This is a genomic window from Sphingomonas sp. Leaf257 (assembly GCF_001422185.1).
In the GTDB taxonomy this organism is placed as follows: Bacteria; Pseudomonadota; Alphaproteobacteria; order Sphingomonadales; family Sphingomonadaceae; genus Sphingomonas; species Sphingomonas yabuuchiae.
This window is the reverse complement of record NZ_LMMH01000012.1, coordinates 225,903-282,202: the sequence shown is the minus strand read 5'-3', so window position 1 is coordinate 282,202 and position 56,300 is coordinate 225,903. Positions and strand designations below refer to the sequence as shown.

Annotated in this window: 54 protein-coding genes, 1 tRNA gene and 1 pseudogene (2 of these 56 cut by a window edge); 43 read left to right on the top strand and 13 right to left on the bottom strand. The window is 66.9% G+C overall.

Annotated features, from left to right (window positions below; translation table 11 throughout):
- From metH to ASF14_RS09115, 4 genes are all read left to right on the top strand, one after another.
- On the top strand, positions 1-1,126 hold the end of the coding sequence (gene metH / locus ASF14_RS09130) for a methionine synthase (RefSeq protein WP_056434291.1). Its footprint begins 1,475 nt before the window's first position; the window shows 1,126 of its 2,601 coding nt (coding positions 1,476-2,601); its start codon lies beyond the left edge, outside the window; its stop codon occupies positions 1,124-1,126.
- A gap of 160 nt (positions 1,127-1,286) precedes the next feature.
- Positions 1,287-2,444, top strand: coding sequence for an EAL domain-containing protein (locus ASF14_RS09125; RefSeq protein WP_156361105.1), 1,158 nt, complete (start codon positions 1,287-1,289; stop codon positions 2,442-2,444).
- A 182-nt stretch (positions 2,445-2,626) separates the two neighbouring features.
- Entirely contained in the window at positions 2,627-3,283 is a 657-nt protein-coding gene (gene gntA, locus ASF14_RS09120) for a guanitoxin biosynthesis heme-dependent pre-guanitoxin N-hydroxylase GntA (RefSeq protein WP_236697006.1), read from the top strand.
- Positions 3,280-3,876, top strand: a complete 597-nt coding sequence (locus ASF14_RS09115) for a DUF1989 domain-containing protein (RefSeq protein WP_056434285.1) — start codon at positions 3,280-3,282, stop codon at positions 3,874-3,876. Before gntA ends, ASF14_RS09115 begins: the two co-directional genes overlap by 4 nt.
- Positions 3,877-3,910: 34 nt before the next feature.
- On the opposite strand, the gene ASF14_RS09110 is transcribed toward ASF14_RS09115, so the two are convergent.
- Positions 3,911-5,620, bottom strand: a complete 1,710-nt coding sequence (locus ASF14_RS09110; protein ID WP_056434283.1) for an alkaline phosphatase family protein — start codon at positions 5,618-5,620, stop codon at positions 3,911-3,913.
- 67 nt (positions 5,621-5,687) lie between these two features.
- Between ASF14_RS09110 and ASF14_RS09105 the strand changes: the two genes are divergently transcribed.
- The 4 genes from ASF14_RS09105 to ASF14_RS09090 all read left to right on the top strand — a co-directional run bounded on the left by ASF14_RS09105 (position 5,688) and on the right by ASF14_RS09090 (position 11,128).
- Positions 5,688-7,712, top strand: a complete 2,025-nt coding sequence (locus ASF14_RS09105; protein ID WP_056434282.1) for a protein-disulfide reductase DsbD family protein — start codon at positions 5,688-5,690, stop codon at positions 7,710-7,712.
- Between the two features lie 208 nt (positions 7,713-7,920).
- Positions 7,921-9,414: a circularly permuted type 2 ATP-grasp protein gene (locus ASF14_RS09100; RefSeq protein WP_056434281.1), complete on the top strand. Its 1,494-nt coding sequence runs from the start codon at positions 7,921-7,923 to the stop codon at positions 9,412-9,414.
- Positions 9,414-10,349: an alpha-E domain-containing protein gene (locus ASF14_RS09095; protein ID WP_056434280.1), complete on the top strand. Its 936-nt coding sequence runs from the start codon at positions 9,414-9,416 to the stop codon at positions 10,347-10,349. Before ASF14_RS09100 ends, ASF14_RS09095 begins: the two co-directional genes overlap by 1 nt.
- A complete protein-coding gene (locus ASF14_RS09090; RefSeq protein ID WP_056434278.1) occupies positions 10,349-11,128 on the top strand; it encodes a transglutaminase-like domain-containing protein in 780 nt (259 codons plus the stop codon). The genes ASF14_RS09095 and ASF14_RS09090 overlap by 1 nt, the downstream gene beginning before the upstream one ends.
- A gap of 163 nt (positions 11,129-11,291) precedes the next feature.
- On the opposite strand, the gene ASF14_RS09085 is transcribed toward ASF14_RS09090, so the two are convergent.
- Positions 11,292-12,089, bottom strand: coding sequence for an arginyltransferase (locus ASF14_RS09085; RefSeq protein ID WP_056434276.1), 798 nt, complete (start codon positions 12,087-12,089; stop codon positions 11,292-11,294).
- A 125-nt stretch (positions 12,090-12,214) separates the two neighbouring features.
- On the bottom strand, positions 12,215-13,471 hold the full coding sequence (locus ASF14_RS09080) for a threonine ammonia-lyase (protein WP_056434274.1): 1,257 nt from the start codon (positions 13,469-13,471) through the stop codon (positions 12,215-12,217).
- 561 nt (positions 13,472-14,032) lie between these two features.
- Here ASF14_RS09080 and ASF14_RS09075 point away from each other — a divergent pair.
- From ASF14_RS09075 to ASF14_RS09060, 4 genes are all read left to right on the top strand, one after another.
- Positions 14,033-15,883, top strand: coding sequence for a potassium transporter Kup (locus ASF14_RS09075; protein ID WP_380773165.1), 1,851 nt, complete (start codon positions 14,033-14,035; stop codon positions 15,881-15,883).
- Positions 15,880-16,392 carry a 2'-5' RNA ligase family protein gene (locus tag ASF14_RS09070; RefSeq protein ID WP_056434610.1) on the top strand — a complete coding sequence of 171 codons (513 nt, stop codon included), beginning with the start codon at positions 15,880-15,882 and terminating at the stop codon, positions 16,390-16,392. Before ASF14_RS09075 ends, ASF14_RS09070 begins: the two co-directional genes overlap by 4 nt.
- Before the next feature lie 55 nt (positions 16,393-16,447).
- A tRNA-Met gene (locus ASF14_RS09065) sits at positions 16,448-16,524 on the top strand.
- A gap of 382 nt (positions 16,525-16,906) precedes the next feature.
- Positions 16,907-18,076 carry a GGDEF domain-containing protein gene (locus tag ASF14_RS09060; protein ID WP_056434272.1) on the top strand — a complete coding sequence of 390 codons (1,170 nt, stop codon included), beginning with the start codon at positions 16,907-16,909 and terminating at the stop codon, positions 18,074-18,076.
- A gap of 4 nt (positions 18,077-18,080) precedes the next feature.
- Here ASF14_RS09060 and fdhD read toward each other — a convergent pair whose 3' ends face one another.
- The 3 genes from fdhD to ASF14_RS09045 all read right to left on the bottom strand — a co-directional run bounded on the left by fdhD (position 18,081) and on the right by ASF14_RS09045 (position 21,776).
- Complete coding sequence (fdhD, locus tag ASF14_RS09055; RefSeq protein ID WP_056434269.1) at positions 18,081-18,887, bottom strand: formate dehydrogenase accessory sulfurtransferase FdhD; 807 nt, start codon at positions 18,885-18,887, stop codon at positions 18,081-18,083.
- Positions 18,888-18,970: 83 nt separating this feature from the next.
- Entirely contained in the window at positions 18,971-19,477 is a 507-nt protein-coding gene (gene mobA / locus ASF14_RS09050) for a molybdenum cofactor guanylyltransferase (RefSeq protein ID WP_076717016.1), read from the bottom strand.
- 10 nt (positions 19,478-19,487) lie between these two features.
- Positions 19,488-21,776 (bottom strand): FdhF/YdeP family oxidoreductase, encoded by a 2,289-nt coding sequence (locus ASF14_RS09045; RefSeq protein ID WP_056434268.1) that lies wholly within the window; start codon positions 21,774-21,776, stop codon positions 19,488-19,490.
- A 119-nt stretch (positions 21,777-21,895) separates the two neighbouring features.
- Here ASF14_RS09045 and trxB point away from each other — a divergent pair, with 119 nt between their 5' ends.
- Positions 21,896-22,864 (top strand): thioredoxin-disulfide reductase, encoded by a 969-nt coding sequence (gene trxB, locus ASF14_RS09040; protein WP_056434266.1) that lies wholly within the window; start codon positions 21,896-21,898, stop codon positions 22,862-22,864.
- Between the two features lie 192 nt (positions 22,865-23,056).
- Here trxB and ASF14_RS09035 read toward each other — a convergent pair whose 3' ends face one another.
- Complete coding sequence (locus ASF14_RS09035) at positions 23,057-23,512, bottom strand: universal stress protein (RefSeq protein WP_056434264.1); 456 nt, start codon at positions 23,510-23,512, stop codon at positions 23,057-23,059.
- A 129-nt stretch (positions 23,513-23,641) separates the two neighbouring features.
- Between ASF14_RS09035 and ASF14_RS09030 the strand changes: the two genes are divergently transcribed.
- From ASF14_RS09030 to lpdA, 4 genes are all read left to right on the top strand, one after another.
- Positions 23,642-24,982 (top strand): pyruvate dehydrogenase complex dihydrolipoamide acetyltransferase, encoded by a 1,341-nt coding sequence (locus tag ASF14_RS09030; RefSeq protein WP_056434262.1) that lies wholly within the window; start codon positions 23,642-23,644, stop codon positions 24,980-24,982.
- 18 nt (positions 24,983-25,000) lie between these two features.
- Positions 25,001-25,213 (top strand): hypothetical protein, encoded by a 213-nt coding sequence (locus tag ASF14_RS09025; RefSeq protein ID WP_056434261.1) that lies wholly within the window; start codon positions 25,001-25,003, stop codon positions 25,211-25,213.
- A complete protein-coding gene (locus tag ASF14_RS09020) occupies positions 25,210-25,605 on the top strand; it encodes an acyl-CoA thioesterase (RefSeq protein WP_056434259.1) in 396 nt (131 codons plus the stop codon). The genes ASF14_RS09025 and ASF14_RS09020 overlap by 4 nt, the downstream gene beginning before the upstream one ends.
- Positions 25,606-25,666: 61 nt before the next feature.
- Positions 25,667-27,091, top strand: a complete 1,425-nt coding sequence (lpdA, locus tag ASF14_RS09015; protein ID WP_056434257.1) for a dihydrolipoyl dehydrogenase — start codon at positions 25,667-25,669, stop codon at positions 27,089-27,091.
- Positions 27,092-27,235: 144 nt separating this feature from the next.
- Here the strand turns inward: lpdA and ASF14_RS09010 are convergent, their stop codons facing one another.
- Positions 27,236-27,640: an isochorismatase family protein gene (locus ASF14_RS09010; protein ID WP_201780565.1), complete on the bottom strand. Its 405-nt coding sequence runs from the start codon at positions 27,638-27,640 to the stop codon at positions 27,236-27,238.
- A gap of 276 nt (positions 27,641-27,916) precedes the next feature.
- Here ASF14_RS09010 and ASF14_RS09005 point away from each other — a divergent pair, with 276 nt between their 5' ends.
- Together ASF14_RS09005 and ASF14_RS09000 are read left to right on the top strand one after the other, a co-directional pair.
- On the top strand, positions 27,917-29,299 hold the full coding sequence (locus ASF14_RS09005; RefSeq protein WP_056434256.1) for a hypothetical protein: 1,383 nt from the start codon (positions 27,917-27,919) through the stop codon (positions 29,297-29,299).
- A 47-nt stretch (positions 29,300-29,346) separates the two neighbouring features.
- Positions 29,347-29,685: a DUF3140 domain-containing protein gene (locus tag ASF14_RS09000; protein ID WP_056434254.1), complete on the top strand. Its 339-nt coding sequence runs from the start codon at positions 29,347-29,349 to the stop codon at positions 29,683-29,685.
- A gap of 305 nt (positions 29,686-29,990) precedes the next feature.
- On the opposite strand, the gene ASF14_RS08995 is transcribed toward ASF14_RS09000, so the two are convergent.
- Positions 29,991-31,745, bottom strand: a complete 1,755-nt coding sequence (locus ASF14_RS08995; RefSeq protein WP_056434252.1) for a fatty acyl-AMP ligase — start codon at positions 31,743-31,745, stop codon at positions 29,991-29,993.
- 130 nt (positions 31,746-31,875) lie between these two features.
- Between ASF14_RS08995 and ASF14_RS08990 the strand changes: the two genes are divergently transcribed.
- The 5 genes and pseudogenes from ASF14_RS08990 to ASF14_RS20755 all read left to right on the top strand — a co-directional run.
- On the top strand, positions 31,876-32,406 hold the full coding sequence (locus ASF14_RS08990) for a regulatory protein RecX (protein WP_236697004.1): 531 nt from the start codon (positions 31,876-31,878) through the stop codon (positions 32,404-32,406).
- Positions 32,407-32,539: 133 nt separating this feature from the next.
- Entirely contained in the window at positions 32,540-33,109 is a 570-nt protein-coding gene (locus tag ASF14_RS08985; protein ID WP_056434604.1) for a cold-shock protein, read from the top strand.
- Positions 33,106-33,597, top strand: coding sequence for a DUF192 domain-containing protein (locus ASF14_RS08980; protein ID WP_056434247.1), 492 nt, complete (start codon positions 33,106-33,108; stop codon positions 33,595-33,597). The genes ASF14_RS08985 and ASF14_RS08980 overlap by 4 nt, the downstream gene beginning before the upstream one ends.
- A 340-nt stretch (positions 33,598-33,937) precedes the next feature.
- A complete protein-coding gene (locus tag ASF14_RS08975; RefSeq protein ID WP_056434245.1) occupies positions 33,938-34,330 on the top strand; it encodes an NADH:ubiquinone oxidoreductase subunit NDUFA12 in 393 nt (130 codons plus the stop codon).
- Positions 34,331-34,533: 203 nt separating this feature from the next.
- A pseudogene (locus tag ASF14_RS20755) lies at positions 34,534-34,767 on the top strand (DUF2155 domain-containing protein); the annotation flags it as partial.
- Positions 34,768-34,802: 35 nt separating this feature from the next.
- Here ASF14_RS20755 and aat read toward each other — a convergent pair.
- The 3 genes from aat to ASF14_RS08955 form a co-directional block, all read right to left on the bottom strand.
- Complete coding sequence (gene aat / locus ASF14_RS08965) at positions 34,803-35,561, bottom strand: leucyl/phenylalanyl-tRNA--protein transferase (RefSeq protein ID WP_056434241.1); 759 nt, start codon at positions 35,559-35,561, stop codon at positions 34,803-34,805.
- On the bottom strand, positions 35,558-36,271 hold the full coding sequence (locus ASF14_RS08960) for a ParA family protein (RefSeq protein ID WP_056434239.1): 714 nt from the start codon (positions 36,269-36,271) through the stop codon (positions 35,558-35,560). The genes aat and ASF14_RS08960 overlap by 4 nt, the downstream gene beginning before the upstream one ends.
- Positions 36,272-36,395: 124 nt before the next feature.
- Complete coding sequence (locus ASF14_RS08955; RefSeq protein WP_056434238.1) at positions 36,396-36,782, bottom strand: hypothetical protein; 387 nt, start codon at positions 36,780-36,782, stop codon at positions 36,396-36,398.
- A 174-nt stretch (positions 36,783-36,956) separates the two neighbouring features.
- Between ASF14_RS08955 and ASF14_RS08950 the strand changes: the two genes are divergently transcribed.
- On the top strand, positions 36,957-37,922 hold the full coding sequence (locus ASF14_RS08950; protein WP_056434236.1) for a cysteine synthase A: 966 nt from the start codon (positions 36,957-36,959) through the stop codon (positions 37,920-37,922).
- Positions 37,923-38,000: 78 nt separating this feature from the next.
- Positions 38,001-38,279 (top strand): hypothetical protein, encoded by a 279-nt coding sequence (locus tag ASF14_RS08945; protein WP_236697003.1) that lies wholly within the window; start codon positions 38,001-38,003, stop codon positions 38,277-38,279.
- A 340-nt stretch (positions 38,280-38,619) separates the two neighbouring features.
- Here ASF14_RS08945 and ASF14_RS22225 read toward each other — a convergent pair whose 3' ends face one another.
- Positions 38,620-38,856: a hypothetical protein gene (locus tag ASF14_RS22225; RefSeq protein WP_236697002.1), complete on the bottom strand. Its 237-nt coding sequence runs from the start codon at positions 38,854-38,856 to the stop codon at positions 38,620-38,622.
- A 78-nt stretch (positions 38,857-38,934) separates the two neighbouring features.
- Between ASF14_RS22225 and ASF14_RS22220 the strand changes: the two genes are divergently transcribed.
- The 17 genes from ASF14_RS22220 to ftsZ all read left to right on the top strand — a co-directional run.
- Positions 38,935-39,204 carry an MraZ C-terminal domain-containing protein gene (locus tag ASF14_RS22220; RefSeq protein WP_236697001.1) on the top strand — a complete coding sequence of 90 codons (270 nt, stop codon included), beginning with the start codon at positions 38,935-38,937 and terminating at the stop codon, positions 39,202-39,204.
- Positions 39,201-40,175, top strand: a complete 975-nt coding sequence (rsmH, locus tag ASF14_RS08935; RefSeq protein WP_156361103.1) for a 16S rRNA (cytosine(1402)-N(4))-methyltransferase RsmH — start codon at positions 39,201-39,203, stop codon at positions 40,173-40,175. Before ASF14_RS22220 ends, rsmH begins: the two co-directional genes overlap by 4 nt.
- A complete protein-coding gene (locus tag ASF14_RS08930; protein ID WP_056434234.1) occupies positions 40,172-40,840 on the top strand; it encodes a hypothetical protein in 669 nt (222 codons plus the stop codon). The genes rsmH and ASF14_RS08930 overlap by 4 nt, the downstream gene beginning before the upstream one ends.
- On the top strand, positions 40,837-42,555 hold the full coding sequence (locus ASF14_RS08925; RefSeq protein ID WP_056434232.1) for a peptidoglycan D,D-transpeptidase FtsI family protein: 1,719 nt from the start codon (positions 40,837-40,839) through the stop codon (positions 42,553-42,555). Before ASF14_RS08930 ends, ASF14_RS08925 begins: the two co-directional genes overlap by 4 nt.
- Before the next feature lie 10 nt (positions 42,556-42,565).
- Entirely contained in the window at positions 42,566-44,008 is a 1,443-nt protein-coding gene (locus tag ASF14_RS08920; RefSeq protein ID WP_056434593.1) for a UDP-N-acetylmuramoyl-L-alanyl-D-glutamate--2,6-diaminopimelate ligase, read from the top strand.
- Positions 44,005-44,136 carry a hypothetical protein gene (locus ASF14_RS22415; protein ID WP_269083244.1) on the top strand — a complete coding sequence of 44 codons (132 nt, stop codon included), beginning with the start codon at positions 44,005-44,007 and terminating at the stop codon, positions 44,134-44,136. The genes ASF14_RS08920 and ASF14_RS22415 overlap by 4 nt, the downstream gene beginning before the upstream one ends.
- Positions 44,133-45,506 (top strand): UDP-N-acetylmuramoyl-tripeptide--D-alanyl-D-alanine ligase, encoded by a 1,374-nt coding sequence (locus ASF14_RS08915; RefSeq protein ID WP_056434230.1) that lies wholly within the window; start codon positions 44,133-44,135, stop codon positions 45,504-45,506. The genes ASF14_RS22415 and ASF14_RS08915 overlap by 4 nt, the downstream gene beginning before the upstream one ends.
- A 5-nt stretch (positions 45,507-45,511) precedes the next feature.
- On the top strand, positions 45,512-46,582 hold the full coding sequence (mraY, locus tag ASF14_RS08910) for a phospho-N-acetylmuramoyl-pentapeptide-transferase (RefSeq protein WP_056434228.1): 1,071 nt from the start codon (positions 45,512-45,514) through the stop codon (positions 46,580-46,582).
- Positions 46,579-47,958, top strand: a complete 1,380-nt coding sequence (gene murD / locus ASF14_RS08905) for a UDP-N-acetylmuramoyl-L-alanine--D-glutamate ligase (RefSeq protein WP_056434226.1) — start codon at positions 46,579-46,581, stop codon at positions 47,956-47,958. Before mraY ends, murD begins: the two co-directional genes overlap by 4 nt.
- Positions 47,955-49,184 (top strand): FtsW/RodA/SpoVE family cell cycle protein, encoded by a 1,230-nt coding sequence (locus ASF14_RS08900; protein WP_056434224.1) that lies wholly within the window; start codon positions 47,955-47,957, stop codon positions 49,182-49,184. The genes murD and ASF14_RS08900 overlap by 4 nt, the downstream gene beginning before the upstream one ends.
- Positions 49,181-50,332, top strand: coding sequence for an undecaprenyldiphospho-muramoylpentapeptide beta-N-acetylglucosaminyltransferase (murG, locus tag ASF14_RS08895; RefSeq protein WP_056434222.1), 1,152 nt, complete (start codon positions 49,181-49,183; stop codon positions 50,330-50,332). The genes ASF14_RS08900 and murG overlap by 4 nt, the downstream gene beginning before the upstream one ends.
- Positions 50,329-51,744, top strand: a complete 1,416-nt coding sequence (gene murC / locus ASF14_RS08890; protein WP_056434220.1) for a UDP-N-acetylmuramate--L-alanine ligase — start codon at positions 50,329-50,331, stop codon at positions 51,742-51,744. Before murG ends, murC begins: the two co-directional genes overlap by 4 nt.
- Positions 51,741-52,628, top strand: coding sequence for a UDP-N-acetylmuramate dehydrogenase (gene murB / locus ASF14_RS08885; protein ID WP_201780564.1), 888 nt, complete (start codon positions 51,741-51,743; stop codon positions 52,626-52,628). The genes murC and murB overlap by 4 nt, the downstream gene beginning before the upstream one ends.
- Positions 52,625-53,587: a D-alanine--D-alanine ligase gene (locus ASF14_RS08880; RefSeq protein ID WP_269083243.1), complete on the top strand. Its 963-nt coding sequence runs from the start codon at positions 52,625-52,627 to the stop codon at positions 53,585-53,587. The genes murB and ASF14_RS08880 overlap by 4 nt, the downstream gene beginning before the upstream one ends.
- The gene (locus tag ASF14_RS08875; protein ID WP_056434216.1) at positions 53,584-54,552 is read left to right on the top strand and encodes a cell division protein FtsQ/DivIB; all 969 of its coding nucleotides are present in this window, start codon (positions 53,584-53,586) and stop codon (positions 54,550-54,552) included. The genes ASF14_RS08880 and ASF14_RS08875 overlap by 4 nt, the downstream gene beginning before the upstream one ends.
- 7 nt (positions 54,553-54,559) lie before the next feature.
- Positions 54,560-55,819, top strand: coding sequence for a cell division protein FtsA (ftsA, locus tag ASF14_RS08870; RefSeq protein ID WP_056434587.1), 1,260 nt, complete (start codon positions 54,560-54,562; stop codon positions 55,817-55,819).
- Between the two features lie 120 nt (positions 55,820-55,939).
- Positions 55,940-56,300: the start of a cell division protein FtsZ gene (gene ftsZ / locus ASF14_RS08865; RefSeq protein ID WP_056434215.1), read on the top strand. It continues 1,172 nt past the right edge of the window; only the first 361 of its 1,533 coding nucleotides appear in the window; its start codon is at positions 55,940-55,942; its stop codon lies off the right edge, out of view.

Sequence of the window (56,300 nt, the reverse complement as noted above, 5' to 3'; positions counted from 1 at the left end):
GCACACCGCGCTGCGCATCGCGCCCGCCTATTCGGGGCCGGTGGTCCATGTCCTCGACGCCAGCCGCGCGGTCGGCGTGGCGACGACGCTGGTGTCCGATACCCAGCGCGATCCTTACGTCGCGCAGGTCGCGGCCGATTACGAAGCCGTCCGCAAGGCACGCGAGGGCAAGGGGGCCAATGCCCTCCTGCCGCTGGAGGAAGCCCGTGCGCGCGGCTTCGTCGCGGACATGGCGTTAAAGGCGGGCGAGCCCCAGCAGCCGGGCGTGCATGTCTATCAGGACTGGGACCTGTCCGACCTGCGCGACTATATCGACTGGACGCCCTTCTTCCGCGCTTGGGAACTGGCAGGCAATTTCCCCGCCATCCTGACCGATGAAGTGGTTGGCGAGAGTGCCAGCGGGCTGTATGCCGATGCGCAAGCCATGCTCGACACGATCATTGCCGAGAAGTGGCTGACCGCGCGCGGCGTCGCCGCGCTGTGGCCGTGCCGCCGCGATGGCGACGACGTGATCCTGACCGCAGGGGGGGAGGAAACCCGCATCCCGTTCCTCCGCCAGCAGATCGCAAAGCGCGAAGGCCGCGCCAATATGTGCCTGACCGACTTCATCGATCCGGCGGGCGACTGGATCGGCGGCTTCGCGGTCGGCATCCACGGCATCGACGCGCATATCGAACGCTTCCGCAGCGGGCATGACGATTATAACGACATCCTGCTCAAGGCACTGGCCGACCGTCTGGCCGAAGCCTTTGCCGAGCGCCTCCATGCGCATGTCCGCACCGACCTGTGGGGCTATGCGGCGGGCGAGCAGCTGACCAACGAGGCGCTGATCCGCGAACAGTATCGCGGCATCCGCCCCGCGCCGGGCTATCCCGCCTGCCCCGAACACAGCATCAAGCGGACGCTGTTCGACCTGCTCGGCGCGGAGCAGGCGGTCGGGTTGGAGCTGACCGACAGCTTCGCGATGCTGCCGACGGCGGCGGTCAGCGGCTTCTATTTCGGGCACGCCCAGGCGGAATATTTCGGCGTGGCGCGGATCGGCGAGGATCAGGTGGCGGACTATGCCGTGCGGCGCGGCGTCGATGTGGCGCAGGCCACGCGTTGGTTGCGGCCTAATCTGGATTGATAATCTTTGCTTTTATTGCGCCTAAGTTCCTAACTAATCGCCATTTCATGGCCGATCGAACTGTTCTGTACGCTTGCAAGTGTAGGCATGCTCGCTACCCTTGACGCTTGACCGGGAGTGTCGCCAAGGCGGCGTTCCCGTTGGCGGGGACGGGGGTTAGGTGCCGAGTAGGGCGTTTGAGATCGAGATCAGCAATTTCGAGTTGATTGCGGCATGTTGGGGGCCGGGCGTGGCGGACCATGTCGCACACCGCATCGCGACCCGGCTGTGCGAATTCGGGTTGCGGATCGAGCAGGATGCAGCGCACCGGCGCTTTCGAGTCTTGGGCGACGTCGCGCATGACGGGACTGCGCCTGAGGATCGGCTGGCCGATCTGTCCTATCGCCTGACCGCCGAACCGATCGATATCGAGGCGATGACCGGCGAACCCGGTGCTGGTGTCCATGCGGTAATGACTTGGCAGAATGACGAGCCGCCCCGGTATCGCGGGCCGCGCGACGTGCGGCGCGATCATGGCGACGACGGATTGTCGCTCTATAGGAACGACATGCACCTGATCGCCCGGGCCTTTCGCTGCGCGGCCGAAGGGCGGATGGCGGCGCATTGGCAGCCGGTCCGTCATCATGCCGACCCGTTGCGCATCCTCTATCACGAGGGGCTGGTCCGCTTCGACGATCCCGGCGCGGGGCTGTCTCCATCGACGCTCTTTCCGGCGCTGGAGCGGACGGGGATCGCCTCGACCTTCGACCGGGTGATGGTGCGCCATGTGCTGGATGAACTGCGGGCGCATCCCGACGCGGTGCTGGCGGTCAATATTTCGGCCAACTCGGCGCATCTGAACGGCTGGTGGCGCGGCGTCCTGACTATGCTGGCCGCGCAGCCCGACCTTGCCGCAAGGCTGGTCGTCGAGATCACCGAAACCGAGCCGATCACGCATATCCATGACGCGATCGCCTTCGCCCGCGCGCTGCGCGCGACGGGGGCGACGCTGGCACTCGACGATTTCGGGGCGGGCTTCACCTCGATCCGCCAGTTGATGGATCTGGTGCCCGCGCTGGTGAAGGTCGACGGCCTGTTCCTGCAACGGGCGATGCGCGATCGCGAACCCTGTCACAGCCTGCCGCATCTGGTCGGCCTGATCCGCGAATTGGGGGGCACGGTGATCGTCGAGGGTGTCGAAACCCAGACCATGGCCGACCTCGCCTATGTCAGCGGTGCGGTGTGGCAGCAGGGTTATCATCACGGCCGCCCTTCCGCCGCCCGACGCGGCACCGAACAGGCCGAGCCGGTGGCGCGGATCGTGGCTGGCAGAGGTTGAGCAACCTCGATCAACTATACGATTGATCCCTATCAATATCACTGAGAAATGATCTGCAATTTATTGGGATTGCGTCACCTTTCGGAACGTCCCGTTTCAGCGCGGCGTTGGGTCATCCCATGTCAGATACGATCAGCAGCCTCTTTCCCGCTCAAGACCCCAGCGAGCCGGAATCTTCCGCCATGCTTCGCGCCCATATTGCGCAGGCCGATTTTCCGTGCGTCGGCGCAAAGGCGGCGATGGCGCGCGGGACGCTCGAAATCTTGGGCGCGCGTGACATCGCCAGCGCCTGGGACGATCTGCGCATTCACGATTGCCTGCGCCGTTTCGCCGAGCGCTACCGGGCCGAGCCGCAACTCTTCCGCAGCCTTGCCGTGGTCTTTGCCGGGCCGGAAACGCTCGACGAAGCCGCGTTCGAGCGGGCGGTCTGGTCGCGTATCCAGTCGCTGTCGGACAAGGATGTCTGGCTGGGCCAGGATTGGGACAGGCGAGTCAGCGCCGATCCCGACGATCCGCATTTCTCGCTGTCCTTTGGTGGCGAGGCGTTTTTCGTCGTGGGACTACACCCGAATGCCAGCCGCCCCGCGCGCCGCTTCCCGCGCCCGGCCATGATCTTCAACCTGCACGACCAGTTCGAAATCCTGCGCGCGCAGGGGAAGTACGAGACGATGCGCGAGAAGATCCTGATGCGCGACGAGGCACTGGCGGGTTCGCGCAATCCGATGCTTGCCCGCCATGGCGAATTGAGCGAAGCGCGCCAGTATAGCGGCCGCGTGGTCGAGGAGGGCTGGCGCTGTCCCTTCCATTATGCGGGCGGTGCGAGCGAGGCCAAGCCATGAGCAGCCGGACCGTGGAAATCCCCCCGCGTAGCGGCGACGCGTTCCGCATGGTCAAGGGCGACAGCCTGACCGTGATCGATCCGCGCGGGCGGCAGGTGGCTGATCTGCTCGCCTTCAATGCCGATGACCTGGATGAGGTGATTTCGTCGGGCCGTACGCTCGACTATGCCGAGACGATCCGGCTGACGACGGGGCACAAGCTCTATTCCAACCGGTCGCGGGTGATGCTGGAGATCGTCGAGGATCAGGTCGGGATGCACGACTTCCTGCTGACGCCCTGCTCGGTCGATACGTTCGACCATTTCTATCCCGACCTGCCGCGCCATCGCGGGTGCTTCGGCAATCTGGCGGCGGCGCTGGAGCCTTACGGCGTCACGCCGGACCGGATCCCGGTGGCCTTCAACTGCTTCATGAACGTGCCGATCGATGGGACGACCGGCAAGCTGGAGGTGTTGCCCCCGCTGAGCAAGGCGGGGGACCATATCCGCTTCGTGGCGCATATGGACCTGGTGATCGGGCTGACGGCATGCTCGGCGCCCGCGTCCAATGGGGGAAGCTTCAAGCCGATCGAGTATAGGGTCGAGCGCGGCTAACGAATTCCTCCCCTGCAAGGGGAGGAATAGACACTTACCGCTTACACGTATCCGCCGCGCCCGGATCGAGGTCCAGGCAACGTCCGTCCACGCCCGGCATCGGCAATCCGATCGTCGCCGCCAGCGTCGGGGCGATGTCGACCGTCTCCACTGACAGCGGCTGCTCGAACCCGGCCATGCCCTTGCGCCAGAACAGGATCGGCACGCGGCGGTCATAGTCCCAGGGAGAACCGTGCGTCTCGACATAGCCGGGGGCCGGTTCTTCGATCGTGGTAACACGGGGGCGCAGCAGGATCAGCAGGTCGCCCGAGCGGGTCGGGTCGTAGGAGGAACGCGCCTTTTCCTTCAGCGTCCAGGTCTCCGGCGGCGTGGTCGGCCAAGGCGTCGCCGCGATCTCGTCGCGGGTCAGCGCAGCGGCGACCTGCGGCAGCGCTTCGTAGCGGCGCTTGGCCTCCGCCAGCACCTTCGCGCGGGTCGCGGCGGGCAGGGCGGCGTTGATATAGATGTCGCCCTCGGCGCTCATCATCAGCGGCGGATCATTGGGCAGGCCCATCGCCTTGGCGATCGCGGCCGACATCGCCTTGGTCTTGGCCTCGGGCGCGATATGGCTTTCCATCGGCATGGCGCGGATCTGCTGGCGCTCGGTCATGTCGTGCGCGCCGTGATCGGCGGTCAGCATCACCTCATAGTCCACGCCGGTCGCGTCGAGCACGTCGAAGAAGCCCGCCAGCGAACGGTCCAGCTCGGCCATCTGGATGCACATCTCGGCGCCCTGGGTGCCCAGCGCGTGGCCGATATAGTCGGTCGCCGACAGGCCGACCGACAGGATGTCGGTCTGCGGCCCCTGGCCCAGCTTCATGTCCTGGACGAAGCCCGCCGCCATCGCCAGCACCGCCGCATCGGCGGCGGGCGAGACGCGGAAAGCCTTCAGGTCGCCCGCCGCGCGCTGGAACCGGCCGGTGCCCAGCGTCTGACTGCCAACGGTGATCGGCCGGTCGAGCGGCTTGCAGAAACCGGGCAGCGGCATGGCGTCCTGCGGCCGGGCGATCAGGTCGGCCACCGCCTTGCGGGTACGTTCGACCACCGGCGGTATGGCGCGTCCGGCATAGGAGACATAGGTCTTGCCGTCCCACCACCAGATCTCGTCCATCTTGTGGCCGCCCATCATCACGGCGGCGCGGTCCTTCCCCGCGACCGAGACCGTGCGCACGCGGGGATCGGCGGTCTTCATCCGCTCGCCCAGGGTGGGGACCTTCAGATGCTTGTCCGAGACGATGTAATTGTTGTGGTCCATGCCCGCGACGCTTTCGTCCTCCGAGCAATAGACGATCTTGTCCGGGCGGTTCACCGACTGGTCGACCCAGTTGTTGGCGACGATCCCGGTGTGCGCGGGACGATAGCCGGTCAGGATGGTCGAGTGGCCGGGGCAGGTCTCGGTCGCGGCATGGCTCTGATAGCCCGAGGGGAAGACCGCGCCGGTCAGCAGGCGCGCCATGCCGCCGGCGAAGTGGTTGCGATATTGCTGGAACAGGTCGGCCGAGAACTGGTCGACCGAGATCGCCACGATCAGCTTGGGCGGCGTCGCGGGAAAGGGTGGCTGCGGCGTGCCCGGCAGCGTGACGACCGGCGCAGGCGCGGCACCGGGGGCGGGGCTGGCGGTCTGGGCATGGGCGGCGGGCGCGGCGAACGCTGAGCTGGAAATCAGGGCGACGGAGGCCAGGAGCGCGGCAGTCAGGGAGTTCATGGGCAACCTTGGTGCAAAGCAGGGACAGGGGCGCTATGGAACGCGAAAGCGGGTTAGGGCAAGGTCGATGCGCGGTTGGTTTTACATCCTGATGACGGCTCTGTTCATGCTGGTGGCGACAGGCCCCGGCATGGCGGAAAGCGCGCCTGCGCCCGGTGCCATCCACTTGGCGATGCGGCTGATCGCCGAAAGCGAAACCCCGGCGGCGGGCGGTCGCACCACGCTGGCCATCGTGGCGACGCCGGACAAGGGCTGGCACGGATATTGGAAGAATGGCGGCGATGCGGGCCTGCCGACCGAGGCGCACTGGACGCTGCCCGGCGGCGCGAGCGCGGGGGAGTTGCGCTATCCGGTGCCGGGACGACTGAAGATCGCCGGGCTGATGAACTATGTCTATGAGCGGCCCTTCACGCTGCTCGTCGATCTGTCGGTCCCCGCCGGGATGGCCAAGGGTACGCCGCTGCCGATCACGGTGAAGCTCGACTATCTGGTCTGCACCGACACCATCTGCGTGCCGGAGAGCCAGACGCTGTCGACGAAGCTGACGGTCGGTGACGGCGCAATCGACCCCGCCACGCGCACCGAGTTCGACCGGTGGCGCGCCGCCCTGCCCAAGCCGCTTGGCGGCGACGGGGTGATCGAGACGCAAGGCAAGCAGGTGCGGATCGCGGTGCCCTTGCCTGCGTCGGTCGCGGTCAAGGACGCCTATTTCTACCCTGAACGCAGCGGCATCATCGACCATGCCGCGCCGCAGGTGATGACGCGCAGCGGCGACCAGCTGATCCTGACCATGCCCGTCGCCGCCGTGCCGACGCCGGGCCCGGTGTCGGGCGTACTGTCCATTGGCGAGGGGCAGGGGCTGTCCTTTGCCGCCAAGCCGGGCGCTATCGCGGGGGCGAGCGGCGGGGGAACGGATCGCGGTTTCGGTGCGATCACGCTGGCGTTTCTGGGCGCGGTGCTGGGCGGACTGTTGCTCAACATCATGCCCTGCGTCTTCCCGATCCTGAGCCTGAAGGCGCTGAGCCTCGCCAAGGGTGGCGGGGATGAGCGCCACGCCCGGACCGAGGCGCTGGCCTATACGGCGGGCGTCGTGCTGGTGTGCGTCGGCTTGGGCGTCGTGCTGCTGGCGTTGCGCGCGGGCGGGCAGAGCGCGGGCTGGGCATTCCAGCTTCAGGACCCGCGGGTGATCGGCATCCTGTTGCTGCTGGTCGCGGGCATCGCGTTCAATCTGGCCGGGCTGTTCGAGCTGCCGATCCCCGCTTTCGCCGGACGTTCGGGGGCGATGGGATCATTCGCGACCGGCGCGCTGGCGGCGTTCGTGGCGACACCCTGTTCGGGGCCGTTCATGGCCGGGGCGTTGGGCGCAGCGCTGGTCCTGCCCGCCGCCGCCGCGCTGGCGGTGTTCGCGGGGCTGGGCATCGGCATCGCCTTACCCTTCCTCGCGATCGGTTTCGTGCCGGCCCTGCGGCGACGTCTGCCCAAGCCGGGCATGTGGATGGTGCGGCTTCGTCATATCCTGTCGGTGCCGATGTTCCTGACCGCGCTCGCGCTGGCGTGGATACTGGGGCAGGAGGCGGGGGTGACCGGCATGACGCTGGGCCTTGCCGCCGCACTGATCGCCTCTCTCGGCTTCTGGTGGACGGGCCTTCGCCAGCATAGCGGCAAGGGGCAGGCGGGCTGGCCCGCTGTCGTGGCGCTGGTGCTGGCGGTTGCGATCGTGGTGACGGTCAAGCCTGCGGCTGCGGTGGCCAAGACAAGCGCCGACACCGCCTTTACCGAGGCAAAGCTCGAGGATCTGCGCAAACAGAACCGCCCGGTCTTCGCCTATTTCACCGCCGACTGGTGCCTGAGCTGCAAGGTCAATGAGGCCGCCGCGATCGAACGGTCCTCGGTGCGCGACGCGTTCGCACGCAACAAGGTGGCGGTGCTGGTCGGCGACTGGACCGACGGCGATCCGGTATTGGGACGCTTTATCGAGCGGCATAACCGCGCCGGGGTGCCGCTATACCTCTATTACGCGCCGGGGGCGAAAGCGCCGCAGGTCCTGCCTCAGGTGCTGACCCCGTCGATGCTCGAGAAGCTGGGAGCGTAAGTCCCTCTAATTCCTCCCCTGGAAGGGGAGGTGGCAGGGCGCAGCCCTGACGGAGGGGTGTCCCGCTATCGAGAGGGCGATACCCCTCCGACGCGCTGCGCGCGCCACCTCCCCTTCCAGGGGAGGAATTGATGGAAGCCCCCCCTTGCGCACCCCCTTCCTGCGGTGCAGCATGGAACCGGAACACTGGGGGGAGCGTAACGACCGGATGGGGACTATTGCCGCGTTCGACGAAATCATGGGGGCCGCTGGCAAGGATATGCCACGCCCCGAACTATCCGCGCTTCAACGTTGGCTCGATCACACCCCCGATAGCGAACTCCGCCGCCGCCAGCAGTCGGCCGAGGCGACCTTTCGTCAGCTGGGCATCACCTTTGCCGTCTATGGCGAAAGCGACGCGGCTGAGCGGATCATCCCGTTCGATATCGTGCCGCGCGTCTTCCTGCCCGATGAGTGGGCGCGCCTGTCCGAAGGGCTGGTCCAGCGGGTCGAGGCGATCAACGCGTTCCTCGACGATATTTACGGCGAGCGGAAAATCCTGCGCGACGGCATCCTGCCGCCCGACCTGATCTTCGGCAATCCGCAGTTCCGGCCCGAGATCGCTGGGATGCGCCCCCCTCATGGCGTGTGGGCGCATATCTGCGGCATCGACCTGGTGCGCACCGGCCCGGACGATTTCTTCGTGCTGGAGGACAATGCCCGCACGCCTTCGGGCGTCAGCTATATGCTGGAGAACCGCGAGGCGATGCTGCGCCTTTGCCCCGAACTGTTCCGACAGTTCCGGGTGGCGGCGGTCGACAGCTATCCCGACCGGCTGCTCGCCACGATGAAGTCGGTCGCGCCGCATGGCGTGGCCGAGCCGACCTGTGTCGTGCTGACGCCGGGCCATTTCAACTCGGCCTATTACGAACACAGCTTCCTGGCGGATTCGATGGGGATCGAGCTGGTCGAGGCGGCCGATCTGGTGGTCGACGACGACATCGTCTGGATGCGGACCATCGCGGGCCGGGTGAAGGTCGATGTCATCTATCGCCGGGTCGATGACGATTTCCTCGATCCCTTGGTCTTCCGCCCCGATTCGATGCTGGGCGTGCCCGGCCTGATCGCGGCCTATGCGGCGGGCAATGTCGCCGTCCTCAACGCGCCGGGCAACGGCATCGCCGACGACAAGGCGATCTACAGCTATATGCCCGATATCGTCCGTTACTATTCGGGTGCCGAGCCCAAGCTGAAGAATGTCGAGACCTGGCGCTGTCGCGAGCCCGAGGCGCTGGCCTATGTGCTCGATCATCTGGACGAACTGGTGGTCAAGCTGGTCGACGGGTCCGGGGGCTATGGCATGCTGGTCGGCCCCACCGCGACCAAGGCGCAGATCGAGCATTTCCGCGCCGCGCTGATCGCCGAGCCGCATCGTTATATCGCCCAGCCGACGCTGGCGCTGTCCACCGTGCCGACCCTGGTCGAAAGCGGCGTCGCGCCGCGCCATGTCGATTTCCGCCCCTTCGTCCTGACGGGCCGCAACGGCGTGGAAGTGACGCCCGGCGGCCTTACCCGTGTCGCGCTGCGTGAGGGCTCGCTGGTCGTCAATTCCAGCCAGGGTGGCGGCACCAAGGACAGTTTCGTCCTGCTTCATCCCGAACCCGAAAGCTGGGTGCAGGTGCAGGGCCAACAGTCTCAGATCCAGACGCAGGGAGTACGCTGATGCTCTCGCGGACTGCATCCTCGCTCTATTGGCTGGGCCGCTATTTCGAGCGGGCCGACTTCATCGCCCGGCTGGTCGAGGCGACCGTTCGGCTCGACGTGCTGTCGCCGCGCTCGGCGGGGCTGGCCGCCTGGGGCTCGGCTCTCGCCGTCACCGATACCGCCAGCGCCTTTGCCGAGGGCGGGCGCGAGTTGCGCCGTCGCGAGGTCGCGCGCTTCCTGACGGTCGAGACCTGCCACCCCGGCTCGATCGTGCGCTGCGTCGACATGGCGCGGACCAACGCCCGTGCCGTGCGCACCGCGCTGACCCGCGAGGCGTGGAGCGCGATCAACCGCGCCTGGCTGCATTTCGAGGCCAAGCCCGCCGCCGACGATCCGACTGCTGTCCTGGGCCTGGTCGAGGCGGTGAAGAACGAGACACGCGGTTTCGAGGGCGCCGTCCACCGGATGCTGCGCAACCAGACAACCTGGTTCATCCGGCTGGGCCAGGCGGTCGAGCGCGCGGACAATACCGCGCGGCTACTCGACGTGAAATATCACATTTTGCTGCCCGCAGGCGAGCGGATCGGCGGCGTCGTCGATCGCGACCAGTGGACGACGATCCTCCAGACCGTGTCCGCCGTCACCGCCTATCGCTGGCTTTATTCCGACGGGCTGAAGCCCGCCAACGTCATCGACCTGCTGATCGCGCGCACCGAATTGCCGCGCAGTCTGGCGGCGTCGGTCGAGGAAACGGTGGACGTGCTGGGGCAGCTCGCCCGGCGAACGGGGCAGCATGGGGAGGCGGATCGCATGGCGAGATTGCGGGCAAACCGGATGACGAAGACGCGGTCGGGGGATGTGATCGCAGGCGGGCTTCACCAGTTCCTCGAAGCCTTTATCCAGGAGAATGCCCAGCTGCACGGCGCCATCGGCCGTCAGTTCAAGTTCGCCTGATGCGCATCGCGATCGAGCACCAGATCGTCCACCGCCCGAAGCCGGGTCGGCCGACGATGGTCCAGATGCTGCGCCTGACGCCGGAGAATTACGACGATCAGACGGTGGCCAACTGGCATATCGATGTGGACTGCGACGCGCGGCTGCGGCGCGGGCAGGATGGGTTCGGCAACGCCGTCACCATGCTCTACATCCAGGACGCGCCCGAGACGGTGACGATCACCGCGACCGGCGAAGTGCTGACCAGCGACGCGCATGGCCTGGTGCGCGGGACCACCGAGACGCTGCCGCCCGCGCTTTTCCTGCGCGCGACCCCGGCGACGCCCGCCGATGCGACGATCGCGGCCTTTGCCGAAGAGGCGATAAGCGGCGCGGACAGCAGCCTGGCGGCGCTTCATGCGGTGAATGCCGCGCTCCACCGCCGTTTTGCCAGTGACGCGCGAAGCTCCGCAACGGACGCTGCGGCGGCTTTCGCCTCGGAGGCGGTGGGCGCGTGCGACCTCGCGCATATTTTCTGCGTGGCGGCGCGGTCGCTGGGCGTCCCTGCGCGGTTCGTCTCGGGCTTTGCGGCGCTGCATGATGCGGCGACCGCCAAGGCGCATTGCTGGGCGGAGGCCTATGTCGAGGGGCTGGGCTGGATCGGCTTCGATCCCAGCATCGGCCTCAGCCCCCAGGAACGTCACGTCCGGGTCGCCGTCGCATTGGATGCTGCCGGAGCGACAGCGGTGTCGGGCGAGGCGTGGCGGGATGTGGCGTTGGTGGACGCGGCGGCGCAGTAAAGCCGGTACGCGTGACGTCCCTCCTTCCTCCCCTGCAAGGGGAGGTGGCGCGCGAAGCGCGTCGGAGGGGTGTCCCGCTATCGATAGGGCGACACCCCTCCGTCAGGCCTTAGGCCTTCCACCTCCCCTTACAGGGGAGGAATGGGAAAGCATCAATCCTCGGTCAGGCTTCCCCGGCCTCGATCGCGGTTTCGACCGGCGGTGGCGCGATGGGGGTGGGGCTGTCGCCGGTAAAGGGGGCCCAGCCACGTACGGTCAGCGCCTCTAGCGGCTGATAGCGGGTCTTGTACGCCATGCGCGGCGACCCCTTCACCCAATAGCCGAGATAGACGAAGGGCAGCTCAGCCGCGCGGGCGCGCAGGATATGGTCCATGATGATGAAATTGCCGAGACCGGGTCGGCTTTCATCCTGGGTCTCGAAAAAGCTGTAGATCATCGACAGGCCGTCGCCCTGCCGGTCGGTCAGGCAGCAGCCGACCAGTCGCCCGCGCGTTCCGTCCGCCGCCGTCGGCTCGCGATATTCGACCAGCACCGACTGGACGGGCGACAGCTCGACCATGTCGGCATAGTCGCTCTCGTCCATCGCCGCCATGCCGCCGCCCGGATGCCGTTCGCCCAGATAGCGGCGGAGCAGCGCGAACTGCTCGGCGGTCGCCCAGGGCTGGCAGGCGGTGACCTCCAGATCGGCGTGACGGCGCAGCAGCTTGCGCTGTGACCCATTGGGACGAAAGCCGCCCGCGACGACGCGCACCGACACGCAGGCGCTGCACCCCGCGCAGGAGGGGCGATAGGCGACCCCCTGGCTGCGGCGAAAGCCGATGCGGCTCAGCGCTTCGTTCAGTTCATCGGCATGGTCGCCGCTCAGCTCGGTGAACACCTTGCGCTCGTCGCGCCCCGGCAAATAGGGGCAGGGGGCGGGGCTGGTGACGAAGAAGCGCGGGAAACGAAAAGGCGCGGTCACCGCCGGGCAGTTCCTTCGAGTGGGAGACGATAACCCTCTTTAACGATCTTCCCGTCCGAAGCGATGGGGCAGCATCGTTCGGAAACGGGACGAATCGCAAAAAAGTGGTGCCGTGATCAGGTCGGTCAGGCGAGTTCGACCTGGGTCGTCTCATACCCCGCCGCACGCAGCGCCTCGATCAGCCGGTGCAGGTGGAGCGCGTCGCGCGTCTCGCATTCGATATCGGTGATCAGGCCCTTGGCGGGCAGGGTGGTGAAGACGCGCTGGTGATAGACCTCGATGATGTTCACCCGCTCGCGGTCGAAGATGCGCGCGACGTTGAACAGTGCGCCCGGCTGGTCCTGCAACCGGATGCGCAGGCGCGCCAGGCGACCCGAGCGGGCGAGGTCGCGCAGCAGGACGTTGGCGAGCAGGCGGGTATCGATATTGCCGCCGCACAGCACGATGCCGACGGTCTTCCCCCGGAAGCGTTCCGGGTGCGACATCAGCGCGGCGAGGCCCGCCGCGCCCGCGCCCTCGACCACGGTCTTCTCGATCTGGAGCAGCGCGCTGACCGATTCCTCCAGATGGCGTTCATCGACCAGCACGATCTCCCGCACCAGTTGCGCCACCATCTGCGAGGTCAGGCCGCCCGGCACCTTGACCGCGATACCCTCGGCCAGCGTATCGCCCGCGCAGGGGAGGTCGGTGCCGTTCAGCTTGTTGTACATGCTGGGGAACAACTCGGCCTGGACGCCGACCACCTCGACCGGCCTGTCCGCCGCCGCCGCGACCGTCGCGATGCCAGAGATCAGGCCGCCGCCGCCGATCGGCACGATCAGCGTGTCGATATCGGGCGCGTCCTCCAGCATTTCCAGCGCCACCGTGCCCTGGCCTGCGATCACCCGCGCATCGTCGAACGGATGGACGAAGGTATAGCCGCGCTCGGCCTCCAGCTCGCGGGCATGGGCATAGGCGGCGTCGAAATTGTCGCCCTCCAGCACCACGGTCGCGCCGTGACCCTCGGTCTGGACGACCTTCACGATCGGCGTGGTGCGCGGCATCACGATGGTCGCGGGGATGCCGAGCCGGTTGGCGTGATAGGCGAGGCCCTGCGCGTGATTGCCGGCCGAGGCGGCGATGACGCCCTTGGCGCGGGCTTCGTCGGAGAGTTGCAGCAGGGTGTTGAGCGCGCCGCGTTCCTTATAGGCGGCGGTGAATTGCAGGTTCTCGAACTTCAGATACACGGTCGCCCCGGTCAGTTGCGACAGCGTCCGGCTGATCAGTGTCGGCGTACGGATGATCCGGTCCGAAATGCGCGCATGGGCGGCACGAACATCGTCGATGGTGACGATCGGGGACGGGATTTCCGAAGCGGCCTGAACGGCGGTGCGACTAACCATGATTGTGCCGTAGCCGATCGGAGGCGGGAGGTGAACCGTTTCGGACAGGGTATGGTGTTGCCGAGGGGGCAAGGACCCTTCCTATCAGCACCCTGCTTTCTTCTTCTGCCCTCCCGCCTGCAGGAGGGGGCGGGGGAGGGCATGGGGTCTCACCGAGCCTGGCCCATGTGGCTTTCCCTCCCCCATCCCCTCCCGCCTGCGGGAGGGGCGTGCATGGGGCGGGTCGTCCAGATTACCACATGCTCTCCCCTCCCGCAGGCGGGAGGGGTTGGGGGAGGGCAATGGGGTCTCACGGAGGCCGGCGTCTGAAGCGCATCCTCCCCACTGTTGCATTGCGGCATCGCCGACCGGGCGAAATCGTGCGCGAATGCAACAAGCGCCCAGGCCCTGCGTTGCTGGCCTTTTGGGGCCATGCTAGGGCGGCGCGATGATCACAGGGTTGCCACGGATGTCGCCGATGATCCTCTCCATCACCGGCACGATCCTCCAGTCATGAGCGTCTCGCCCACCGGGATCGCCAGCACCGCGAACAAGGATAGCTATCCTCACCCGCCGCAAGGCATGGGCCGCCTCGCACTGGGGGCGATCGGTGTCGTGTTCGGGGATATCGGTACCAGTCCGCTCTACGCGTTCCGCGAAACCTTCGCCAATCCGCACCATCCCCTGCCGCTCGACAATGCGCACATCCTGGGCGTCATCAGCCTGATCTTCTGGTCGATGATGATCGTCGTGTCGGTAAAATATGTCGCGATCATCATGCGCGCCGACAATAAGGGCGAGGGGGGCAGCCTGGCGCTGCTCGCGCTCGTGTCGGGGCAGACCAAGACGCGGCGCTGGACGCGCGGCATCATATTGCTCGGCGTGTTCGCCACGGCGCTGTTCTACGGCGACAGCATGATCACCCCCGCCGTCACCGTCCTGAGCGCGGTCGAGGGCCTGGCGGTGGCCGCACCCGCATTCGGTGGCTTCGTACTGCCGATCGCGATCACCATCCTGATCGTGCTGTTCAAGATCCAGCGTTCGGGCACCGAGCGGGTCGGCTTGTTCTTCGGCCCCGTGATGCTCGTCTATTTCACCGTGATCGCGGTGCTGGGCGTCATGAGCTTCGTCCAGACGCCCGAGGTGTTGCAGGCGCTGTCGCCGCACCACGCCGTCCGCTTCTTCTTCATCGATCCCCTGCGCGGGTTCCTGGCGCTGGGCTCGGTCGTGCTGGCGGTGACGGGGGCCGAGGCGCTTTATGCGGATATGGGCCATTTCGGGCGGCGGCCGATCGGCCTGTCCTGGCTTGTCTTCGTGCTGCCTGCGCTGATGCTGAACTATATGGGGCAGGGCGCGCTGCTGTTCCGCGAAGGCGCCGCCGCGCTGGAAAGCCCGTTCTACATGCTGGCGCCGGAGGGGTTGCAGCTGCCGCTGGTAATCCTGGCGACCGCCGCTGCCGTCATCGCCAGCCAGGCGGTCATCACCGGCGCTTTCTCGGTCACACAACAGGCCATCCAGCTGGGCTTCATGCCGCGCCTGCGCATCGAGCATACGTCGGCGGCGACCGCCGGGCAGATCTACATCCCGCTCATCAACTGGATGTTGATGGTGATGGTGATCCTGCTGGTCCTGTTCTTCCGCTCGTCCTCCAACCTGACCTCGGCATACGGGATCGCGGTGACGGGGGCGATGCTGATCGACACCTGCCTGCTGGGCGTGGCGCTGACCCGGCTCTGGAAGTGGCCGCTCTACGCCGCTCTGCCCCTGCTGGGATTGTTCTTCTTGGTCGATGGCGCCTATTTCCTCGCCAACCTGACCAAGGTGCCCTCGGGCGGCTGGGTGCCGTTGCTGATCGGCTTCATCATCTTCACCTTCCTGACCACCTGGTCGACGGGTCGCAAGCTGATGATCCAGCGGCTGCGCGAAGGCACGATGCCGATCCACATCTTCATAGATTCGGCGGCGGGCGCGGCCAGCCGGGTCTCGGGCACCGCGATCTTCATGACCTCCTCGCCCGAGGGGGTGCCGCATGCGCTGCTCCACAATCTGAAGCACAACAAGGTGCTGCACGAACGGATCATCCTGCTGACCGTCAAGATCATGAGCCAGCCCTATTGGGCCGAAGGCGACCGCGCGAAGCTCGACGATCTGGGGCATGGGTTCCACCGCCTCGTCCTGCGTTTCGGCTTCATGGAGGAAGCCGACGTCCCCGCCGCGCTGAAGCGGGTCGAGATGGAGGGCGGCGCGTTCAAGATGATGGACACCAGCTTCTTCCTCTCGCGCCAGACCCTGCTCGCCGCCGAGCGCCCGGGCATGTCGATGTGGCGCGAAAAGTTGTTCTCCTGGATGCTGCGCAACGCCGAGAGCGCGATGGAGTTTTTCCGCCTGCCGACCAACCGCGTGGTCGAGCTGGGCAGTCAGGTGGAAATCTGAACCAGCCGCCAGCCCCGATTATCGTCACTGCCCTGTTCGGCCGCGCCGATCAGGGGGCGTTCGATGCCCTGCGACGCCAGCATTTCCCGCCCGAGCGCAACGTCCTCGACGCGCATTGCACGCTGTTCCACCATTTGCCTCCCTCGGCCGAGGCGGAGCTGAAGCATCGCCTGACCGGCCTGACGCGCGGGGTGCGGGCCCCCGATGCGCGGGCGAGCGGGCTGATGTCGCTGGGCCGGGGCGTGGCGATTCGGATCGATTCGCCCGGCCTCGTCGCGATACGCCATGAACTGGTCGACGCCTTTGCCGGAATGCTGACCCCGCAGGACGCGGGCGGATGGCGGGCGCATGTGACGATCCAGAACAAGGTGACGCCCGCCACCGCCAAGCTGCTTCTCCAGCAGATGGAGCGCGATTTCCGGCCACGTGCCGTGGAACTGATCGGGCTGGGCACCTGGTGGTATCGCGGCGGCCCATGGGAAATGCTTTCACGTCATTTGTTCGCTTGACGCCCGAAAACAGCCTGTCTATAGGCGCGCCTCCACCGGGTGGAACGCCTAGCATGGCGAAGTAGCTCAGCTGGTTAGAGCAGCGGAATCATAATCCGCGTGTCGGGGGTTCAAGTCCCTCCTTCGCTACCACCCGGTGTATTTCCTTCAGCATTCACGACGATGACCATGCCCCGTCGTTCATGTCGTCGCCTACTGTAACAGTCTTGCCGACGCTTACCATCGGGTGCGGCAAGTCTGGCGTTCGCGGCGGCCGATAACGTTTTTGTTGGAAATAACTCACCTGGATCGGGGAATTTGCCGGATTTACGACCTGCCCGGCATGGCATATCACCCGCGACTGTTATATCGTAGCTGTCATCTGGAGAGGAAAAAGGCCCGAGGGCCGGGTGCTGTTGTGCGCCTTAACCTCTCCTTTTCCTCTGCCGAATAGGTCTGCGTCACGATGTCCTTCAGGAGCTTCGGATCTTAGGTCGTGAATGCCGCTGTCTATGCCTTGATAGCCAATAGCTGCATGGCGGCGCTTTTCGTCGTGACCTACGGCGTGATCGCGCTGTCCTATTCGCGGCAGCGGGCGGCGGCCTGGTTCATGGTCAGCTATCTGCTCGGCTTCTTCACGCCGATCTGCCATCTGCTGGTCCTCTACACCGATCAGGTCGCGCTGTTTTCGATCTTGGGTTACGGCGTGTTCCTCGGCGGCATCCTGACGATGGCCACGGGAGTACAGGCCTTTGTCGGGCATCGTCCGCAATGGCGGCTGACCCTGTTGCTATGGGTGGCCGGACTGGCGCTGCGGCTGGCGATAGCGGACGGGCCGCGCAACACCTGGCCCTATGAGCTGATGTTCCAGCTTCCCTTCGCCATCGCGTCGTTCGTCGTCATGCTGACGGCGCGTCAGATCGGGCAGGGTGGACCGATCCGGGCCATGCTGATCGGTATTTTCGGTGTGATCGGCGCGCATTTCCTGCTGAAGCCCTGGCTGGTGCTCACGCTCGGCTCGGGGCCTACGCCGAAATCCTATCTGAGCACCGTCTATGCGGCGATCTCGCAAATCTCCACCGGCGTGCTGCTGGTGGCGGCGGGGCTGTGCCTGATGCTGCTGGTGATCCAGAAGGCGCTGGAAGAGACGATCCTCGATGCCGAGACCGATCCGCTCACCGGACTCACCAACCGGCGCGGCCTGTACCGGGCCGGTCCCCGCATGCTGATGGAAGCGGCGATGCGTGGGGAGGGGCTCCATGCCCTGGTTCTCGACCTCGATCATTTCAAGGCGATCAACGACCGCCACGGCCATGCGACCGGCGACACGGTGCTGGTCGCCTTTGCGCAGGTGTTGCAGGCGCTGGCCGCGCCGGACATGCTGGCCGTGCGTATGGGGGGTGAGGAATTTGCCATCCTGATCCCCGATGCCGACACCCATGGTTCGGACAACCGGGCGACGCAGTTGGGTGAAGCGATTCGCGACGCGCTGAAGCCCTTTGCCAGGCAGGGCATACCTGAACTGACGGTCAGCGGTGGGATCGTTCGGTATCAGGCGGGCGAGACGCTGGATGGCCTGATTGCTCGTGCCGACCTGCTGGCTTACCGCGCCAAGCGGGCCGGGCGTGACCGGATCTTGCAGGATACCTCCAATCTCGCTCCTAAGCCTGGATGGGGGGAAATGCGGAGGCTCGCGGCGGGCTGACCGGTCAGGCGAAGCGGCCGTGCGGATCGTGCGCGACCAGCATCGCATCGGGCCGGGCCAGCGCGATCAGCGTCAGGCCATGCTCGCGGGCATGGTCGATCGCCAGGCTGGTCGGCGCGGATATCCCGACCAGCAGACCGACCCCGGCCACCAGCGCCTTGTCGACCATCTCATAGCTGATCCGCGAGGTCACCAGGATGAAGTCGGGGCGCCATACCGTATCGCGCGCCAATATCCCGACCAGCTTGTCGAGCGCATTGTGCCGTCCGACATCCTCTGCTGCTGACAGGACTTTGCCCGTCGCGTCACAGGCGATGGCGGCATGGACCGCCCCCGTCCGCGCGTTGAGCGGCTGGTGCGTGCGCAGGGCGCCGAGTGTGGCGAACAGCGTTTCCGCGTTCACCTCGGGGGCGGGGGGGCGTCCGGTGACCGGGCGGGCGATCTGTTCGAGCCCCGACAGGCCGCACAGCCCGCAACTGGTATCGCTGGTTCGGTGGCGAACCCGGTCCTGCATCCGTCCGCGCAGATGCTCCGCCAGCGTCACCCGGACGATCCAGCCGCTTTCGGCCGCGAAGGGCTCGATGCCGAGAATGTCGCCGGGTGCGTCGACCAGCCTTTCGGTCAGCAGGAAGCCGGTGGCGAACTCCTCCAGCCGCTCGGGCGTCATCATCATCACCGCATAACCGAAGCCGTCCACCTCGATCGCGACCGGGCATTCGACGGCGACCTCACGTTCGATCGAAGCTGTCGCGCCGTCCTGGGACAGGCGGATCAGCGTCAGCGGACGGGCGGGATCATGGTTAGCGTTCAACGAACAAGACTCGATTCTGTCGCGCTCCACACCATTCCGCCCCTGCAATGGGAGGAATGGTTTGCGCCGTCATGCCGTGCATGTCACAGCGCGGCGAGATCGGCGGGGGTGTTCACATTGGCGATCGGCTCGGGCGAGGCGATGGGGATCGCCCCGATCGCGCGTACCCAGCCGCGCACCGAACGATCCCGCCCGAGCGAGAGATGCGCCATCAGGTGCGCGCCAAGCGCGGCGGGCCACAGTCCCAGCACCGGCGCATCCTGGCAATAACTCGGCTCGCGACGCAGGATCGCCTCGATCAGCCCCTCGGGCAGGCGCGGCATGTCGCATCCGATGGTCAGCACACAACGAAAGCCATGGCTCGCGGCATAATCCAGCGCACCCGCGATCCCGCCGAGCGGGCCCAGGCCGGGGGCGGGCATGTCGGGCACCCCGTCCACGCCGCCGACCTGCACCACCCGCGCGCAATGCGGGGCGATGGTCGCACGGGCATGCGCCACCAGCGTCCGGTCGCCCAGCATCGCGATCGCCTTGTTCGATCCGAAGCGCGACGAGCGCCCGCCGGTCAGGACCGCACCCAATATACTCATGACGTCATGCTCATGCCTGGGCGCGCACCTTCACCGGCACCGACTTGCCTGCGGGGACATGGCTTTCCAGCGCATGATGCTCCAGCGGGATCAGATAGTTGAGCTCGGGATAATAGCCGCCGATGCATCCTTCGGGGATGTTGTACTCGACCACGCGCAGCCCTTCGACCACGCGCTCCTCGCCGTCATCGGCATCGCCCTCCAGCGCAATGGTCTGGCCATCGGTCAGGCCGAGGCGGGCGATATCGGCCTTGTTCATCATCGCCACCATCCGCGTGCCGCTGATCCCCCGGAAGCGATCGTCATAGCCATAGATGGTCGTGTTGAACTGGTCGTTGGAGCGCAGCGTGATCAGCCGCATCCGACCCTCGGCGGGGGTGATGCCCGAGGCATCCATGGCGCGGGGCACGTTGAACTCGGCCTTGCCGCTCTCCGTCTCCCATTGGCGGTGCGAGGCGGGATTGCCCTTCCAGAAGCCGCCCGGCTCGAACAGGCGTTCGTTGAAGTTGGCGAACTTGTCCGGATAGACATTCTCGATCGCGTCGCGGACCAGGCCATAGTCGCCGACCCACGCGTCCCACGGCACGTTCGGATTGGGTTCCAACACCGCCTTGGCGATCCCGGCGACGATGGCGGGTTCGGACAGCAGCGTATCGGCGGCGGGCGTCGCCTTGCCGACCGAGCCATAGATATGGCTGAACGAGTCCTCCATCGATACGGCCTGGCGACCGCCCTTCTGCATGTCCGTCTCCAACCGGCCGAGGCAGGGGAGGATATAGCTCTCTTCGCCCGGCACCAGATGGCTCTTGTTGAGCTTGGTGGCGATATGGACGGTAATGGGGAGCTTCGCCCACGCCGCCTTCATCTTGGCGTGCTCGGGCGTGGCGCGCAGGAAATTGCCGCCCAGCTGGACGAAGCCTTGTGCGGTCCCCGCGATGATCTGGCGGCACGCCTCGACCGTATCCCAGCCCTTCTCGGTCGGCGGCTCGAATTCGAACAGCTCCTTCAGCCGCTCGACGGGGGCGAGTTCGGTCTTCTCGGTGATGCCGACCGTGCGCTGGCCCTGCACGTTGCTGTGCCCACGCACTGGGCCCGGCCCGGCCCCCTCGCGCCCGATATTGCCGCGCAGCAGGAGCAGGTTCACGATCATGTGCAGCGCGTCGATGCCATAGCGATGCTGGGTGATGCCCATGCCGTACACCGCGATCACCCGCTCGGCCCGCATATAGACGCGCGCCGACTGTTCCAGCGCATCGCGGGTCAGGCCCGAATCGCGGACGATGTCGCTCCATGCGGCCTTGCGGCAGTAATTGGCGAAATCCTCGAACCGCGTGGTGTGCTGCTCGATAAAGTGATGGTCGAGGATGCGCTTGCCACCCTTGGCGATGGCGCGGTCATCCTCTTCGATCACCAGCTTGCAGATCCCGGTCAGCGCGGCGATGTCGCCGCCCGCCTTCACCTGATGATATTGGGTCGAGATGTCGGTCGAGCTGCCGGTCAGCATTTGCACGGGGTTCTGCGGCGAGGCGAAACGCTCCCAACCGCGCTCGCGCAGCGGATTGAAGGTCACGATCTCCACCCCGCGCTTGGCGCAGGCTTGCAGGTTGTGGAGCATGCGCGGTGCGTTGGTCGCGACATTCTGCCCGAAGGAGAAGATCGCGTCGCACTTGTCGTAATCCTCCATCTGGATCGTCGCGACGGGTGATCCGATGGCGGACTTCAGGCCGACCGAGGTGGTCTCGTGGCACATGTTCGAGCTGTCGGGCAGGTTCTGCTGCCCCCACATCCGTGCGAACAGCGAATACATGAACGAGGTTTCGAGGCTCGCGCGGCCCGAGGCATAGAGCACCACCTTGGTCGGATCGCAGCTCTTCAGCTTGGTGCCGATCGCGGCGAACGCCTCGTCCCAGCTGACCGCGACATATTTGTCCGACGCGCGGTCGTACCGCATCGGATGGGTCAGGCGCCCCGCCTGCTCCAAGTCATGGTCGGGCCAGGCCTCCAGTTCCTTGACACTATGTTTGGCGAAGAAATCCGGCGTGACGCGCAAGCTGCTGAGTTCCCACGCGGTCGCCTTGGCGCCGTTCTCGCAGAATTCGGCGATGTGCGGCTTGGCCGGTTTGCCCCAGGCGCAGCTGACGCACATCACCCCGCCGGGCTTGTTCTGGCGACGCAGCGTATCGAGCGTCTCCGGGCCCAGGCCTTCCTTGGGGAGGATCTTGGCCATGCCCTTCATCGAACCCCAACCGCCGGCGGGGGCGGTATATTCGGTGATCTTCACATCGTCGTCGTCGCGCATCGGGCAAATCTCCACTTACAATGCGCAACGAAGCAGGTGCGGATTGGCCGCATGAGAAGCGGTTCATTTTTGGACGAGCAGCGCCTATCTGGAGGCAAATCGTTTCACAGGATTCGGACATGACCACCCACACCACGCGTATGCTCATCCTCGGCTCGGGCCCCGCCGGGCTCTCCGCCGCCATTTACGGCGCGCGTGCGGGGATGCAGCCGATCGTGGTGCAGGGCATCCAGCCGGGCGGCCAGCTGACCACCACCACCGATGTCGAGAATTATCCCGGTTTCGCCGACGTCATCCAGGGCCCCTGGCTGATGGAGCAGATGCAGAAGCAGGCCGAGCATGTCGGTGCGCGGATGATGTGGGACACGATCACGGAGGTCGACCTGACCAACCGTCCCTTCCGCCTGATCGGCGACGGCGGCGATGTCTATGAGGGCGAGGTGCTGGTCATTGCCACCGGTGCGCAGGCCAAGTGGCTGGGCCTGGACAGCGAGGACGCGATGAAGGGCAAGGGCGTGTCCGCCTGCGCGACCTGCGACGGCTTCTTCTATCGCGGCAAGAAGGTCGCGGTGATCGGCGGCGGCAATACCGCGGTCGAGGAGGCGCTGTACCTGACCAACCATTCCGACGACGTGACGCTGATCCACCGCCGCGACAGCTTGCGCGCCGAACGCATCCTGCAGGAGCGGCTGTTCGCGCACCCGAACGTCAAGGTGCTCTGGAACAAGGAAGTACGCGAGTTCGTCGACGGCGGCGGCAATGCGGGCCTGGTCGCGCTCGATCTGGTCGATACGGTGACGGGCGAGCATAGCCGTCTGGACGTCGAGGGCGGCTTCGTCGCAATCGGCCATCACCCGGCGACCGAGCTGTTCCGGGGGCATCTGGAGCTGGATTCGGACGGCTATATCGCGGTCGAGACGGGCTCGACCCGGACCAGCGTGCCGGGCGTGTTTGCGTGCGGCGACGTGGCGGACAAGGTCTATCGTCAGGCGGTGACGGCGGCGGGCACCGGCTGCATGGCCGCGCTGGACGCCGAGCGTTTCCTGGCGGCGGCCGAGTTCGAGGACATGGCCAAGGCGGCGGAGTAACTGCGCGCATTCCTCCCCTGCAAGGAGTGGCAGGTGGATTGCCTCTCAGGCAATCCAGATCATGCCGGGGGCATGATCGACCTGCCACTGGGGACCGCCGCGAAGCGGTGGTGGAGGGGTGTCACCATTAGCGTGGACACCCCTCCGTCAGTCCTGCGGACTGCCACCTCCCCTTGCAGGGGAGGAATTTTCTTAGCTTAACCGGTCGATCGCCTCGGGCGTCAGCGACCCCGGGATCATCATCACCGGCACGGGCAGCGCGCCCGCGTCGGTGCCGGAAAAGTGGCTGACCAGCTTGCCCGGCGCGCCGCTGGCCGCTGCGCCCAGCACCAGCGCGGCGATGTCCGGATTGGCCGCGATAATCTCGCGGATCACCTTCGGACCGTCGCCTTCGCGCACCGTGATCGAGGGGCGCAGGCCCGATTCGTCCAGGATCGTTCCCGCCGCGCTGGCGAGTAGCGCCTCGGCCTGCTGGCGGGCTTCGTCCTCGATCGTCGCCTGGACGCCGCCGAACGCGATGAACTCCTGCGGTGGCAACACGGTCAGGATTTCGATGCCCCCGCCGGTCTTCACCGCACGCCGGGCGGCGAAGCGCAATGCGATTTTCGATTCCGGACTGTCGTCGATCACGACCAGATAGATACGCATGGCGGCCCCCAAATTGTGTACCACGGATGCCGTTACTTAGTATTTCGTGCAAGGCCATGACTTGACCGAGCGCAATTCGGGCGCAAGAGACGGGCCGCTACGGAATTCGTTTTCCCCGAGAGGACCTCCATGTCGATCGAGATTAAGATGCCCGCGCTGTCGCCGACCATGGAGGAAGGCACGCTGGCCAAATGGCTGGTGAAGGAAGGGGACACAGTGAAGTCCGGCGATATCATGGCCGAGATTGAAACCGACAAGGCCACCATGGAATTCGAGGCGGTGGACGAAGGCGTCATCGCCAAGATCCTCGTCTCCGAGGGCTCCGACAATGTGAAGGTCGGCACCGTCATCGCGATCCTGGCCGAAGAGGGCGAGGATGCCTCGTCGGTCCAGGCGCCTTCGAAGTCGGAAACTCCGGCTCCGGCCAACCCCATGCCGACCGACCCGGCCGATCCCAACAAGACCGGCAGCGAAGCCAAGCCCGCCGAGCGTACGCTCGAGCAGGCCGAGGATCACGGCAAGCCCGCCGATTCGGGCAAGCCGGCCAGCAACGGCGGCCGCGCGATCGCCAGTCCGCTGGCGCGCCGCATCGCCTCGCAAAAGGGCCTCGACCTGTCGGCGCTGACCGGCTCGGGCCCGAACGGCCGCATCGTGAAGGCCGACGTCGAGAACGCGCAGCCGGGCCAGGCCAAGGCCGCCGCTCCCGCCGCGTCGACCTCGGCTCCGGCGGAAACCGCCTCGGCCCCGGCCGCAGCGCCCAAGCCCGCCCAGGTGCCGGACATCCCGCACGAAGCGTCGAAGCTGTCGAACATGCGCAAGACGATCGCGCGTCGCCTGAGCGAATCGAAGCAGCAGGTTCCGCACATCTATCTGACGGTGGACATCCGTCTCGACGCGCTGCTGAAGCTGCGTGGCGAATTGAACGCCGGTCTCGAATCGCGCGGCGTCAAGCTGTCGGTCAACGACATGCTGATCAAGGCGCTGGGTGTCTCGCTGATGGCGGTGCCGAAGTGCAACGTCATGTTCACCCCGGACCAGCTGATCAGCTTCAAGCGCGCCGACATCTCGGTGGCGGTGTCGACCCCGGCTGGCCTGATCACCCCGATCGTGTCGGAGGCCGATACGCGCTCGCTGTCGTCCATCTCGACCACGATGAAGGACCTGGCGGCCCGCGCCCGCGACAACAAGCTGCAGCCGCATGAATTCCAGGGCGGCACGGCGTCGATCTCGAACATGGGCATGTTCGGCATCAAGCAGTTTGAGGCGGTCATCAACCCGCCGCAGGGCATGATCCTGGCGATCGGCGCGGGCGAGAAGCGTCCGTACATCGTCGACGATCAGCTCGGCGTGGCGACCGTCATGTCGGCGACCGGCAGCTTCGACCACCGTGCCATCGACGGGGCCGACGGCGCCGAGCTGATGAAGGTGTTCAAGGAACTGGTCGAGCGCCCGCTCGCCATGCTGGCCTGATAGGACAGGGCGGGGGCCATGCGGGTCGGGATCGAGCTGTTCTATATCGGCCTGGGGCTGGTGGCGGCGCTCGTCATGACCTGGGCCGCCGCCTGGGCCTATCCGCTGGCCCGCACCGAAATCTGGTGGTGCGGGGCGGGGGCGGCGCTTGCGACGGTGGTGATGGGCATCGGCCCGCTCCACCGCGCCCGCATCGCCGACCGCATGGCCCGGAGGCATAGCGAACAATGAGCACGCTGCCCGATCAGCACCCCACCATCCGCGTCACCGCCATGCCGTCGGACGCCAATCCGTATGGCGATATCTTCGGCGGCTGGCTGATGGGCCAGATGGATTTGGCGGCGGGTTCGGTGGCCTCGCGCCACTCCGGCGGCCGCGCGGTCACGATCGCGGCGGAGGGAATGAAGTTCCACGCCCCCGTGCTCGTCGGCGACGAGGTTTCGGTCTATGCCACCCTCGTCCGCGTCGGCAACACGTCGATGACCATCGAGGTCGAGGCCTGGCGCCGCGCCCGCCATATGGAGGACGCGACCAAGGTCACCCAGGCGCGCTTCGTGTTCGTCGCGACCGACCAGGACCGCAAGCCGCGCACCGTTCCGCCGATGGCCCCGGCGCGAGACTGAAATCTACTCGGGGATAGTCCCCCGCGCATCCTGATGGTGCGTGTTCAGAAGGAAGAGCAAAGTGGCTGACACTTACGACCTTATCGTCCTCGGCTCGGGTCCCGGCGGTTATGTCGCGGCGATACGCGCGAGCCAGCTTGGCCTGAAGGTCGCGATCGTCGAGCGCGAGCGGCTGGGCGGCATCTGCCTCAACTGGGGCTGCATCCCGACCAAGGCGCTGCTGCGCTCGGCCGAGGTCTATCATTACATGACCCATGCCGCGCAGTACGGCCTGTCGGTCGAGAAGCCCTCGTTCAGCCTCGACAAGGTGGTCGATCGCAGCCGCAAGGTGGCGGGCCAGCTCAACGCGGGCGTCAAGGGCCTGATGAAGAAGAACAAGGTGACGGTTGTCGAGGGCGTCGGCACGATCACCGGCGCCGATAAAAATGGGGGCAAGCTGTCGGTCGTCCAGGGCGACAAGACCACCGAGCTGACCGCCAAGCACATCATCGTCGCCACCGGCGCGCGTGCCCGCGACCTGCCCTTCGCCAAGGCGGATGGCGAGCGCATCTGGACTTATCGCCATGCGATGGTGCCGCCCGCCATGCCGACCAAGCTGCTGGTCATCGGATCGGGCGCGATCGGCGTCGAGTTCGCCAGCTTCTACAACGACATGGGCGCGGAAGTGACCATCGTCGAGATGCTCGACCGGATCATGCCGGTCGAGGACGCCGAAGTCAGCGAGTTCATGACCAAGCAGCTGACCAAGTTCGGCATGACCATCAAGACCAAGACGGGCCTTGAGAAGCTGGAAGCGACGGCCTCGGGCGTGAAGGCCGCGATGAAGGGCCCGGACGGCAAGGTCGAGACCGCCGAGTTCAGCCATGCGATCGTCGCCATCGGCATCGTCCCCAACACCGAGAATATCGGTCTGGAGAAGCTCGGCATCGAAACCGATCGCGGTCACATCAAGACCGACGGCTATGGCCGCACCAATGTCGACGGCATCTGGGCGATCGGCGACGTGACCGGCGCACCGTGGCTGGCGCACAAGGCGAGCCATGAGGGCGTGATCGCCGCCGAGGCCATTGCCCAGGCGCTGGGCAACAAGGATGTCCACCCGCACGCGATGGACAAGGGCAATATCCCGGGCTGCACCTATTCGCGACCGCAGGTCGCGTCGGTCGGCTTCACCGAGGCGAAGGCCAAGGAAGCTGGTTATCAGGTGAAGGTCGGCAAGTTCCCCTTCATCGGTAACGGCAAGGCGATCGCGCTGGGCGAGGCCGAGGGTTTCGTGAAGACCGTGTTCGACGCCAAGACCGGCGAACTGCTGGGTGCGCACATGGTCGGCGCGGAAGTGACCGAGATGATCCAGGGCTATGTCGTCGCCCGCCAGCTGGAGACGACCGAGGCCGAGCTGATGGAAACGGTGTTCGCGCACCCGACCATCTCGGAATCGATGCACGAGTCGGTGCTCGCCGCTTACGGGCGCGCGATCCACATCTGATTTTTTGCGTCATGGGTTATGGGGAAGGGGCTCGCTGCGGCGGGCTCCTTTTTCGTTGGGGGTAGCGTGGCCTTCGACTTCGCTCAGGCCGAACGGGGTGAGGGGATCAGCCAAACAGCCGTTCAGGCTGAGCGAAGTGAACCCTCACAACCGAGCCAATACCGCCTCACTCCCCACCACCTCGGCGAAATCCGCCGCCAGCAAGCCCATGGTGACGTCGAAGATCACCCCCGCCTCCAACCCGGCGGAGGGCAGGTCGAACCCGATCACCCCGTCGCGCACCACCGTCACGCCAAATCCCAGGTCCGCCGCCGCGCGCACTGTCGAATTGACACAGAACCCCGCCACGGCCCCCACGACATGGATATGCATGATCCCCTGGCTGCGCAGATGGGCCTCCAGTTCGCTCGTCGCAAAGGCCGACGAGCTGCGCTTCACGAACACCGCCTCGCCGGGCCGTTCCACTGCACAGGCCATGGGCGGATAGCCGGGGGCATCGGGATGCAAAGGTGAAGCGGGATCGGCGGCTGCATGGCGAATGTGGATCACCGGGCGCTAGTTACGTCGAAAAGCGTCTGCGAGCGTTGCTATCGTCGCAGGCGCATCCGGATGGATATGGGGCCGCCCCGCCTCGATCCGGTGCTGCATCTCCATCTGCATGTCGATGATGACCAGTGCCGTGTCGCTATCTACCCGCTTGCCCCCGATTGATGTCTGCCCCGCTTAGGCGAGGTCAGGTGGCGCGCCTATCCCCGCGCTACCACGGCGACATGGCGCATTCCGCTTGCGAAACATCCGGCATTGGCCGCATCGGTCATATCCGTCATGACCCGAACCCATAGCCACCGCCTGCGCATCGTCGTCGCGGCCCTGATCCTGTTCGGGCTCAGCGTCATCGTCTTCGCGCCGGGCTTCGTTCAATATGACAGCGTGGGCCAATACGCCCAGGCCCTGACCGGAGAATATGACGACTGGCACCCGCCGATCATGGCGCGGCTCTGGGCGCTGTTCGCGGCGCACGGGGCTGGGCCGATGCTGGTGCTGCAACTGGCGGGATGGTGGCTGGGGTTGGGAGCATTGGCGGCGGCGATCGTCGACCGGCGACCGCGCGGCGCGCTTCTGGTGCTGGCGGTCGGGCTGGTGCCGCCATGGCTCGGCTGGCAGGTCGCGATCCTGAAGGATGCACAGATGACCGGCGCCACGTTGGGCGCGGTCGGGATCATCGGATGGTGGCGGCTGCGGGGGCGGGCGGTGCCGCGCGGAGCCTGGGCCGTAGCGGGGCTGTTGCTGGCCTATGCTGCGCTGGTCCGCGCCAATGCGATCTTTGCGATTGCCCCGCTCGTCGCGTTGCTGGTCACGGAGCGCTGGCCGCGCCGGATCGCGATCACCGTGGCGCTGACGCTCGCGACGCTGGCGGCGGCGCCTTTCGTCAACCACCGGCTGCTGGGCGCGGCGGACAGCGGCGTGGCGCGGACCCAGGCGCTGTACGATCTGGCGGGGATCGCGGTGCGCGTGCCTTATGACCCCCGGCTGGGCCTGTCCCCTGTCGAGGTGGCGGACATCCGCGCCAAGCATTGCGTGAAGCCCTTCTTCTGGGACCCGCTGGGCGAGCCTGCCCGCTGCGGCACCCGGCTCCAGCGGTTCGAGACGACCCCGCCGGGGCAGATCTACGCCAAGCTCGCGCCCGCGATCCTGCATCATCCGCTCGCCTATGCCGCGCAACGGCTGGCGCATGTCAATTCGACCTGGCGCTTCTGGGTGCCCGCGCGCTGGATCAATGCCGCCCCGCCGCAGGGGAGCGAGCCGAACGACTATCATCTCGGGCAGCCGGGCCGAACCGCGCTGGCGTGGCAGAAGATGGCGGGGCTCTGGGTCGATGTGCCGGTCATGTGGCCGATCGTCTGGCTGGTGCTTGCCGCCGGGGGGTTGGCGGTGACGCGCGGCCACGGCTTTGCGGGGGCGCTGTTCGGCTCGGCGCTGGGGCTGGAGGCCAGCTTCCTGGTCATCAGTGTAGCGTCGGATTTCCGCTATCATCTGTGGCCGATCATGGCGTGCGCGCTGGGGATGATATTGGCCAAGCCGTGGCGGGGCGACCGGCGGATCGTGTGGGCGACGGGGGCCGTGCTGGCGGCGGTCCTGATCGTCGGCGGGATCGCGCGCGTGACCCTGCCGCTGCCGCCGCAAAGCTATGACGCGATGCTGATCTGAACCCCAAAGCCCGCGCGCGGCGTTGACCACCCCGAAAGGAGCCGCGCATGGCCGACGATCACGAACAGGTTTACGCCGATTTCAAGGAGGCCGTGAACTTGGCCCCGGCCGAGTTGGAGAAGTTTCTGGACTCCGATGAATCGCAGGACGTCGGCCAGAAAAAGGGCGGCTCGGGCGAAAGCGTCGGTCATGAGTCGGGCCGCCGCATCGTCGAGATCAAACGCAAGAAGAAGGCCGATCTGTCCGACGAGGACTATGCGCATATGAAGAAAGTGGTCGGCTATGTGCACCGGCATCTGAAGCAGGGCGGGCCGGACAAGGATGTCGAGCATTCGCCGTGGCGCTATTCGCTGATGAACTGGGGGCATGATCCGCTGAAGGATTAAGGGGCCCACTCTTCCCGCGTTCTGTGCCCCGACCGCCGTTCAGCCTGAGCGAAAGCGAAGGCCAAGATCACCCGACTGCCCCAGCAGACGTACCACCCCGGCGAAGGCCGGGGTCCAGTTGGGATGGACCAGCGAGGGGGCCACGGGCTTGGTGGATACGGGACCCCGGCCTCCGCCGGGGTGGGGGGTGAGGCGTGGGCGGTACGTGGCCTTCGACTTCGCTCAGGCTGAACGGAGGTGGGGAATAGGGCATGGAAAAAGGGCGCGGTCTTTCGACCGAGCCCCTTCCTCAAATCCCAGGAAAATCAGGCCGCGACGTCGTACGGCTTGATCTCACCCGCCAGATACAGGTTGCGGGCCTTGGCGCGGCTCAGCTTGCCCGAGCTGGTGCGGGGCAGGGTGCGCGGCGGGATCAGTTCGATCACGCAGTTCATACCCGTCACCGCACGCACGCGCTCGCGGATTTCGTCGCGCAGGCGCAGGCGCTCCTCATCGTCCGAGCTGCGGCACTGGACCAGCACGGCGGGGGTTTCCTCGCCGCCCGGCGTGGTGATGGCGAAGGCGGCGATGTCGCCGGCCTTGAAGCCCGGCAGCTGCTCGACCGCCCATTCGATGTCCTGCGGCCAGTGGTTGCGGCCGTTGACGATGATCATGTCCTTGGCGCGGCCGACGATGTAGATATAGCCCTTGGACATGTAACCCATGTCGCCGGTGTCGAGCCAGCCATCGACCAGGCAGGCATCGGTCGCGGCCTGGTCGCGGAAATAGCCGACCATGACCGACGGGCCCTTGCACCAGACCTTGCCGATCGCACCATCGGGCAGGGGGGTGCCGTCCTCCTCGCGGATTTCGATCACCATGTCGCGCGCGGGCTTGCCGCAATTGACGATGGCGCGGAAACGCTGCGGCCGGTCGGTGCCTTGCGCGCCGCCCGACAGCTGGGTTTCCTCGACCAGTTCGACGCGGATGCCTTCGCCCGGCGGCATGATCGACACGGCCAGCGTCGCTTCCGCCAAGCCATAGGACGGCAGGAAGGCGGTGGCGGGGAAGCCCGCATCGGCAAAGGCGTCGACGAAGGACTGCATGACGTCGGGACGGATCATATCCGCGCCATTGCCCGCGATCCGCCAGCGCGACAGGTCGAACCGGTCCGACGCCTTGGTCTGCGACGAGATGCGGCGCGCGCAAATGTCATAGCCGAAGGTCGGCGAATAGCTGACCGACGTACCCGGATTGCGGCTGATCATGTCCAGCCACGCGAGCGGACGGCGCGCGAAATCCTCGGTCTTCAGATAATCGGTCGAGACTTGGTTGGCGATGGGCGATAGGAAGCAGCCGACCAGACCCATGTCGTGATACCAGGGCAGCCAGGAAATGCAGCGATCGCTCTCCTGAATCTTCATGCCATGGCTGTGCGCCGCCAGATTGTTCAGGAGCGCATGATGGGTGATCGCCACGCCATGCGGGAAGCGGGTCGAGCCGCTGGAATATTGAAGATAGGCGATCGCTTCCGGATCGGCCTTGGGCAGTTCGGTCTCGGGGGCCGCACGCGTGGCGAAGCTGTCCCAGTCGATCCCTTCGCAGCCCGCGGCCTCGGCGGCGGCACCCGCCATCTGGGCCAGTTCGGGGGGGAAGATCAGCATCTTGGGGTCGCAGCTGGCGAGCTGGACGCGCAACTGCTCGATATAGCTGTCCCGCCCGCCGAACGAGGTCGGCAGCGGCAGCGGCACCGGCCAGGCGCCCGCATAGACCACGCCGAAGAACAAAGCGGCGAATTCCGGCCCCGTCTCGGCGACCAGCGCGATGCGATCCTCGGGCTTCACGCCGCTGGCGATCAGGCGGCGGGCGCAGGTCAGCGCATCCTCGCGCAGTTCGGCGAAGGGATAGGGCCGCGACAGGGTGCCGCGCGCGTCGTGGAAGTTCAGGCCGCGCGTACCCGAGGCAGCATAGTCCAGCGCTTCGCCCAGCGTGTCGAAGTCGGCGAAGCGGCGCGGCAGCGCATCCTCGGTCGGCGTCGCGATGATGGCGCGCGCGTCGTCCTGATGGTGCTCGATCGTCATGGCCTTGCCTTCGTTCCTTATGCTTTTGCGTCCCCGCAAAGTGATCGCGCGGGTACGAGTGATTCTTTTCCACCATCAAATGGCGGCTTCCCGCGTTCTAAATCCGGTGTCAGTGTGGCACAAACAAGGCGTGTCCGCCGATCGTCGCCCCCCCAAACCCCTTGATCCCAAAACGCTGGAAACTCTCGCGCTACGGTATGTCGAGCGATTTGCCACGACCGAAGGCAAGCTGGTCGATTACCTGACTCGCAAGCTGCGCGAAAGGGGGTGGGTGGGGGAAGGGCCGCCCGACCCGCGCGGGCTGGCGGGGCGGATGGTCGAACTCGGCTATATCGACGATCGCGCCTATGCGGAGGCCAAGGCCGCCTCGCTCGCCCGGCGGGGTATGGGCGCGCGTCGCGTGGCGCAGGCCTTGCACGCCGCACGCGTCGGGGCGGAGGATCACGAGGCGATCGCACCGCAAGTGGCGGAGGCGGCGCGCGAGGCCGCCCTGGCCTTTGCCCGGCGGCGGCGAATCGGGCCTTTCGGCGATGGCGAGGCGGACCGCGCGGTGCGCGAGAAGCAGTTTGCGGCGATGATGCGCGCCGGACACGGGACAAATCTGTCGCGGCGTATCGTTTCTGCCGCGCCCGGCGAGATCATCGACGACGAGGATTTCTGATCCCGCGCAAGAATATACGCCGCTAGACCTAACTTTTTGCGCCGTCGTCCCACTCCGGACCAGCAAAAAAGCGAACGTCATTGCATTGCGGGTGCGAACAATGATGCTAGCCTCGGGGCACAAGGGTGCGATGATGCTGGAAGAAACGCCAATTCAAGGGGGCGGCATCGACAGCGAAACGGCGGAAACGGCCGTAAGGCTGGCGGGGGTCGTAAAATGGTTCGACGTGACGCGGGGTTTCGGCTTCGTCGTGGCGGACGATCCGATCTATGGGGATGTGCTGGTGCACTTCTCCGTGTTGCAGGCGCATGGGCGACGCAGCCTGCCCGAGGGCGCGCGCGTCGAGTTGCTGGGCGCGCGCGGCGGGCGGGGCTATCAGGCGCGCGAAGTGCTGACCATCGACCTGACCCATGCGGTGCCGGAGGCTCCCAAGCGGCCCCGCTCGCCCGACCGGATCGATCCGGTGGCGTTGGTCGACGAGGCGGGCGATCCGGAGCAGGTCGCGGTCAAATGGTTCAACCGGCTGAAAGGCTATGGTTTCCTGCTGCGGGATCGTGACGGGGCGGACATATTTGTCCATATGGAGACGCTGCGTCGCGGCGGGATCCTGGATGTCGAACCCGGTCAGCCGCTGGCGGCGCGCGTGGTCGAGGGGCCGAAAGGCCCCCTGGCGGTCGTCGTGACGCCGAGAGGAGCCGGATGATACGGATGAGTGTGATGGCGCTGGCCTTGGCCGGTGCCGGGTTGGCGGGGTGTTCGGCGGAGAAATCGTCTTCCGAAGCGACGGAACAGTCGGGGCGCCAGATCGCGACCGTGCCCGTCACCATCAGGACGGCGCAGGGCCAGCACCGATTCCATGTCGAGGCCGCGCGCACCTCTGCCGAGCAGGCGCAGGGGCTGATGTACCGCACCGACCTGAAGCCCGATGGCGGCATGTTGTTCGCCCCCTATCCGCCCGACGGTGGGGCTCCGCGCGAGGCGAGCTTCTGGATGAAGAACACGCCGACGCCGCTCGACATCCTGTTCATCCGCGCCGACGGCACCATCGCGCGGATCGCGGAAAATACCGTGCCGTTCAGCGAGGCGCAGATCCCCTCTGGCGAGCCGATTGCCGCCGTATTGGAGTTGGTCGGCGGGCGCTCGGCGGAATTGGGGATATCGGAGGGCGATTCGGTTTCCTGGCCCAAGTGATCGCCTGAGGTAGATCGTTTTTCAACCAAGTCGCTGCCTTTTCGCAGGTGGGGGCTTATGCGACGGTGCCTTGCCCCGCACTTCTCCCCTCCCGCAGGCGAGTTTCAGGTCGGTCATGCCCCCGGCATGACCTAAACGATGCGGGGCATCGTTTACCTGAAACTGGGCTGGGGGAGGGCAAGGTGTCTCACCGAGCCTGTCACCTGCCGCCATGCGCGCCCCGGCCCCCGTCTTTCGGCCGAAAAGAGGAGGCTTCAAGCAGAGGAATGAACCAAGCCCTCCCCTCCACTAGACACGAACGCGGTTGAAGGGCGGCGACAGCCGGGCTACACGGCGCGTCATGGGCATCAACCTCAATCCCTTCACCTGGTGGAATGGCGCCACCATCGGAACCTGGTTCGGTCTGCGCGGCAAGGCGCAGGTTGGCGAGGACGCGCATGGCAACGTCTATTATGAGGGCGGCACCGACACCGCCGGCCGCGCGCGCCGCTGGGTGATCTATAACGGCTCGAACGATGCCAGCCGGGTTCCGGCGGAATGGTTCAGCTGGCTGCATCATCAGGTCGACGATGTGCCCGACCGCTCGCTGCCGCCGCGTCGCGCGTGGCAGAAGCCCGCAATCCCGAACATGACCGGCACCGCCATGGCCTATCGCCCCTCGGGCGCGCTCGAAAAGGGTGGTCAGCGCCAGGCCGCGACCGGCGACTACGAAGCCTGGACCCCCGAGGGGTGAAGACGTCGCGCTGGCTGGCCAGCGGTGCGCTGGTCGCCTTGCTGGGGGTCGGCGGCTGGTTCGGCTATCAGGCGCTGACCGATCGCGGCGGCGACACGGCCGAATCGGCGGTCAGCCAGATCCTGCCCGACAGCCCCGGCGCCGCGTCGGGGATCGAATCGGTCGACGGTGCGCAGGCGACACTGCCGAGTGGCGGCACCCCGATGGCCGAGCGCGTCGCGGTGATCGGCCTGCTCAACAAGCGCAACGGCGTTTCGCGAGACCTGACGCTGAAGCCCGGCCAGGCGGTGCGCGTTGGCGATGTCGTGGTGCGCCTGCGCGCCTGCGAGAAGACGGCATCGTGGGAGGCGGAGCAGCTGACCGGCGCATTCGTGCAGCTGGACGTGCGTGGTGCCAATCAGCGGTGGCAGCGTGTCTTTTCAGGCTGGCTCTACAAGGAGCGGCCTGCGCTCAACGTCGTGCTTCACCCGGTCTATGACGTCTGGGCCAAGAGCTGCACAATGTCCTGGCCCGAAACGGGGCCGGAGACAGTCCCGGCCTCATTGCCCGGCACCACCCCCAAGCGGTCGAGCGCCGCGAAGTCGCCCGATGCCGATACCCCGGCGGCGGAAGCGCCCGGTGCCACGACCCCCGCCAATGCGTCGGACAGCAGCGCGACATAATCCTCGCGCCCGATCTCGATCGCGCCCATGGTCGACAAATGGCTGGTCTGGAACTGGCAGTCGAGCAGGCTGTATCCGCCGGCCCGCAACCGCGCGACCAGCCAGACCATCGCCACCTTGGACGCATCGGTCCGGCGGCTGACCATCGACTCGCCGAAAAAGGCGCGGCCCAGCGCCAGCCCGTAAAGCCCGCCGACCAGCTCGTCGCCGTCCCAGCATTCGATCGAATGGGCAAAGCCCATGTCGAACAGGTCGATGAACACCCGCTCGATCGCATAGTTGATCCAGGTCTCGGGCCGGTCCGGGACGCTTTCGGCACAGAGGCGGATGATCGATTCGAAGGCGGTGTCGGCGGTGACGCGGAACCGGTCCTTCGCCACCGTCTTGCGGAGCGAGCGGGACAGGTGAAAACCATCGAGCGGCAGGACGGCGCGCTTGCGCGGCTCGACCCAATAGACATGATCGGTGTCGCGCGTGTCCGCCATCGGGAACACCCCGACCGCATAGGCCCCCAGCACCAGATGCGGCGTCAGCCGTTCGGGCGGGCCGGGATCGTCGCGGCGGCTCATCCCCCCGCCAGTCGCCGCTCGACGCTGCGCCACAGATCGGCATAGGCCTGGGCGGCGCTGCTGCGTGGAGCAAAGGCCCCCAGAGGCGCGCGATGCTCGCCCATCGCCTCGACCAGGCTGGCCATCGGGATGATCGGCCAGTCGGGGTGCGCGGCCAGTGCCTCTGAATGAAGGCGGCGGCGGCGGTCGACCATGACATGCACGGGCAGCAGGGGCACGCGGCCCCGGACATGGCCGTCCGCCACCTCCAGCGCGCGGGTAGAGAGCGCGGACGGTACGACCGGCACGACGATCAGGTCGACGGCGCGCAACACCTGCTCGGTCGTCTCGGTCAGGCCGGGCGGGCAATCCAGGATCACGCTGTCATAATCGTCCAGCCCGTCGATCAGCTTGCCGAGCCGCTTCTTCTTCTCGATCGTATGGAACAGATGGTCCAGACCGCGCAGCGAATCATCGGCGCCGATCAGCGACAGCCGGGGAATGTCGGTCTGGCGGACCAGTCGCTCGGCGGAGATGTCGCGGGAGAATACGGCCTGTGCCCGGTCGCCGCGCGCGGGGCCGCCCAGCAGCCAGGTCGAGGCGGCCTGCGGGTCAAGATCCCATAACAAGGTGCGACGCGCGCACAGGTTGGCGGCGCACCAGGCCAGATTGACCGCCATGCTGGTCTTTCCGACGCCCCCCTTCAGGCTGTAGATCGCGATCGCGGCCACGGCTTTTCTCTCCGACCTCCCGACACGGCCCAAAGAAAAGGCCGACGGAGATATCCCCGCCGGCCGGTTTTCGATCAAGTCCTTATCGTCGATCAAGCGACGCCAAGGACGGATTGAACGCGAATCAGATGTGGCAGACCAGCGCGGCCTTCTTCGGCGTGGTCAGGGTGACGGCCTTTTCGTCGCCGGTCATCTTCCAGCCGCCTTCGGCGGTCAGCGGCTCACCGGCGGCGGGCGCCTTCAGCACGACGGGGGTTTCGCCTTCCTTCAGACGGACATTGGCCTGCTTGTCGCCCTGGAAGAAGGTGACGTAGACGAGGCTGTTGTCCTTGCAGCGGAAGGTCTTGTCCGCCTTGATCGCGGGCGGCAGCTCGACCGGGGCGCGGTTGGCGAGCACGTTGGCCATCGGGTCGGGATTGGTGTCGACGACCTCGGGCTGGCTGGGCTTGGAATTGCACGCGGCCAAAGCGAGCAGCGGTGCGGCGACGATGAGGGGGAGGAGGCTCTTCATAGCGGGGCGGTGCTTCGCAAATGCAGCAACCCGGCGTCAAGCATGACCTGTGCGTTAACCTGCCTCGACGACCAACATTTTGCCGATCAACCGTGAGCGCTCCCACCTTATGCTTGGCGGGGGCCAAGCAAGGCTTGGCTTGCCCGATGGCGGGGCAGGGGCCATCTAGGCGGCATGGAAGTGATCTCCGACACGCTGGCCCTGATCGGCAACACCCCGCTCGTCCGCCTGAAGGGGCCGAGCGAGGCCACGGGCTGCGACATTTACGGCAAGTGCGAATTCGCCAATCCGGGCGCCAGCGTGAAGGACCGCGCGGCGCTGTTCATCGTCGAGGATGCCGAGGCGCGGGGCCTGCTGCGCCCCGGCGGTACCATCGTCGAGGGGACGGCGGGCAATACCGGGATCGGTCTGGCGCTGGTCGCCAATGCGAAGGGCTATCGCACGATCATCGTGATGCCCGAGACGCAGAGCCGCGAGAAGATGGACACGCTGCGCGCGCTGGGGGCCGAGCTCGTCCTCGTGCCCGCCGCACCCTATTCCAGCCCCTGTCATTTCGTCCACACCTCGCGCCGTATCGCCGAGGAGACGGACAATGCCGTCTGGGCCAACCAGTTCGACAATATCGCCAATCGCCGCGCGCATATCGTGGGCACCGCCGAGGAGATCTGGAACCAGATGGATGGCCGGATCGACGGCTTCACCTGCGCGGCGGGAACCGGGGGCACGCTGGCCGGTGTCGGCCTGGGGTTGAAGGCGCATGACGAATCGGTGACCATCGCGCTCAGCGATCCGCACGGCGCGGCCTTGTACGACTATTACGCGCATGGCGAGCTGAAGTCGGAAGGCTCGTCGGTCGCCGAGGGGATCGGGCAGGGGCGGATCACCGCCAATCTTGAAGGCGCGCCGATCGATACCCAGTTTCGTCTTTCCGATGCGGAAGGCTGGTATTGGGTACAGCGGCTGTTGAGCGAGGAAGGGCTGTGCCTGGGCCTGTCGTCGGGCATCAATGTCGCCGGCGCGGTGGCGCTGGCCAGGGCCTTGGGGCCCCATAAGCGGATCGCAACCATTTTGTGCGATACCGGGTTTCGCTACCTCTCCACGCTGCACAATCCGGCGTGGCGGGCCGAGAAGGGGCTATAGTCGCCGCCCCTTTGCGACCCGACGGCGTGCGCCAGAGGTCGACATGAGGCGGCGCGCGAGATAGTGTCACCGAGTTCCATGAAGTCACCCGACCATCATCATATCATGCAGCGCGTGAAAGTCGGCATGATCGGCCTGGCCGCCGTCATCCTGCTGATCGCGATCGCCAGCACGATCCTGGGCTCGCTGAACCGTGACGAGCCGCCTGCGGCCGTCGCCGGTGCGGCGCAGTCGAACATGGTCGCCGACATGGCGATGGCGAACACCGCCACCCCGTCGTCCAGCGAGCCACTGGCCGAATTGGGCGTCGCGCCCGCGCCCGCGAACACCCAGGCTCCGGCCGACCCGGCACGCTGATCGCCGGTTGCATCCAGCCTGATGGGCGTGATTTGTCCGACTGACGATCACCGGCGTCGTGAAGCGTTCACGGCCGTATCGGGCTTTTTACTTAATAAAAGTTAAGTCGACCGTGATCGGTTTCGTGCGTCACCGGGTTCGGGGAAATCCGGGGAAAACGCGCCCGATCGGCGGAAATCCGGCATTTTCCCGAACAAGGATCATGGAGGCCTTCCCGCCAAACGACCAGCCGTTGGTCGCATAACCCCAGTTTCAAGCCCGATTTCCCCGTTTCTCCCCAAAAATCCCGTTGCCTCCCGGTTCCGCTATAGGTAAACCGAAAAGCAACAGAGGGGCAGGCTCACTGTGATCCAGAAATGGTCGGAATGCGGCGATGGTCGTGTTTTGAAGCGGTGAGGCCGTGCGCGCCATGTGCGAGGTTGGCGTGTCCGAAAGGGGTTTGTATCAGGGTAGTGGCATTGGCCTTGTCGATGACAAGGGCCGCGTCGCCATCCCCAATGCCCTCCGGTCCACCCTGGCTCAGAATGCGCCGCGCCCCGACGGAAAAGATGGCGGGACCATCATCATCGCTGTCCATGAAACAGAGCGCTGCCTGATCGCGTATGACCCGGGTTATGTTGCCGTGCTGAAGAGGGAGCTGGACGCGCGGACAGAGATGTCGCGCGGGCCCGACGGCCGCATCGACTATAACATCAAGCGCGACCTGGCGAATGGCGAGGCCGTGCCCTTTGACGGGTCGGGCCGTTTCATCATGCCGGGCTTCCCGCGCTTTCATGCCGGGATCACCGGTCATGCCTTTTTTTGGGGCACGTTCGATTATATCGAAATTTGGGACCCCAAGACCCTGGTCGAGACGCCCGGCCTGCCGCCCAAGATGATCTCGGCCGCGCGTTTCCACTGCCAGGAAAAGGGGATTGCGCTGTGAGCACGGCCGACGCCCCGCACATCCCCGTCCTGCTCGACGAGGTCCTCGACGCGCTCGCCATCGCCCCCGGCGAGACGCATGTCGACGGTACGTTCGGCGCGGGCGGCTATACCCGCGCGATGCTGGGCCGGGGGGCGAAGGTCGTCGCCTTCGACCGCGATCCCGATGCCATCGCCAATGGCCAGGCGCTGGTTGCCGCCGAGCCGGGGCTGACCCTGATCCACCGGGAATTTTCCAATTTGGATCAAGAACTGTCGGCCCGCGTTGATGGCGTGGTGCTGGATATCGGGGTATCCTCGATGCAACTCGACCAGGCGGAGCGCGGATTTTCCTTCCAAGGCGATGGCCCGCTCGACATGCGCATGGCGCAGGCGGGCGAGTCGGCGGCCGATTTCCTGAACACCGCCGACGAAGCGGCCATCGCCGATGTCCTTTATCATTATGGCGAGGAGCCGCGTTCGCGCCGCGTCGCCCAGGCGATCGTCGCCGCCCGTCCGCTGACCCGCACCGGTGAGCTTGCTTCCGTGGTCCGCCGGGCGCTGGGCTATCGCCCGCATGACAAGAAGGACCCGGCGACGCGGACCTTCCAGGCGATCCGCATCCATGTGAACCGCGAACTGGACGAGCTGGCCGAGGGGCTGGCGGCGGCCGAACGCGCGTTGAAGCCGGGCGGTCGCTTGGTGGTGGTCACCTTCCACAGTCTGGAAGACCGCATGGTCAAGCGCTTCTTCCGCGAGCGCGCCGGGCAGATGCCGGGCGGGTCGCGCCATCTGCCCGAACAGGCGGCGGCGCGGGCACCCAGCTTTGCCCAGGTCGGCAAGGCGGTGCGCGCGGGCGAGGCGGAACTGGCTCGCAATCCGCGCGCGCGCTCGGCGACGCTGCGTTTTGCGACGCGTACGGAATCCCCGGCCTGGTCGGCGGATAAGGGCAGGGCGCCGGGGGGCGAGTTGAGTCAGGAGTTTGGCGTATGACGGCGGCGTATCGGTTGAAGGGGATAGGGTGGTTCGGGAGCTGCGTCGCAGTCGTCCTGGGATTCTACCTCGTCTCCTTGCAGGTGGCGGCGGAGCGCAAGAAGCTCGACGACGTCAACGGCCGCATCGCCGCTGCGCAGCGCGACATCCGCGCGCTGGAGACCGAGTTCGACACCCGCGCCAACCTGGTCCAGCTGGAAAAGTGGAATGGCGATACGCTGGCGCTGACCGCGCCGGTCGCGGGCCAGTTCGTCGGTGACGAGGCGCAGCTGGCCTCGCTCGACGTGACTCGTGGCCCCGCCGAGGGCGCGATCCAGACCGCCGCGCTGCTCGTCCCCTCGCAGCCCGCGCCTGTCGTTGTCCAGCCGGAAGGCGTGGCCGCCGCTGCCGCGCCTGCCGCCCCGGCCAAGCCCAACGCGCCTGCCCCCGTCGTCCGCCTCGCCAAGGTCGATCTGCCCAAGCCCCAGATCGTCCAAGCCGTGTCCGAGCATGTCGTGACGACGAAAAAGGCCAAGCCCGCCCCCATCGCGACCGTCCGCACCGCCGCCGCCGTCGCGAAGGTCCGGCCGGAAGCCGTGGCGATGCTCGATCGCCAATTGCTGTCCGACACGACGCTGGGTGACATTCTGAAGGGCGCCAAGACCGAAGCGCGGCGGCGGCGTTGAGCGTTCTGGTCGCGCGTCCCGCCGGAACGCAGCGTACCGCCGGCCAGCGCCACGCGCTGGTCGCGACGACGCATATGCGTCTGATGATGCTGATGATGCTGTTCGGCGCGGCGGTGGTCGTCGTCATCGGGCGGCTGATGTTGCTGGCGGTGTTCGCCGGACCCGCCGATGCGGCGGCACGGACCGCGACGCTGGCGGCGCGGGGCGATATCGTCGACCGCAACGGCGCGCCGCTGGCCCGCACGATCGATAGCTGGACGATCGCGGTCCATCCGAAAAAGCTGATCGGCGATCCGATGGAGATCGCCGCGCGGCTCGCCGCGCTGATGCCCGATCGCGGCGATCAGGCTTGGTTCTATGGCCAGCTGACCCGCAAGGCGAATTTCGTCTATCTGCAACGCCGCGCCAGCCCCACGCTGGTCGAGCAGGTCAACGCCATCGGCGAACCCGGCCTGGTCTTTGACCGCGAGACGCAGCGTCTGTATCCGCAATCCTCGCTCGCCGCCCATGCACTGGGTTTCCTGTCGACCGACGGGCACGGGATGAGCGGCATGGAGCGCGTGCTCGACGAGCGGCTGCTCAACCCGGCGCAGACGGGCAAGCCCGTCGCCCTGTCGATCGACACCCGCGCCCAGGCCGCGCTGGAAAGCGAACTCGGCCGGGCGATGAACACCTTCTCCGCGCGGGGCGGCGGCGGCATCATCCTGGACGTGCATACCGGTGAAGTGATCGCGATGGTCTCGCTGCCCACCTTCAACCCCAACCGGGTCGGCATGGCGGGCACCGAGGAGCTGCGCAACATCACGACGCAGAGCGTGTTCGAGCTGGGTTCGACCTTCAAGCCGATCACCATGGCGACCGCGATGGAGAATGGCGTCGTCACCTCGATGCAGCGGCGCTTCGATGCAACCCATCCGCTGAGGGTCGGCGGCTACACCATCCATGATGAACAGGGCGATCCGAAGCGCTGGCTCAACATGGCCGAGACGCTGATCTATTCGTCAAACATCGCCACCGCGCGCATCGCCGACGAGATCGGGCCGCAGCGGATGCAGACCATGTTCAAGAAGCTGGGCTTCGATACCAAGCCCGATATCGAGCTTCGCGAAAAGGGACGCCCGCTGCTGCCCACCTATTGGGCGCGCACGACGACGATGACGACCGCTTATGGTCACGGCATCGCGGTGACGCCGCTGCATCTGGCCTCGGCCTATGCGGCGCTGGTCAATGGCGGCATCTGGCGCCCTGCGACGCTGATGAAGGTCGCGCCGGGCCATGCCGCGGCGGGTCGGCGGGTCATCAGCGAGACGACCAGCTACAAGATGCGGCAGATGCTGCGCCTGATCGTGATGCGCGGCACGGGCCGCAAGGGCGATGCACCCGGCTACCGCGTGGGCGGCAAGACCGGCACCGCCGAGGCGGCGGTCGCGGGCGGCTATGATCGGTCGCGCAACGTCGCTACCTTTGCGGCGGCCTTCCCGATGGATGCGCCGCGCTATGTGGTGTTGGCGATGCTCGATTCGCCAAAGGGGACGAAGGAGACCGGAGGGTGGAAGACCGCAGCCTGGAACGCCGCGCCGGTGGTCGGACGGACGATCACGCGGGTCGGCGCGATGCTGGGCGTGGTGCCCGACGCCACCAAGGATATCGACGAGTCGGACATCCTGCCGACCCTGTGGCAGGATCCGAAGGCGCCGCCGGTGGATGGACGATAAGGGGCGCGGCATGAAGCTGAACCAACTGACCGCAGACATTCAGGGCGATATTCAGGGCGAGGGCGGCGACGCCCTCGTCTCCGGTTTCGCGATCGATCACCGCAAGGTCGCGCCCGGTACCATTTTCGGCGCGTTCCAGGGCGCACGGGTGAATGGCGAGGACTTCATTGCCGACGCGGTGCGCAGCGGTGCGGTGGCGGTCGTCGCGCGGCCCGGCGTGACGGTCGAGGGAGCGGTCCATATCGCCTCCGACGAACCCCGCGCGGCCTTTGCGCGGCTAGCGGCCGCATTCTTCGCGCCGTTCCCGGCGACGGCGGTGGCGGTGACCGGCACCAACGGCAAGACCTCGACGGTCGAGATGACGCGCCAGCTCTGGCGCATGGCGGGGCATCACGCCGCCTCGATCGGCACGCTGGGCGTCACCACCGCCGACGAGCGGACCTATACCGGGCTGACCACGCCGGACGTCGTGACCTTCCTGTCCAATGTCGCAGGCCTCGCGCGCGAGGGCGTGACCCATTTGGCGTTCGAGGCGTCGAGCCATGGCCTGACCCAGTATCGGACCGAGGGGCTGAAGGTATCGGCGGCGGCCTTCACCAACCTGTCGCGCGATCACCTCGACTATCATGGCGACATGGGCGCCTATCTCGCGGCGAAGATGCGGCTTTTTTCCGAAGTCCTGTCGCTCGACGGCACGGCGGTCGTCTGGGCCGACGATGTCGAGAGCGGGCGGGTGATCGATCTGGCCCGCGCGCGCGGTAACAAGCTGGTGACGGTCGGTACGCGCGGATCGACGCTGAAACTGGTCGAGCGGCATCCGACCCTGCTGGGTCAGGGGCTGGTGATCGAGGACGAGCATGGGCAGGCGCACAAGGTGCAACTGCCGCTGATCGGCGCCTATCAGGCCGCCAATGCGCTGGTCGCGGCGGGGCTGGTGCTGGCGACCGGCGGCGATCTGACGACGACCATCGCGAACCTCGCCCGGTTGCAGCCGGTACGCGGGCGGCTGGAGCGTGCCGCCATCGCGCGGAGCGGGGCGCCGGTCTATGTCGACTATGCCCATACCCCTGACGCGATCGAGGCGGCGATCGCCGCGCTCAAACCCCATGCGGGCGGGCGGCTGATCGTCGTGATCGGCGCGGGCGGCGACCGCGATCCGGGCAAGCGGGAGGTCATGGGGCAGGTCGCCTCGATGCATGCCGACCGGGTGATCGTGACCGACGACAATCCCCGCACTGAAGACCCCGCCGCGATCCGCGCCCAGGTGATGCGCGGTGCGACCGGTGCGATCGAGATCGGCGACCGTCGCGAGGCCATTGCCGCCGCGATCGCCGAGGCGGGGGAGCAGGATATCGTGCTGATCGCGGGCAAGGGGCATGAGCAGGGCCAGATCGTCGGCGATCTCGTCCTGCCCTTCGACGATGTCACCGTCGCGCGGGAGTGTGCGGCATGACGGCGCAGGCTCCGACCAAGACGCCCCCGGTGGACAAGGCCGATGCCGTGCAGGCGGAGGCGCCCGCACGGGTGCGGCCCAAGCTGTCGCTGCATTATGGGGCCAAGACGGCCGAGGAACGCAAATGAGCTTGTGGACTGCGCAGGAGATCGCGGCGGCGACCGGCGCAACGGCCTCCGCCGACTTCGCCGTTTCGGGCGTTGCCTTCGACAGCCGTGAGGTCGGCCCCGGCGACCTGTTCGTCGCCATGTCGGGCGAGGCGACCGATGGTCATCGCTTCCTCGATCAGGCGTTCGGGCAGGGGGCAGCGGGGGCTCTGGTCAGCAACCCGACCGACCATCCGCATGTCCGGGTCGTCGACAGCTTCCATGCGCTTGAAGACCTGGCCCGTGCCAGCCGGGCGCGGACGCAGGCGACGATCATCGGCGTTACCGGATCGGTCGGCAAGACCAGCGCCAAGGAGGCGCTCTATGCCGCGCTCGAACGGGGCTGGCGCGGCGCGGTGCACCGCTCGGTCAAGAGCTACAACAACCATACCGGCGTGCCGCTAAGCCTTGCGCGGATGCCGCGCGAGGTTCGCGCGGGCGTGTTCGAGATGGGGATGAACCATGCGGGCGAGCTGTCCGCCCTGACCGCGATGGTGCGCCCGCATATCGCGATCGTCACCGCCATCGCGCCCGCGCATACCGAATTCTTCCCCGACGAATCCGCCATCGCCGATGCCAAGGGCGAGATTTTCCAGGGCCTTCAATCCGGCGGCACGGCGATCATCCCCTATGACAGCCCGCACCGCGACCGGCTGATCGCCGCCGCCAAGCCCCATGCCGACCGGATCGTGACCTTCGGGTTCGATCCCGCCGCCGATGTCCGCGCGGTCGAGGCGATGCGCGGCGCGACCGGGGGCAGCTTCGTGACCGCGAAGCTGGGCGACAAGGAGTTGAACTTTACTTTGTCCCAGCCGGGGCGGCATTGGGTGTCCAATGCACTGGCGGTGCTCGCCGCCGTCGACGCGGCGGGTGGCGATCTGGGGTTGGCAGGCCTCGCGCTGGCCGAACTGGGTGGCCTCGCCGGGCGTGGCGCGCGGTTCCGCGCGGCCAATGGCGCGCTGGTCATCGACGAGAGCTACAACGCCAATCCCGCCTCGATGCGCGCGACGCTGGCCGTGCTGGCCGAGGAGCCGGGGCGGCATGTCGCGGTGCTGGGCGAGATGCGCGAACTGGGTGAGGATTCGGCCGATTATCACGCCGGGCTGGCCGAGCCGATCGTCGCGGCGCGCGTCGAACGGGCGCTGTTGGTCGGCGAATCGATGGCGCCGTTGGCGGCCGCGCTTGAGGGGCGGGTCGATTTCGTCCATGTGCCGGATGCGAAGGCCGCGCGCGAGGCGCTGGCCGCTATCATCGCACCGGATGACGTGGTGCTGATCAAGGGGTCGAACGGGGTTGGGCTGTCGCGTGTCGTGGTGGCCCTGCGCGGCGATACCCCAACGGGCGGGGCGTGAGTTAGATGCTGTACTGGATCGCGGAGCATCTCGGTTTTCCGGGGCTTCTCAACCTCATCCGTTACCAGTCGTTCCGAACCGGCGCGACGGTGGCGACCGCGCTGTTCATCGGCCTGATCATCGGGCCGCGCTTCATCGGCTGGCTGCGTGTCCGCCAGGGCAAGGGGCAGCCGATCCGCGCCGACGGGCCGCAAACCCACCTCGCCAAGCGCGGCACGCCGACCATGGGCGGGCTGATGATCCTGACCAGCATGACGCTGTCCATCCTGATCTGGATGAACGTGTTCAACCCGTTCGTCTGGGCGTGCCTGTTCGTCACGCTGGGTTTCGGCGCGATCGGCTTCCTCGACGATTACGACAAGGTGCGCAAAGCCTCGACGGCGGGCGTGTCGGGCAAGACCCGGCTGCTGCTGGAGTTCGCCATTGCGGGCGTCGCGGCATGGATCATCATGGGGCAGAACGGGCCGCATTTGTACCTACCCTTCACCTCGCGCATGTATCTGGATCTGGGCTATTTCTACCCGCTGTTCGCCGCCTTCACGATCGTCGCGTTCGGCAATGCGGTGAACCTGACCGACGGGCTGGACGGGCTGGCGACCATGCCGGTCATCATCGCCAGCGTCGCGTTCATGGTCATCGTGTATCTGGCGGGTAACGTGAAGTTCGCCGATTACCTCGGCATCCCGCACGTCCCCGGCGCGGGTGAACTGGCGATTTTCTGCGGCGCGGTGGTCGGCGCGGGGCTGGCTTTCCTGTGGTTCAACGCGCCCCCGGCGGCGGTGTTCATGGGCGACACCGGCAGCCTAGCCCTGGGCGGCGCGCTCGGCACCATTGCGGTCGTCGCGCATCACGAGATCGTGCTGGGCATCATCGGCGGCCTGTTCGTGGTCGAGGCGATGTCGGTCATCATCCAGGTCTTCTTCTACAAGCGGACCGGCAAGCGGGTGTTCCGCATGGCGCCGATCCACCATCATTTCGAACAGCTCGGCTGGTCGGAGCCGACCGTGGTGATCCGCTTCTGGATCATCGCCTTCGTGCTGGCGCTGGCGGGCCTGTCGACGTTGAAGCTGCGATGATCGTTTCGCGCGACTGGGCGGGAAAACGTTACGCGGTGCTGGGGCTCGCACGCTCCGGCGCCGCGACCGTTTCGGCGTTGCTGGCGGGCGGGGCAACCGTGGTGGCATGGGACAGCGATCCCGCCAAGCGGGAGGCTCTTAAGCCCCTCCCCTTCAGGGGAGGGGTTGGGGGTGGGGCGTTGCCGCAAACCGCATCGCCTGAGGAACCGCCCCACCCCAACCCCTCCCCTGAAGGGGAGGGGCTTGAGTTCATTAACCTCGACACGCTCGACCTGTCCGGCTTCGATGCGCTGGTCGTATCGCCGGGCGTGCCGCTCAACACCCATCCGTTGGCCGCTTCCGCCCGCGCGGTGGGGGTGCCAGTGATCGGCGACATCGAACTGTTCGCCCGGGCGCGGCACAACCTGCCACCGCACAAGGTCGTCGGCATCACCGGCACCAACGGCAAGTCGACCACCACCGCGCTGATCCACCACATTCTGAAGACGGCGGGCGTGCCGACCCTGATGGGCGGCAATATCGGCCTGCCGATTCTGGGGCAGGCGCCTCTCCCCGAGGGCGGGGTCTATGTGCTGGAGCTGTCCAGCTATCAGATCGACCTGACGCAGAGCCTGGATTGCGACGTTGCGGTGCTGCTCAACATCACACCCGATCATCTCGACCGGTATGACGGCTTTGCGGGCTATGCTGCGTCCAAGGCACGGCTGTTCGCGATGCAGTCCGCTGGGCATGTCGCGGTCGTCGGCACGGGCGATGAGGCCTCGGCCCATATCGCGCAAGGGCTCGCCGGGCGGACCGACGATCTTGTCACCATCGCCGCCAGCGGGATCGACCAGAGCCGCTGGCCCGCGCTGCAAGGTCCTCACAATGCGCAGAACGCCCAGGCCGCCATCGCCGTGGCGCGAGCGCTGGGCATAGCCGAGGACGCTATCGAGGCGGGCCTCGCCAGCTATGCCAGCCTGCCGCATCGGATGCAGCATGTTGCGACCCGGAACGGCGTGGCCTTCGTCAACGATTCCAAGGCGACCAATCCCGAATCCACCGCCCCCGCACTCGCGGCCTTCCCGCGCGTCCACTGGATCGTCGGCGGCAAGCGCAAGGGCGACGATCTCGACGCCTGCGCCGCGCATCTGGATCATGTCGTTGCGGCTTATACCATCGGCGAGGCCGCACCGCTGTTCTACGATCTGTTGAAGAGCAAGGTCCCCATGGTCGACCAGTCCGGCACGCTGGAGGCGGCGGTCGCCCACGCGGCTGCCGCCGCGCAGCCCGGTGACACAGTGCTGTTGTCCCCGGCCTGTGCCAGCTTCGACCAGTTTCGCGATTACGAAGCGCGGGGCGATGCCTTTCGCGCCGCCGTGGAGGCGCTGGCATGAGTGATCGCGCATCCAAGACCCCGCGCCCCGGCCTGATCGGATCGATGAAGGGCCGGGGCGGGCGTGGCGACCGTTCGCCGCTCGGTACCTGGTTCTGGGATATCGACCGGGTGCTGCTGCTGCTCACATTGTTCCTGATCGCGATCGGCCTGATCGCCGTCGCCGCCGCAAGTCCGGCGACGGCGATGCGCTATTCGGGCGAGCATCGGAAGTTCACGCCGCTCTATTATTTCTGGCGACAGGTGATGTGGGTCGGCGTCTCGCTGCCCGTGCTGTTCGTCGTCTCGATGCTGCCCGTTGTCACCGCGCGGCGCATGGCGGTGCTGGGGACGGGGGTGCTGATCGCGATCCTGGCGGTCACGCCCTTTATCGGGGTGGAGATCAACGGGGCGCGGCGCTGGATCGGCTTCGGCTTTGCGCAGTTCCAGCCGTCCGAATTCCTGAAGCCGATGTTCGTGGTGACGACCGCCTGGCTCCTGTCGCTCAAGGCCAGGGAGCGCGATCTGCCCGCCACGCTGATCACCATGGGGCTGACCGGGCTGGTCGCGGGGCTGTTGATGATGCAGCCGGACTTCGGCCAGACCATCGTCTTCTGCGTCATCTGGGCGGCGTTGCTGATGATCTCCGGCACCCCGATGCGGATCATGCTGGGGCTCGCCGCCATGGTGCCGGTCGGGCTGACGGCGGCCTATATGTTCTACAGCGTGGCGCGGAACCGCATCAACGCGTTCCTCTTCCCCGATGTCGACGGCGAGGGCGCGGCCGACCACTTCCAGGTTAATGCCGCCCACAACACCCTCACCGCAGGGGGCTGGACCGGGACCGGGCCGGGCGGGGGCACCGCCAAGTTCGGCCTGCCGGAGGCGCATACCGACTATATCTTCTCGGTGATCGGCGAGGAGTTCGGGCTGATCGCCTGCTCGATCATCGCATTGGTCTTCCTGGCGATCGTGGTGCGCGTGTTCGTGAAGCTGCTTGACGAACAGGACGAGTTCAAGCTCTACGCCGCCTCCGGGCTGGCGGTGCAGTTCGGCGCGCAGGCGCTGATCTCGATGGCGGTGAACACGGGGCTGGCCCCGTCCAAGGGGATGACCCTGCCGTTCATCAGCTATGGTGGCTCGTCGATGATCGCGCTGTCGATCGGGATGGGGTTGTTGCTGGCATTCACCCGGCGCAATCCGTTCCTGACGCGCAGCCCCTATGTAGTCAGGTGGAGCGGGCAATGAGCCGTCACTTCGTCCTCGCCGCCGGGGGTACCGGCGGCCATATGGTTCCCGCCGCCGCGCTGGCGGCCGAACTGACCCGGCGCGGCCACCGCGTCGCCCTGGTGTCCGACGCGCGCGGCGTGCGCTTCCCGGGACTGTTCGAGGATATCCAGACGCACGTGCTGCCCGCCGGGCGCTTTTCGGGCGGGCCGGTCGGCTGGGCCAAGGCGCTGCGCGAGATGTGGCGCGGGCGGGCCATGGCGCGCGAACTCTACAAGACGTTTCGCCCGGCGGCGGTGATCGGTTTCGGCGGCTATCCGGCGATGCCCGCCTTGCTGGCGGCGTTTGCGGAAGGGATCCCGACCGCCATCCACGAGCAGAACGCCGTGCTGGGCCGGGTCAACCGGCTGGTCGCGGGCAAGGTCGATGCGATCGCCTTGTCCTATGAGGATACGCAGCGGCTGAGCGCCAAGCACGGGGACAAGACCCGGCTGGTCGGCAATCCGGTGCGCGACCAGGTGCTGGCGCTTCGCGCGCGGCCCTATCCGCTGCTGGAGGAGGACGGCATCTTCCGCGTCCTCGTCACCGGCGGCAGCCAGGGGGCGAGCATCCTCAGCCAGGTCGTGCCCGATGGCCTCGCCATGCTGCCCGTCACCTTCCGGCGGCGCTTGCAGGTGACGCATCAGGCGCGGATCGAGGATATCGACGCGGTGCGCGCCAAATATGCCGAGCATGAGATTCCGGCCGAACTCGCCACCTATCTGCCCGACCTGCCCGAGCAGCTCGCCTGGGCGCATCTGGTGATCGCGCGGGCGGGCGCCTCGACGCTGGCCGAGCTGACGGTCGCGGGCCGCCCGGCGATCCTGGTGCCGCTGCCATCGGCGACCGACGATCACCAGACGGTGAACGCGCGAGAGATGACGAAGGCGGGCGGCGCGCGGACCATCGCGCAGGGTGACTTCACGCCCGTGGAACTCGCCAAGCAGATGCAGAAGCTGGGCCTCGACCCGGCGGCGCTGGAGAATGCGGCGGGCCGTGCCCGCGCCTGTGGACGGCCCGAGGCGGCGAGCGATCTCGCCGATCTGGTCGAGAGCCTCGACGCGCCGCGCATGGTCTTGCCGGTGGGCAAATCGCAAAGGACACGGAATTTGGCGGGAGCAGGCGCATGAAGGGCGTCGCCACGGATATCGGCACGATCCATTTCGTCGGCATCGGCGGTATCGGCATGTCGGGCATTGCCGAGGTGATGAAGAATCTCGGCTACCGGGTGCAGGGCTCCGACGTGGCCGAGGGCTATGTGGTGCAGGGCCTGCGCGACAAGGGTATCCCGGTCGCGATCGGGCACGCGGCGGACAATCTGGGCGATGCGGCGGTGGTCGTCACCTCGACCGCGATCACCCGGTCGAATCCCGAAGTTGAAGCCGCGCTGGAGCGCCGCATCCCCGTGGTGCGCCGCGCGGAGATGCTGGCCGAGCTGATGCGGCTGAAGTCGACCGTCGCGGTGGCGGGCACGCATGGCAAGACCACGACCACCTCGATGGTCGCGGCGCTGCTGGATGCGGGCGGGGTGGACCCGACCGTCATCAATGGCGGCATCATCAACAGCTATGGCTCGAACGCGCGTCTGGGCGCCAGCGACTGGATGGTCGTCGAGGCGGACGAGAGCGACGGCAGCTTCCTGCGCCTCGACGGCACCATTGCGGTCGTGACCAATATCGATCCCGAGCATCTCGACCATTACGGCTCGTTCGACCGGGTGAAGGACGCGTTCGTCGAGTTCGTCGAGAACGTCCCCTTCTACGGCGCGGCGTTGCTCTGTCTCGACCACCCGGAGGTGCAGAACATCCTGCCGCGCGTGCGCGACCGGCGCGTCGTGACCTATGGCTTTTCGGCGCAGGCCGACGTGCGCGGCGTCAACGTCACGCCGATCCCCGGCGGCAATCGCTTCGAGGCGATCATCCGCAACCGCGACGGCTCCAGCCGTTCGATCGAGGGCATCGAGTTGCCCATGCCCGGCCGCCACAATGTCCAGAACGCGCTCGCCGCGATCGGCGTGGCGCTGGAACTGGGCATCGAGGATGCGACCATCCAACAGGGCTTCAGCCAGTTCGGCGGGGTCAAGCGGCGCTTCACCAAGGTCGGCGAGATCGCGGTCGATGGCGGCACCGCGACCGTGATCGACGATTACGGCCATCACCCGGTCGAGATTCGCGCGGTACTGGCCGCCGCCCGCGAAGGTGCCCGCGGTCGTGTGATCGCGGTGGTGCAGCCGCATCGCTTCACCCGGCTCGGCAATCTGATGGAGGAGTTCCAGACCGCCTTCAACGACGCCGACCGCGTGCTGGTGACGCCGGTCTTTGCGGCGGGTGAGCCGCCGATCGAGGGTGTGGACGCCTCCGCCTTGGTCGAGGGGCTGAAGCGGCGCGGGCATCGCTCGACCGCGACGGTCGCCGACGCCGATGCGCTGGCCGAGGAACTGGCGGGCTCGATCCGCGCCGATGACATGATCGTCTGCCTGGGCGCGGGTGACATCACCAAATGGGCGGCGGGTCTGGCGAGCGCGATCGAGGCGCGCCGATGAACCTGCCCGATACCGCCGGCCGATTGACGCACGCCGCGCCGCTGGCGCCGCTCGTGTGGTTCAAGGCGGGCGGACCGGCTGAATATCTGCTGGAGCCTAAGGACACCGACGACCTGTCGGCGTTCCTGCGGGCGCTGGGGGGCGAGACGCCCGTCATGGCGCTGGGGCTCGGCTCCAATCTGATCGTGCGCGACGGCGGCGTGCCGGGCGTGGTGATCCGGCTCGGCAAGCCGTTCAGCTATGCGCGGGCCGGGGAGGGGCATTTCATCACCTGTGGCGGCGGCACCTCGGGCATTCTCGTCTCGTCCAATGCGCGCGATGCCGGGATCGGCGGGCTGGAGTTTCTGCGCTCGATCCCCGGCACGGTCGGCGGCTTCGTGCGGATGAACGGCGGCGCCTATGGCCGCGAGGTGGCGGACGTGCTGGTCTCCGCCACGGTCGTGCGTCGTGACGGCACGGTCGAGACGCTGGGCGTCGCCGATCTGGAATATACCTATCGCCACTCCAACCTGACCGACGGCATGGTGGTGGTCGAGGCGACCTTCCGGGGCCATGCCGCCGAACCCGCCGACATCCAGGCCGAGATGGACCGCATCGCCGCCGCGCGTGAGGCGTCGCAGCCGCTGCGGTCCAAGACCGGTGGCTCGACCTTCAAGAATCCGGACGGGCACAAGGCCTGGGCGCTGGTCGATGCGGCGGGCTGTCGCGGGCTGACGCTGGGCGATGCGCAGGTGTCGGAAAAGCATTGCAATTTCCTGCTCAACCTCGGCAACGCCACGGCGGCGGAGATCGAAGCGCTGGGCGAGGATGTACGCGCCCGGGTCAAGGCGCAGTCGGGCGTTTGCCTCGAATGGGAAATACAAAGAGTGGGAATCGCGAAGTGACCGACAATCTGCATATCGCGGTTCTGATGGGCGGCTGGTCGGCGGAGCGGCCGGTGTCTCTGATGTCCGGCGCAGGCGTCGCCGACGCGCTGGAGCGGAACGGCCACCGCGTCACCCGGATCGACATGGACCGCGACCTTGCGGCCAGGCTGACGCAAGCCAAGCCGGATATCGTCTTCAACGCGCTGCACGGTTCACCCGGCGAGGACGGCACGGTGCAGGGCATGCTCGACCTGATGGGTATTCCGTACACCCATTCGGGCCTCGCCACCTCGGTCATCGCGATCGACAAGGTGCTGACCAAGCAGGCACTCGTGCCGCACGGCATCCCCATGCCCGGCGGTCGCATCGTGAAGTCGGAGGATCTGTTCGCGGCCGATCCGCTGCCGCGCCCCTATGTGCTCAAGCCCGTCAACGAGGGTTCCTCGGTCGGCGTCGCGATCGTCACCGACACCAGCAACCATGGCCAGCCCATCGCACGCGATGCCGCCGGTCCCTGGGCCGAGTTCGAGGAATTGCTGGCCGAACCCTATATCCGGGGTCGCGAGCTGACCACTGCTGTGCTGGGCAACTGCGCGCTGGGCGTCACCGAGCTGAAGCCCAAGAACGGCTGGTACGATTTCGACGCGAAGTACACCGACGGCCTGACCGAGCATGTCTGCCCCGCGCAGATCCCCGACAAGATCGCCGAGGCGTGCAAGTCGTTGGCGCTCGAAGCACATCGCATCCTGGGCTGTCGCGGTGCCTCGCGCTCCGACTTCCGCTGGGATGACGAGCGCGGGGTCGACGGCCTGTTCCTGCTGGAGGTCAACACCCAACCGGGCATGACTCCGCTTAGCCTGGTGCCCGAACAGGGCCGCCATGTCGGCATGGATTACGACACGCTGGTCCAGGCGATCGTCGACGAGGCGCTGGCTTGGTACCGGGCCAATCCGACCGTGCAGGAACGCGCGGGATGAGTCGCACGATCAAGCGCGGCCCCCCGCCGCGCCGCCCTGCGCCGCGTCGCCGCCAGCCGGTCAAGCGCGTCACGCTGGCGCAACGCCTGCTGGCCAAGGTGCCGGTCAGCGAGGAGACTATCAAGAAGGCCGTCACCTGGACGATCCTGGGCGGTGCGGGGGCGGCGGCTCTGGCGGTCGCGACCTATGTCGGCGTGCCCGGCATGATCGGCACCGCGATCGCCGAACAGGCGGGCCATGCCGGATTTCGTGTCCAGCAGATCGAGGTGACGGGCCTGAAGCGCATGGACCGGATGACCGTCTATGCCGTCGCGCTCGACCAGCAGAGCCGGGCGATGCCGCTCGTCAATCTGGAAGACGTGCGTGCCAAGCTGCTCCGCTATGGCTGGATCAAGGACGCGCATGTCTCGCGCCGCCTGCCCGACACGCTGCTGGTCGATATCGAAGAGCGGACCCCGGCGGCGGTATGGCAGGACAATGGCCAGCTGACCCTGATCGACGCGGGCGGCGTGCTGCTGGAGCCGGTACGGGCCGAGGCGATGCCCGACCTGCCGCTCATCATCGGGCCGGGCGCGAATTTGCAGGAGCCCGCTTACCAAGCATTGCTGTCCGCCGCACCCGCGCTGAAGCCGCGCGTGAAAGCGGCGACCTGGATCGGCAATCGCCGCTGGGACATCACCTTCGACAGCGGCGAGACGCTGGCGCTGCCCGAGGATGGGGCAGGGGCGGCGCTGATGAAGTTCGCTGCGATGGACGGCTCACGGCCGCTGCTCGGGCGCGGCTGGCTGCGCTTCGACATGCGCGACCCCGCAAAGCTGGTTGCGCGAAAGCCCGGTTTGAATCAGAATCACGCGCTCGCCGATCCGGCCAAGGCCGGGGATGTGGGTAGCGATCCGGCGTCCGGGAATGACGCGGGTGGGGCGGCATCCGAAGGGGCGGCGGCTCCGGGGGCAGTACAGGGGTAGCAAGGTCATGGCAAAGATTGCGCCCGAAGGGTTGATTACCGCGCTGGACATCGGGTCGTCCAAGGTCTCCGCGCTGATCGCTCGCAAGGGCGATGGCGGCGAACTGATCGTGCTGGGTACCGGCCAACGCGAGAGCCGGGGCGTCAAGCGCGGCTATATCGCCGATATGGGTGCGACCGAAGCGGCGGTGCGCGAGGCGGTCGAGCAGGCCGAGCGGATCGCCGGGCTGAACATCGAGAATGTCTGGGTCGGCTTTTCGGCCGGTGGCCTGGTGTCCGACGTGGCCGAGGTCGAGTTCGAACTGGGCGGCCATCAGGTCGAGCAGGGGGATATCGACGCGCTGCTGGCGGCCGGGCGCAATTCGATCGACCCGCAGGGGCGCATGGTGCTGCATGCGCAGCCCGCACTCTACACGCTCGACGGGCTGACGGGCGTGAAGAAGCCTCTGGGGCTACATGCCGACCGGCTGGGCGTGCACATCCATGTCGTCGCCGCCGATGGCTCGCCGGTGCGCAACCTCGATCTGTGCGTCCGCTCGGCGCATCTGGAGGTGAAGTCGATCATCGCCGCCCCCGTCGCGACGGGCCTTGCCTGCCTGTCAGACGAGGAGCGCGAACTGGGCGTCGCGCTGGTCGAGATGGGGGCGGGGATCACCAATGTCTCGCTGTTCGCGGGCGGCATGCTGGTCGGGCTCTGCTCGCTGCCAATGGGCGCGGCGGACATTACCGACGATGTGGCCTCGGCCTTCGGCACGCGCCGCCAGATGGCGGAACGGATGAAGTGTTTCCACGGCTCGGCCAATGCGTCGCCGCGCGACAATCACGACATGATCCAAGTGACGCCCATCTCGGCCGAGGATGGCGGCGACACGATGCAGATCACCAAGGCGCAACTGATCGGCGTGATCCGCCAGCGGCTGGAGCATCAGATGGGCGAGATCCGCAAGGCGCTCCAGCATCTGAAGTTCGAGGGGCCGGTCGGGCGTCAGGTCGTGCTGACCGGCGGCGGGGCGGAGCTGAAGGGCATTGCCGATTACGCGCAGCAGGCGCTGGGCCGCTCGGTCCGGATCGGCCGACCGCGCGGGCTGACCGGCCTGCCCGATGCGCATGGCGGACCCGCTTTCGCGACGCTGGCGGGCCTGGCTTTCTATGCCGCGACCGACCCGATCGACCTGCGCAGCATCCCCGCGGTGAACCAGACGGTGCACCGGCCGAGCGGCATGGGGCTGTTCCGGCGGCTGATTCAGGCGGCGAAGGCAAATTATTAGAGAAAAGCGTCTTATGCCTGACGCTTTTGGGTTGGCACTTGGCCCAGGTCTGGTGCACTAACGGTTAATTCATGGGCCCGGTCTTTGCGTACCGACCGGGAACGGCGGAGTAGAATTGGGATGAGCATCGAATTCATCGCACCCGAGGTCGACGAACTGACGCCGCGTATCGCGGTGATTGGCGTCGGCGGTGCCGGCGGCAACGCGATCGCGAACATGATGCGCGCCGAGGTACAGGGCGTGGATTTCCTCGTCGCCAACACCGACGCGCAGGCACTGAAGCAGTCGATCGCGCCGCAGCGTATCCAGCTGGGCGCGAAGATCACGCAGGGGTTGGGCGCGGGCAGCCGTCCCGAGATCGGTCGTGCGGCCGCCGAAGAGACGATCGATGACCTGTCGCGTCTGCTCGAGGGCAGCCACATGTGCTTCATCGCCGCCGGCATGGGCGGCGGCACCGGCACCGGTGCGGCCCCGGTCATCG

Excerpts from the sequence above, each read along its gene's own strand:
- ASF14_RS09020 (WP_056434259.1), top strand. The coding sequence starts at position 25,210 with ATGAGCACGCTGCCCGATCAGCACCCCACCATCCGCGTCACCGCCATG.
- ASF14_RS09100 (WP_056434281.1), top strand. The coding sequence starts at position 7,921 with ATGGGGACTATTGCCGCGTTCGACGAAATCATGGGGGCCGCTGGCAAG.
- ASF14_RS08915 (WP_056434230.1), top strand. The coding sequence starts at position 44,133 with ATGAGCTTGTGGACTGCGCAGGAGATCGCGGCGGCGACCGGCGCAACG.
- ASF14_RS09060 (WP_056434272.1), top strand. The coding sequence starts at position 16,907 with ATGGCGGCGCTTTTCGTCGTGACCTACGGCGTGATCGCGCTGTCCTAT.
- ASF14_RS09110 (WP_056434283.1), bottom strand. The coding sequence starts at position 5,620 with ATGAACTCCCTGACTGCCGCGCTCCTGGCCTCCGTCGCCCTGATTTCC.
- ASF14_RS08950 (WP_056434236.1), top strand. The coding sequence starts at position 36,957 with ATGGAAGTGATCTCCGACACGCTGGCCCTGATCGGCAACACCCCGCTC.
- ASF14_RS09090 (WP_056434278.1), top strand. The coding sequence starts at position 10,349 with ATGCGCATCGCGATCGAGCACCAGATCGTCCACCGCCCGAAGCCGGGT.
- ASF14_RS09095 (WP_056434280.1), top strand. The coding sequence starts at position 9,414 with ATGCTCTCGCGGACTGCATCCTCGCTCTATTGGCTGGGCCGCTATTTC.
- aat (WP_056434241.1), bottom strand. The coding sequence starts at position 35,561 with ATGAGCCGCCGCGACGATCCCGGCCCGCCCGAACGGCTGACGCCGCAT.
- ASF14_RS09025 (WP_056434261.1), top strand. The coding sequence starts at position 25,001 with ATGCGGGTCGGGATCGAGCTGTTCTATATCGGCCTGGGGCTGGTGGCG.
- ASF14_RS22415 (WP_269083244.1), top strand. The coding sequence starts at position 44,005 with ATGACGGCGCAGGCTCCGACCAAGACGCCCCCGGTGGACAAGGCCGAT.
- ASF14_RS22220 (WP_236697001.1), top strand. The coding sequence starts at position 38,935 with ATGTCGCGCGGGCCCGACGGCCGCATCGACTATAACATCAAGCGCGAC.
- ASF14_RS09075 (WP_380773165.1), top strand. The coding sequence starts at position 14,033 with ATGGGCCGCCTCGCACTGGGGGCGATCGGTGTCGTGTTCGGGGATATC.
- ASF14_RS09105 (WP_056434282.1), top strand. The coding sequence starts at position 5,688 with ATGCGCGGTTGGTTTTACATCCTGATGACGGCTCTGTTCATGCTGGTG.
- ASF14_RS08920 (WP_056434593.1), top strand. The coding sequence starts at position 42,566 with ATGAAGCTGAACCAACTGACCGCAGACATTCAGGGCGATATTCAGGGC.
- murC (WP_056434220.1), top strand. The coding sequence starts at position 50,329 with ATGAAGGGCGTCGCCACGGATATCGGCACGATCCATTTCGTCGGCATC.
- ASF14_RS09005 (WP_056434256.1), top strand. The coding sequence starts at position 27,917 with ATGACCCGAACCCATAGCCACCGCCTGCGCATCGTCGTCGCGGCCCTG.
- ASF14_RS08955 (WP_056434238.1), bottom strand. The coding sequence starts at position 36,782 with ATGAAGAGCCTCCTCCCCCTCATCGTCGCCGCACCGCTGCTCGCTTTG.
- mobA (WP_076717016.1), bottom strand. The coding sequence starts at position 19,477 with ATGAGTATATTGGGTGCGGTCCTGACCGGCGGGCGCTCGTCGCGCTTC.
- gntA (WP_236697006.1), top strand. The coding sequence starts at position 2,627 with ATGCTTCGCGCCCATATTGCGCAGGCCGATTTTCCGTGCGTCGGCGCA.
- ASF14_RS09115 (WP_056434285.1), top strand. The coding sequence starts at position 3,280 with ATGAGCAGCCGGACCGTGGAAATCCCCCCGCGTAGCGGCGACGCGTTC.
- ASF14_RS09000 (WP_056434254.1), top strand. The coding sequence starts at position 29,347 with ATGGCCGACGATCACGAACAGGTTTACGCCGATTTCAAGGAGGCCGTG.
- murB (WP_201780564.1), top strand. The coding sequence starts at position 51,741 with ATGAACCTGCCCGATACCGCCGGCCGATTGACGCACGCCGCGCCGCTG.
- ASF14_RS08945 (WP_236697003.1), top strand. The coding sequence starts at position 38,001 with ATGAAGTCACCCGACCATCATCATATCATGCAGCGCGTGAAAGTCGGC.
- ASF14_RS09045 (WP_056434268.1), bottom strand. The coding sequence starts at position 21,776 with ATGCGCGACGACGACGATGTGAAGATCACCGAATATACCGCCCCCGCC.
- ASF14_RS08930 (WP_056434234.1), top strand. The coding sequence starts at position 40,172 with ATGACGGCGGCGTATCGGTTGAAGGGGATAGGGTGGTTCGGGAGCTGC.
- ASF14_RS08900 (WP_056434224.1), top strand. The coding sequence starts at position 47,955 with ATGAGTGATCGCGCATCCAAGACCCCGCGCCCCGGCCTGATCGGATCG.
- ASF14_RS08985 (WP_056434604.1), top strand. The coding sequence starts at position 32,540 with ATGCTGGAAGAAACGCCAATTCAAGGGGGCGGCATCGACAGCGAAACG.
- ASF14_RS08975 (WP_056434245.1), top strand. The coding sequence starts at position 33,938 with ATGGGCATCAACCTCAATCCCTTCACCTGGTGGAATGGCGCCACCATC.
- ASF14_RS08995 (WP_056434252.1), bottom strand. The coding sequence starts at position 31,745 with ATGACGATCGAGCACCATCAGGACGACGCGCGCGCCATCATCGCGACG.
- ASF14_RS08875 (WP_056434216.1), top strand. The coding sequence starts at position 53,584 with ATGAGTCGCACGATCAAGCGCGGCCCCCCGCCGCGCCGCCCTGCGCCG.
- trxB (WP_056434266.1), top strand. The coding sequence starts at position 21,896 with ATGACCACCCACACCACGCGTATGCTCATCCTCGGCTCGGGCCCCGCC.
- ASF14_RS22225 (WP_236697002.1), bottom strand. The coding sequence starts at position 38,856 with ATGGACAGCGATGATGATGGTCCCGCCATCTTTTCCGTCGGGGCGCGG.
- mraY (WP_056434228.1), top strand. The coding sequence starts at position 45,512 with ATGCTGTACTGGATCGCGGAGCATCTCGGTTTTCCGGGGCTTCTCAAC.
- murD (WP_056434226.1), top strand. The coding sequence starts at position 46,579 with ATGATCGTTTCGCGCGACTGGGCGGGAAAACGTTACGCGGTGCTGGGG.
- ftsA (WP_056434587.1), top strand. The coding sequence starts at position 54,560 with ATGGCAAAGATTGCGCCCGAAGGGTTGATTACCGCGCTGGACATCGGG.
- murG (WP_056434222.1), top strand. The coding sequence starts at position 49,181 with ATGAGCCGTCACTTCGTCCTCGCCGCCGGGGGTACCGGCGGCCATATG.
- ASF14_RS08980 (WP_056434247.1), top strand. The coding sequence starts at position 33,106 with ATGATACGGATGAGTGTGATGGCGCTGGCCTTGGCCGGTGCCGGGTTG.
- ASF14_RS09035 (WP_056434264.1), bottom strand. The coding sequence starts at position 23,512 with ATGCGTATCTATCTGGTCGTGATCGACGACAGTCCGGAATCGAAAATC.
- ASF14_RS09080 (WP_056434274.1), bottom strand. The coding sequence starts at position 13,471 with ATGGTTAGTCGCACCGCCGTTCAGGCCGCTTCGGAAATCCCGTCCCCG.
- ASF14_RS09030 (WP_056434262.1), top strand. The coding sequence starts at position 23,642 with ATGTCGATCGAGATTAAGATGCCCGCGCTGTCGCCGACCATGGAGGAA.